The following is a 47,971-nucleotide window of genomic DNA, read 5'->3' on the forward strand; positions in this document are numbered from 1 at the left end:
CAGCGGCATGTTCTCGTAGTAGGCGCGGAAGGCGGCCTCGCGCCTGGACAGGAAGTTCGGCTGGGGGACCTCGGGCTTCTCCGGCACCTCGTCGGCCCAGTTGTTGTCCAGCTCATGGTCGTCCCACACGACCAGCCACGGCGCTGCGGCGTGCGCGGCCTGCAGGTCGGGGTCGGCCTTGTACTGGGCGTGGCGCTGGCGGTAGTTGGCCAGGGTCTCGGTCTCGGGACCCTCGTGGTGGCGGATGTTGCCGCCGGGGATGTTGTAGGTGTTCTTGGTGTACTCGTACTGGTAGTCGCCCAGGTGCAGGATCAGGTCGGGGTGCTCATCGGCCAGCCGGCGGTAGGACGTGAAGTAGCCGTGCTCGAACTGGGCGCAGGAGACGAACGCCATGGCCAGCGCGCCGCCGTACGAGAGGGGGTGCGGGGCGGTGCGGGCGCGGCCGATCGGGGAGACGTACGGGCCGACGCGGAAGCGGTACCAGTATTCGCGGTCGGAGCCGAGGTTCTGGACCTCGACGTGGACGCTGTGGCCCCACTCGGGCGCGGCCACGCTCACGCCGGAGCGGACGACGCGGCGGCCGCGCTCGTCGGCGTACACCTGCCACAGCACCGGGAACGGCCGCTGCGGCATGCCGCCGAGCCCATCCTCGGCGAGAGGCTCCTGGGCGAGCCTGGTCCACAGCACGAAGCCCTCGTGGTCGGGGTCGCCGGAGGCGACGCCGAGCGTGAACGGGTCGGTACGCAGCCCGCGCGAGGCCAGGCTCTGGGCAGTCTCGGCGGCGGGGTCCGGTTCGTCGGCGCGCGCGGCGGTGGCCGGGATGGCCGCGGCCGCGCCTGCCGCTAATCCTGTGACGAGGAAATGCCGGCGGTTCAGCTTGGACACGGGTGACTCCTGGGAAGATCAAGCGTGCGGGACGGGACGTAGCTTGACTCAGGATCATGACTGCGTGGTGAACACCACACAACACAAAAAAGGCGACATCTTTCGCGGATGCCGCCTCTTTCGGAAATTTCCGTCGTCACATCATGACGCCCTCACCGGGCGCGTCCCGTCCGCCTCAGATGATCATGTCACCCGATCAGGCCCCGTGACCTGCGACGACACGCCGCTTACCAGCCGCGCTCGGCCAGGCGGTGCGGCTGCGGGATGTCGTCGACGTTGATGCCGACCATGGCCTCGCCCAGGCCGCGCGAGACCTTGGCGATGACGTCGGGGTCGTCGTGGAACGTGGTGGCCTTGACGATGGCCGCGGCGCGCCTGGCCGGGTCGCCCGACTTGAAGATGCCCGAGCCCACGAACACGCCCTCGGCGCCGAGCTGCATCATCATCGCGGCGTCGGCCGGGGTGGCGATGCCGCCGGCGGTGAACAGCACGACCGGCAGCTTGCCGGTCTTGGCGACCTCGGCGACCAGCTCGTACGGCGCCTGCAGCTCCTTGGCGGCGACGTAGAGCTCGTCCTCGGGCAGCGAGGCGAGCCGCTTGAGCTCGGCGCGGATCGTGCGCATGTGGGTGACGGCGTTGGAGACGTCGCCGGTGCCCGCCTCGCCCTTCGAGCGGATCATGGCCGCGCCCTCGGTGATGCGGCGCAGGGCCTCGCCCAGGTTGGTGGCGCCGCACACGAACGGCACGGTGAACTGCCACTTGTCGATGTGGTTGGCGTAGTCGGCGGGGGTGAGCACCTCCGACTCGTCGACGTAGTCCACGCCGAGCGACTGCAGCACCCTGGCCTCGACGAAGTGGCCGATGCGGGCCTTGGCCATGACGGGGATCGACACGGCGTTGATGATGCCGTCGATCATGTCGGGGTCGCTCATCCTGGACACGCCACCCTGCGCGCGGATGTCGGCGGGCACGCGCTCAAGGGCCATGACGGCGACCGCTCCGGCATCCTCGGCGATCTTGGCCTGCTCAGCGGTGACGACGTCCATGATGACGCCGCCCTTGAGCATCTCGGCCATGCCGCGCTTGACGCGGGCGGTTCCGGTGACGGGGGAGTTTTCTGGCGTACTGCTGGACACGGTCATCCTCACGGCTCTCACGGCGGTCGGTAAGTTATCAAGCCCATCGTAGGTCCTGAAGGACCGCTCCCCCGACATGCCAAGATGTCAGGATTTGCCCCCCAGCTTGTACACGTAGGACCTAGGGGATGACGGGCTTGCGGCTGGCGAGGGCCACCCAGACCTGGCCGGGCGCGAAGTTCATCGGCTCGCCGCTCTCCGTGGTGAACGTCGTGCCGTCCTTCTCCGATTCCCGCTCCCAGTTCGCCTTGAAAGCTTTACCGTCGCGCAGCACGATCGCGGTGCCCTTGCCCGTGGTGTGCACGAGCGGCGTGTAGCTGTCGTTCTTGTCGTGGAACTGCGAGCGCTCGGTCTTGGTGTACTGGATGACGATCGTCGGCGCGCCGAGCTGGCCGCCCTCGGCGGCCAGGTTCTTCTTGCCGTCCTGCCAGATCATCCACTTGTTGCGCTGCCCCGACCAGGCGAAGGTGAAGCGCGCGGCGGGCCACTTGACGGTGTACGCCTTCCGTTCCACGCCGCCCTCCGGGGCGTCGCCGAAGGTGAAGCCGATGTCCTTGGCCTTGCTCGCCTTGGGGGCCTTGGCCAGCAGCTGCTTGGTGCCGGCGAACAGGTTGTACGGGGCGAAGCGGCCCGGCTGCCGGAAGTACGCGCCGGGGTTGCGGGTGTCGCCCACGTCGAACAGCGACGCCTCCGCGATCAGCGGCAGCATCTTGGTCTGCGCGCCCGAGTAGGAGAAGGCCGGCTTGCCGAACTGCGGCGCGATGTGCAGGTCGGAGACGCGGGCGCTGCGCACCGGGCCCACCTTGGCGGGCAGCTTGGAGGAGAATATGACCATGAGCCGGGTCAGTCCGGCCTCGACCTGCTCGATGTAGACGATGTCCGCGCTCTTCAGCCCGAGTTGTGGCTTCCCTGCCGCGGTGTTCTCGATCTTCACGGCGAGCACCGGCTTGAGCTTGTCGTACGGCTCGCCGGTGAACGGGTGCTCCGGGGCCTCGGCGGGCTCCTCGCTGGGCGCGACCGTGGCTGCCTGCGGCGCCTTACCCGGTGCGGGTTCGTCCGAGGAACAGGCCGCGACAGGCAGCAGGACGGCCGCTCCGGCCAGCGTGACCGTGATGATCCGGGGTAGCCGCACGTGTAACTCTCCTCGCTTCAGCCCGAAAACGGGATGAAGCTTACTGGTTTCCCCAAATCAGGTCATTCAGTTGCCATAGTCGCCGGCGGATTGTCATCAATTTCGAAGAATTGGGGGTATTCCGTGTGCCCCGCCAGGCGCAGGGTCCGGGCCAGCCAGCGGCGCTGCGCCGTACGCGTGACCGACACGGCGTTGTTGTAGAAGCGGCGCGAGTAGACGACCTTGGCCACCGCCGTGTCGAGCTCCTCCAGCAGGTCGCCCCCGCCGGGCGCCTCCGACAGCTTCTCCCTGAACCGCTCCTGGTCCACGGCCGCGCGCAGGGCCCGCGACAGGTCGCTCTCGGCGTGCTCGCGCTCCTCCGGCCCGGCGATCCTGGCCTCGTGGGCGGCGGCGGCCAGCACCAGCGACGTGGCCGGGTCGAGCAGGCGCGCGCCGGCCAGCTCCAGCACCACCGCCCGGCGCCGCATCAGCGCCGCCTCCAGCGACTCGCGGGCCAGCTCCAGGCGGATGTGCAGGCGGTCGAGCCGGCCCGCGCGCCAGGAGACGTAGACGGCCATGAGCACCACGACGATGCCCACGATCAGCACGATCATGGTGGATGTCACAGGTCTTCCTCCACCCGCCCGGCACCGCTGGTGGTAACCGTCTCGTAGACGCGTACGACGTCCCGCGCCACCGTGGACCAGTCGTACTTCCTGACCGCCACCAGCGCCTCCGCCGCCAGCTTGGCCCGCCGCTCCGGCGCGTCGAGCAGCGCGGCCGCCTCGCGCGCCAGCGAGCCGGGGTCGCCGTTGGCGAACAGCGCGCCCGCCTGCCCCTCGCCGAGCACCTTGCGGAAGGCGGGGATGTCGCTGGCCAGCACCGTGGCCCCGGACGCCATGGCCTCGGCCAGCACGATGCCGAAGCTCTCCCCGCGCGTGTTGGGCGCGCAGAACACGTCGACCGAGTGGTACGCGCGGATCTTGTCGGCCTCGCTGACCATGCCGAGCACCGTCACCCGGTCGTGGAAGCGCTTCGGCACCTGCTCGTAGACGTCCTTGGCGTCACCCGGCCCGGCGATGAGCAGCTTCACGCCGGGCCGCTCGGCCGCCAGCGTGCCGAACGCGTCGAGCAGGATCGGCAGGCCCTTGCGCTCCTCGTCCATCCGGCCCAGGAAGCCGAGCGTGGCGCCGTCGGGCCCCCACCCGTCGAGGGGCTCGGCCTCGGTGTAGCGGGAGACGGTCACGCCGTTCGGGATGAGCACCGCGTCGCCGCCGAACTGCTCGACCAGGCTCTTACGGGCCGCGTCGGAGACCGCGATGCGGCCGCTGAGCTTCTCCAGCGCGCTGCGCAGCAGCGGCTCGGCCACCGCGATCGCCCGCGAGCGGGACCACGACGCGTGGAACGTGGCCACGATCGGCCCCTTCGCCGCCCAGCACGCCAGCACGCCCAGGCTCGGGATCAGCGGCTCGTGGATGTGCAGCACGTCGAACTCGCCCGTGCGCACCCACCGCCGCACCCGCGCCGCCGACAGGAAGCCGAACGACATCCTGGCCACCGCCCCGTTGTACGGCACCGGCACCGCCCGGCCCGCACCCGTCACATACGGCGGCAGCTCGACGTCGTCCGCCGCCGGCGCGATCACCGACACGTGGTGCCCCTGCACCATCAGCGCCTGGGCCAGGTCGTCGATGTGCTGCTTGACCCCGCCCGGCATGTCCCACGAGTAGGGACACACGATGCCGACCCTCATCGCGGCAGGTCCTCCAGCCAGAGCCGCTGCAACATGTGCCAGTCCTCCGGATGCTCGGAGATGCCCTTCTCGAACACGTCGGCCAGCCGCTGCGCCACCACCGCGACCTTCTCCTGCCGGGTGCCCTCCTGCGGCACCGGGACCTCCTCGTGGATGTGGATGCCCCAGTCGTCGCCCACGAAGTAGACGGTCGCCGGCAGCAGCGCGGCCCCCGTCTGCACGGCCAGCAGCGGCGGCCCCGCGGGCACCTTCGTGGTGGCGCCGAAGAAGCGCACCTCGATGCCGCTCTTGGTCAGGTCGCGCTCGGCGGGCAGGCACACCACGCCGCCCTTGCGCACCCGCATGGCCAGGGTGCCGAAGTTGTGCCCGTCGCCGCCGGTCAGCGGCAGCACCTCCATGCCGAGCCCCTCGCGGAAGGCCACGTAGCGGCGGAAGAGCGACTCGGGCCTGAGCCGCTCGGCCACGGTCGTGAACGGATGGCCCACGCCCACCAGCCACGCCCCGGCCTGGTCCCAGTTGCCCATGTGCGGCAGCGCCAGCACCACGCCCCGCCCTGCCGCCACGTTGTCGTGCACGTGCTCGGCGCCGATGACATGGGTGCGGCGCACGATCTCCTCGGTCCTCATGGACGGCAACCGGAAGATCTCGTGGAAGTAGCGGAGGTAGGAGCGCATGCCCGCCCTGCTGAGCTCGCGCAGCTCACGGCTGTCCGCGTCCATGCCGGTCACCCGCGCCAGGTTGGACTCCAGCCGGCGCACGGACTTGCCGCGTTTCGCCCACACCCGGTCGGCGAGGAGGCGGAAGACCGCCGCCGTGGGGCGCTCGGGCAGCAGCGGCACGAGCTTCCAGCCGGCTGCGAAGCCCGCGGCCACGACGCGATCGCCGAATGACGCGTTATCGCTCATTTCTCCTCATCGCTCATCGCTCCTCGTCTGCTCGTACACCCGCTTCACCCGCTGTCCCACGGTGATCACGCTGGCCGCCGCGAGCAGCCACATCCCCGCGGGCAGGACGTACGGCACGCCGAGCCCCGAGAAACAGGTCGCGACCAGCGCCACGACCAGCCGCTCCGGCCGCTCGGCCAGCCCGACGTCGGCGGTGAGCCCGAGCCCCTCCGCCCTGGCCTTGGCATAGGAGACCAGAGCACCCGCGATCAGGCACACCAGCGTCACCGCGGCCATCAGGGTGTCGTCTCTGGAGATGAAATACAAGATCAGGCCCGCGAAGATGGCGGCGTCGGCCACCCGGTCGAGCGTCGAGTCGAGGAACGCGCCCCAGGTGCTGCCCCCCTTGCCGCCGAGCCGGGCGACCAGGCCGTCCAGCAGGTCGAACAGCACGAAGACAGTGATCACGAGGGCTCCCCAGGTCAGCAGTCCCAGGGGGAAGAAGGTCAGGGCGGACACGACGGTGCCGAGGGTGCCGATCGCCGTGACGGCGTTCGGGCCGATCCCGCGGCCCACGAGGGCCCTGCCCAACGGCGTGAGTATCCGGGTCATGGCCGGGCGCAGGAGTTTGAGCATCGCCGTCCGATCGTAGGCCATTGCAAGCCTGACAACTTTCTTTGCCCCGCCCCCCTTGTGATATCCGCCACGCGGGTATTTGGTGAACACACCGCGTCCATGCGGTTTCTGTCACGTTCCGCGCGGGCGCGGCGTTGGGAAAACAACCGACGACGCGGGAGGCGATGTGGCGGAAAGAAGTTCGGGCGGCGCCGTGGGAGCCGCGGGCAGGGCACCCACGGCCGACAGGGCGGATGCGATACGCAATGTCGTGCTGGTCGGCCACTCAGGAGCAGGTAAGACGACACTCGTCGAACAGCTGCTGGCCGCCACGGGCACCATTCAGCGCCCGGGACGGGTGGAGGACGGCAACACGGTCAGCGACTTCGACGAGGTCGAGGTCAGGCAACAACGGTCGGTCAACCTCGCCGTGGCGCCCCTGGTGCACAACGGCATCAAGATCAGCCTTCTCGACACCCCCGGCTACGCCGACTTCGTGGGCGATCTGCGGGCCGGGCTGCGCGCGGCCGACGCCGCGCTGTTCGTGGTGGCGGCCTCCGACGGGATCGACGGGCTCACCCAGATGCTCTGGGAGGAGTGCGCGCAGGTCGGCATGCCGCGCGCGGTGGTGATCACCAAGGTCGACCACCAGCGGGCCGACTTCGACGAGGTGCTGGCCACCTGCCAGGACGTCTTCGGCGACGGCGTCGCGCCCCTCTACCTGCCGGTGATCACCAATGGGCACGTCAACGGTCTGATCGGGCTGCTGACACAGAAGTTCTACAACTACGCGACGGGCACCCGTACCGAGAAGGAGCCGGGCGCGGAGTACGAGGCCCAGATCGAGCTACACCGCGGGACGCTCATCGAGGGCATCATCCAGGAGAGCGAAGACGAGACTCTCATGGAGAGGTACCTCGAGGGCGAGCCCATCGACACCAAGGTCCTCATCGAGGACCTGGAGAAGGCCGTCGCACGCGGCAGCTTCTACCCGGTGCTGTGCAGCGGGCTGGGCATCGGCGCGCACGAGGTGCTCGAGGTCATCACGCAGGGCTTCCCGTCGCCCCTCGAACACCCGATGCCCGAGATCACCGACCTGTCCGGCAAGCCGGTCAAGGACATCACCTGCGACGCGGACGGCCCGCTGGTGGCCGAGATCGTCAAGACCACCAGCGACCCGTACGTGGGCCGCATCAGCCTCGTACGCGTCTTCTCGGGCACGCTGCGCCCCGACATGACCGTCCACGTCTCCGGGCACGGCCTGGCCGACCGCGGGCACGAGGACCACGACCTGGACGAGCGCATCGGCACCCTGACCTGCCCGCTGGGCAAGCATCAGCGCCCCGCGGCCAAGGGCATGGCGGGCGACATCGTGGCGGTGGCCAAGCTGTCGCGGGCCGAGACCGGCGACACCCTGTCCGACGTCGACCGGCCGCTGCTGATGACCGCCTGGACCATGCCCGACCCGCTGCTGCCGGTGGCGATCAGGGCCAAGTCCAAGGCCGACGAGGACAAGCTGTCGCAGGCCCTCGGGCGGCTGGTGGCCGAGGATCCCACGCTGCGCCTGGAGAACAACGCCGAGACCAAGCAGCTCGTCCTGTGGTGCATGGGGGAGGCGCACACCGACGTGCTGCTGGACCGGCTGGCCAAGCGGCACGGCGTCGAGGTCGAGCGGGTCGAGCTGCGGGTGCCGCTGCGCGAGACGTTCGGCGGCAAGTGCAAGGCGATGGGCCGCAACGTCAAGCAGACCGGCGGCCACGGCCAGTACGCGATCTGCCACCTCGAGGTGGAGCCCCTGCCGTCCGGCGGCGGGTTCGAGTTCGTGGACAAGATCGTGGGCGGCGTGGTGCCGCGCCAGTTCATCCCGTCGGTGGAGAAGGGCGTGCGGGCCCAGATGGAGCGCGGCGTCGTCGCCGGCTACCCGATGGTGGACGTGCGCGTCACGCTGTTCGACGGCAAGGCCCACTCGGTCGACTCATCCGACATGGCGTTCCAGATCGCCGGCCAGCTGGCGCTGAAGGAGGCGGCGGCGAAGGTGTCAACGCTGCTGCTGGAGCCCGTGGACGAGCTGTCGGTGCTGGTCGCCGACGACTACGTGGGGTCGGTGATGTCCGATCTGTCGTCGCGGCGGGGGCGGGTGCTCGGCACCGAGCCCGTCGGCACGGGACGCACGCTGGTCAAGGCGGAGGTGCCGGAGCTGGAGATCACGCGGTACGCCATCGACCTGAGATCCATGTCACACGGCACGGGCACGTTCACCCGTTCGTTCCTGCGCTACGAGCCGCTGCCGCCGAATCTCGCCGGCAAGGTGACGGCCACGGAATGAGCGGAATGCGCTGAGGAGCCGGGAGGGAGAATTCAGGCCCCTCCCGGCCCAGCCGTTTCTTTCTATCACAAATGAATCACGACTCTATTTCTTTTTTTCGTTCCGAGCATCCGGGAGCAGCTGTCACACTAGGTGGCACTATGCGAACTGGACGCCCACTCCTAGCCGCCGCAGCCCTCGCCGTCGTCACCACCGCCGCCGCATACACGTTCGGCCCCGGTGCGACCGAGAGCCCCGCGGCGAGCGAGAAGAAGACGACCACCGCCACCGCCGCTCGCGTGGCCGCCTGCAAGTCCGACGCCCGCTACCCGAAGCGCCAGCTTCGCGGCGTCTGGATCGCCACCGTCAAGAACATCGACTGGCCCTCGCGCACGGGCCTGTCCGCCGAGCGGCAGAAGGCCGAATACGTCAAGATCCTCGACAGCGCCGCCAAGCGCAACTTCAACGCCGTCTTCGTGCAGGTGCGGCCCGCCTCCGACGCGCTCTACAAGTCGTCGCTCGAGCCGTGGTCGCAGTTCCTGACGGGCACGGCGGGCAAGGACCCCGGGTGGGACCCGCTGCCGTATCTCATCGACGAGGCCCACAAGCGCGGCCTGGAGTTCCACGCCTGGTTCAACCCGTACCGGGCGTCCTATGACGCCAACGTCTCCAAGCTGCCCGCCAACCACCCGGCGCGGCAGCATCCGGACTGGACGGTCAAGTACGGCGACCGCGTTTACTTCAACCCGGGCCTGCCGCAGGTGCGCGAACACGTCACCAAGGTCATCACGGACGTGGTGGACCGCTACGACGTGGACGGGGTGCACTTCGACGACTACTTCTACCCGTACCCGGGTGAGGGCGGGCAGTTCAACGACAAGGCCGCCTTTACAAAGTACGGCAAGGGCAAGAGCCTGGCCGACTGGCGCCGCTCCAACGTCAACACGCTCATCGCCCAGGTGGACAAGGTCGTCCACGAGCGGAAGAACCACGTCAAGTTCGGTATCAGCCCGTTCGGCATCTGGCGTAACAAGTCGAATGACCCGTCCGGGTCCAACACCACCGGGATGTCCGCCTACGACGCGATTTATGCGGACGCGAAGGCCTGGATCAAGTCCGGCACGGTCGACTACGTGATGCCGCAGCTCTACTGGTCGCGCGGCTTCAAGGCGGCCGACTACCGGGCGCTGGCGCCGTGGTGGGCGGAGGCCGTCGAGGGCTCAGGCGTGCAGCTCTACATCGGCCAGGCCCTCTACCGGGTCGGCGCCAAGGACGACAACGCCTGGACCAAGCCCGGCGAGCTGTCCGCGCACCTGACCCTCAACCGCAAGTACAAGCAGGTGGACGGCGACGTCTACTTCAGCGCCAAGCAGCTGCTCACCAACCCGCTGGGCGCGATCGACCGGGTGGCCAAGGAGCACTACGGCCGTCCCGCCCTGCTGCCGCTCATGGAGGAACGCGGCGGCCAGGCCCCCGCGGCCCCGTCGGGGGCGAGGGCCGCGCAGCCGGCGGGGGCGAAGGCCGTTGGCGCGACGCTGTCGTGGACGCCTTCGGCCGGAGCTCGGGCGTACGCGGTGTACCAGGTGCCGAAGTCCGGCAACGACTGCCAGGCGTCCGACGCCCGCAGCCTGATCGCCGTGGTCGCCGACCCGTCCTTCGCGACCAGGTCGCCGGGGACCTATCTGATCACCTCGCTCGACCGCCTGCACAACGAGAGCAAGCCGGTCCAGGTGAAGGTCGACCCGGTCTGACCACCGCCTGTCCTTCGCCGCCGGGACCGCCGATGACATCGGCGGCCCCGGCTGCCACCCGGGCGTGACGACGGGCGCGCCACGTCACAGGACGTTTGGCGACCGCGCCACAGCACGGCGCCTTTGACGAGCGCGCCACGTCACAGCGCATCACGCGGCGGAGCGTCGCCCATGGCGTCGTAACCGTGGCCGCCGGGTGAGCGCAGGAGGGAGGCGGGGTCGATGGGGGCACCCGCCTGAAACCGCCGAGATCCTCATCAGATGCGCTCGGGTCGTGAGAGGGTAGTTCAGACCGGTGGCGCCGGGATGTGACGTTGCTCTACCGTGCCACGGACATCATCGATCGCGGGAGGTCATCGGGGTGAGGCGCGCGGTAGTCGTGCTGGCCGTGCTGCTCGGCCAGATGCTGTCCGGCCAGGGACTGTTCGCCGGGCCCGCGCGCGCCGACGACGGAGCGGGCGGGGCGGGGCGACACGTCGCGAGCCGGATGGCGCCGGACGGCACCAGCCAGGTTGCGCAGGACGGCGCGGGGCGGATGGCCCAGGACGGCACCGGCCAGGCGGCGCAGGACGGCGCGGGGCGGGTGGCGCTCATCGGGGTGTCCGGGCTGCACTGGAACGACCTCACTCAGGCCGACACGCCCAACCTGTGGGAGCTGGCCGGGGCGAGCGCGGTCGGCTCCCTGTCGGTCCGTACGGTCGGCAACGTGACCTGCCCCTACGACGGCTGGCTGACCGTGTCGACGGGCAACAGGGCGGCCGTCGGCTACGGCTGCGGGGCCCCTCCGATGCCGGAGTCGCAGAGCGCGGGCGCGATCATCCCCGACTACCGCTACCTCATCGACGTGGCCGGGCAGCGCAACGCCGGCACCCTGGGCGAATCGCTGAAGGCGGCCGGCAAGTGCTCGATCGCGATCGGCCCGGGCGCCGCGCTGGCGCTGGCCGACCGGCAGGGCGCGGTGCAGAACTACCACGCCTCGCCGCTCCAGGTCAGGACCGCCGACCTGGAGCGGTGCCCGATGATCGCCATGGACGTGGACGACCTCATCCGCCCTTACCTGACCGGCGACCGGCTGCCCAAGGTGCCCGACCTGCTCAACCCCGCCGAGCGCCGCGCCGCGCTGCGCCTGGCCGACGCCAAGGCCGGCGCGCTGCTATCGGTCCTGCCCGCCGACACGACCGTGCTGCTCGCGGGCCTGTCGGACCACGGCTCCGTACCGCACCTGCGGGTGGCGGCGCTGCGCGAGCCGGGCGCGCAGGGCAGGCTGCTCGGCGCCGCCTCCACCCGCCGCGAGGACATCTCGATCCTGACCGACCTGACCGCCACCGCGCTGACCAAGCTCGGCGTGGCGGTGCCCAGCACGGTCGTGGGCGTGCCGCTGCAGGTGGGCGAGCACGGCGCGACGTTCGAGCGGCTCCAGCGCGCCGACGCCACCGCCCAGACCATGCGCTCGGCGAAGGGGCAATACTTCACCACCCTGGCGGTCCTGCAGGTCCTGTTCTACGTGCTGGCCTTCCTGCTGCTGCGCCGCCACCAGCACCTGCCCTGGATACGCCGGGCCGCCGTGGCCCTGGCCGCCCTGCCCGTCACCTCGTTCCTGGTCAACCTGCTGCCCTGGAGCAATCATCTGCAGCTGTTCGGCGGCATGCTGGCCTGGTGGGCGGCGATCACCGCGCTGGCGCTGGCCGGGCCCTGGCGGCGCCGGCCGCTCGGCCCGCTGGCCGTGGTCGCCGGCATCACCGCGCTCACGCTCGCCGGTGACCTGCTCACCGGCACCACGCTCCAGCTCAACAGCTTCATGGGCTACAGCGCCGAGCAGGGGGCCCGCTACTTCGGCCTGGGCAACATCCCGTTCGCGCTGCTGGCGACCGGCACGCTGCTGGCCACGACGGCGATCGCGCACCGCTGGCCGGGCAAGCCAGGGCTGGCCGCGATCGTGGGGCTGGGGGCTTTCGCGATGGTGCTCGGCGGGTCCGGGATGGGCAGCGACTTCGGCGGCGTCATCGCGTTCGTGCCGGGCATCGCGGTGACCGCGCTGATCCTGTCGGGCAAGCGGGTGTCGCTGGTGAAGCTGGGATTGTTCTGCGTGGCCGGCGGGGTGATCGTGATGACGTTCGCCTGGATCAACTATCTGAAGCCGGCCAACGAGCAGACGCACCTGGGCAGGTTCGTGGGCCAGGTGCTGACCGGCGAGGCGTTCGACGTCATCCTGCGCAAGCTGCAGGCCATGCTGGCCACGCTGCTCAGCCCCAACCTGATGCCGATCGTGATCGTGGCCGTGGCGTTCCTCGTGTACGCCATCCTGCGCCCCGAGCAAGCCTCGGCCGGGGTGGTGCCGGCGGCGTTCGAGCACTCCCCCGCGCTGCGGGCCGGGCTCATCGGCACGCTGGTCAGCGGCGTGGTCGGGATGCTCGTCAACGACTCGGGCGCGGCCGTGCTGTCCATGGCGCTGGCGCTGGCCATACCGCTGCTGCTGGCCACCGGCATCGGCGCGCTCTTGCAGCGGGAGGAGGAGTCAGCCCCAGGCGTCGGCGAGCAGCTGGCGCGTGTCGCGAAGTAGCTGCGGCAGGACCTTCGTCTGGGCGACGACCGGCATGAAGTTCGTGTCGCCGCCCCATCTGGGCACCACGTGCTGGTGCAGGTGCGCGGCGATGCCCGCGCCCGCGACGTGGCCGAGGTTCATGCCGACGTTGAAGCCCTGCGCGCCGCTGGCCTTGCGCAGCGCGCGCAGCGCCTTCTGGGTGAAATCCCCCATCTCGACCAGCTCGTCCGGCTGCAGCTCGTCGTAGTCGGACACGTGCCGGTAGGGGACGACCATCAGGTGGCCGGAGTTGTACGGGTAGAGATTGAGCACCGTGTAGACGCTCTCCCCGCGGGCGACGATCAGGCCGTCCTCGTCGCTCATCTTGGGTATCGCGTCGAACGGGCAGTCGTCGTCGGGGCCGGTGCCCGTCGGCTTGTTCTCACCCTTGATGTAGGCCATGCGATGGGGGGTCCACAGACGTTCGAAGCCGTCGGGGGCCCCTGCCCCTGCCTGATCGTGCATAACTAGCAGCATAGGACCACGGACAAACGGGGTGCTCTTCCGGCACAATCCTGAGGACCCGCCTACAGGAGGCCGCGATGAGCGACGCGTTAGCCGAGCACTCCGTCCCGCCCGCCGACAACCCAGTCCCTGCCCCGGTCACCGCCCCCGCGGACGGATCGCCCTCGTACCCGCCGGGGGCGACCGTCAAAGGGCGGATCAAGGTCGCCGACGAGGTGGTGGAGAAGGTCGCCGCCCTGGCGGCCCTCGAGGTGTCCGGCGTCGCCGACATGGGCGGCGACCTGGCGCGGGCGTTCGAGTCCGTACGCGACCGCATCGGCATCGGGTCGCGGCGCGGCACCCAGGGGGTCAGCGCGCAGATCCAGGACCGGCAGGTGGCGATCAGCCTGACGATCGTGGTGGAGTACGGCCACGTCGTGATGGAGGTCGCCTCGGAGGTCCAGACGAACGTGGCCAGGAGCGTCGGCCGGATGCTCGGCATGCGGGTCATGGAGGTCAACGTCACGGTCGACGACGTCCGCCTCCCCGGCGAGGGCCGCCCCGAGCCCGCCGAGGACCCTGCCGACGAGGGGCCCATGGCCACCTGAGCCGGTCGAAAGCCGGCGAGGTCATCGGTTGAACTGGAAGGGCGCGAGGACCGCCGGGCGGCGGTCGGTCAGCACCAAGTCGGCCAGGGCGCGGCCGGTGGCAGGTCCCAGCGTGACACCCAGCATGCCGTGCCCGGTGGCGAGGAAGACGTTGTCGCGCCCAGGAAGCCGGTCGATGACGGGCAGGCCGTCGGGCAGCAGGGGCCGGCCTCCCACCCACGGGTCGCGGATCAGCCTCGGCAGATCGTCCTGGTCGTCGAACCAGTCGCCGAGGTAGCGCCGGCTGCCCCGGGCGATGGCGACGATGCGCTGCCAGTTCAAGCGGCGGTTGTCGCCGCTGAGCTCCATGGTCCCGGCGAGCCGCGTCGTACCGCCGATCTCGGAGGCCACGATCCGGTGATCGCCGAAGTAGAGGGAGTGCTGCGGCGCCGACTTCAGTTCGGCAGTGAAGCTGTACCCCTTGCCCGCCTGCATGGTGAGGCGGAGCCCGAGGAGCCGCAACAGCCGGGGCGACCACATGCCGGCGGCGATGACCACCGCGCGGCAGGCGATCTCGCCGGTGCTGGTGCGAACGGCGGTCACCCGGCCGCCGGTCGTCCGGAAACCGGTCACCTCGACGTGCTCGTGGATCCGGCCGCCGGCGTCGCGTACCACGTCGCCGAGCGACTCCACCAGCCGCCGCGGGTCCAGGACGCCCTCGCCCCGGACCAGGTACGCGGCTCGTACCTCGGGGGACAGCGCGGGGTCGAGCTTGTGCGCGTCGTCTCCCACGACGACGTCCTCTGGCATGTCGTAACGTCCGGCCGCCATCACCTTCTGGACCTGGAGGTGGTGCCGGGCCTTCGACTCGGACAGGAAGGCGTGCACGAGTCCGGGACGCTGGAGGGTGGTGTCCACGCCCGCGTCCGCGAGCTCGTCGTACAGGTCGAACGTGGTTTGGTTCAGATCCGCCAGGGCCGCGTAGCCGCGCCGGAACGTGGTCTCGCCACTGTTGCGCCAGAACCGCCACAGCCAGGCGAGGAACCTGGGGTCCGCCGAGGGCCGGATGTAGAGGGGAGAGTCGGGGCGTCCCAGCGACCGCAGGCCGTACGCGGTCACTCCGGGAGCCGATACGGGCGTGGAGTGGCTGAGACAGACCCAGCCCGCGTTACCCCACGAGGCACCGGAGGCGAGGCTGGACCGCTCCGCCACCTCCACCGCGACCCCGGCGGCGGTCAGGTAGTGCGCCGCGCACAGTCCTACGACGCCGCCACCGATGATGAGGACGGGATGGTCGGTCGTTCCCACCTCACGCCTCCGCGCTGATCGAGAGGTGGCTCGCCAGGAAGGTACGCGTGCGGGCCTCTCGTGGGCTGGACAGCAGGTCTCCCGGCAGCCCTTCCTCCACGATGCGGCCTCCGTCGACGAAGACCACCCAGTCAGCGACGTCACGAGCGAACGTCAGCTCGTGGGTCACCAGGATCATCGTCATCCCGTCCTCGGCGAGCTCCCGCATCACCCTCAGCACCTCGGAGGTCGACTCGGGATCCAGGGACGAGGTGGGTTCGTCGAACAGCAGGACGGAGGGCTGCAGCGCGAGGGCACGGGCGATGGCCACGCGCTGTTGCTCCCCGCCCGACATCTGCTCGGGATAGGCCGTGCCCCGATGGGCCAGCCCCACCCGGCGCAGCAGCCGTACCGCCCGCTCCAGGGCCGCCTGCTCCGGCACGCCTGCCCGCAGCTGGGCGAGCATCACGTTCTCCACCGCGGTGAGGTGCGGGAAGAGATTGAACCGCTGGAACACCATGCCGACCGACCGGCGCAGCTGGGCCAGATCGCGGCTCACGACGCCTTCACCCGAGAAGATCGGATCGCCGTTCACCTCGATGAGCCCGCGATCGGGCTGTTCCAGAAGGTTGACGCAGCGCAGCAGCGTGGTCTTGCCGCCGCCGCTCTGGCCGATGATGCTGACGATCTTTCCGCGGTCCACCGTCAGGCTGACCGCGTCGAGAACCTGGCGTCCGTCGAACGACTTGCGAAGGTGCTCAATCCGGACAACGGTCTCCAATGTGGAGCGACCGCCCGCCGTACTGGACGGTGGCGGCGCATCGAGCAGGCCGCCGTCGGCGAGCAGGGCCGCCGCGGCGTGCAGGCGCCGGCGCCGCCGCCAGGACAGCGGCGTCCCGGCGCGGATGCGGCGCTCGAACCACAGCAGGCCCTGGGACAGGGGATAGCACAGCAGGAAGTAGATGCCGGCGATGACCAGGTACACCTCCAGCGCGCGGAACGTCGCCGAGGTGATCAGGCGGGCCTCGGACATCAGCTCCGCGGCCGAGATCGTCACCAGGAGGGAGGTGGACTTGAGCAGGTCGACGAGCATGGTGTTGGTCCCGGGCAGAGCCAGCCGCAGTGCCTGCGGGAAGATCACCCAGGAGAAGGTGCTGACCCGGCTCAGCCCGAGCGCCTCGGCGGCCTCCCGCTGCCCGTCATGGACGCCGGAGATGGCCGATCTGAAGATCTCGGAAAGGTAGGCGGCATAGAAGATCACGAGGCTGAGCGCCCCTGCCGTGAAGACGTCCAGCCGTATGCCTATGGAGCCCAGACCGAAGTAGGTCACGAAGATGATGGCGAGCAGCGGGATGTTCTTGAAGAGCTCCGTGTACGCGGCCGCGGGCCAGCGGAGCGACCGGACACCGCTCAACCGCATGAGCGCGAGGAGCAGGCCGAGACCGATCGCGCCCACGAAGCCCGCAACGGTGTACTCCACGGTCTTCAACAGCCCGCCGAACAGCTCGCCGGCATAATCCGGCCAGGGCACCTGGAACATGTGTGATCTCCGAAAGGCTCAGATGGACGGCGGGGCCCACTCGGCCGGGCGGTCGACGCCCTGGCGGGTCTTGGCCATGGTGGGCGCCGGCTTCAGGAACTGGTTGGGGTCGGCGCCGTACTTCTGCACCAGCGTGGTCATCTCACCGCTGGCGTACATCTTGCCGATCTCTTCGGAGAAGGCCTTCTCCAGCGCGGTGGCCTGCTTCGGAAGATAGAAAGCGGTCATGTACGGCCGGAAGTAGTCGTACGCCGGATGCGCCTTGACCTCATCATCGGTGGGCGGGGTGAGGTACTGCGTCGCGATCTTCAGTTCCGGACGGGCCTTCTGCGCGGCCAGGATGATCAGCGGGTCGAGGAAGCCGACGTCGATCCGGGCGGCGCCCAGGTCGTCGAGGACTCCGTTGCCGTCGGGGTAGGCGTGCAGCTTGGCGTCGGGCACCTCCTGGATGGACTTGACCCACACATATCCCTCGACCGTGCCGAGTTCGAGTCCCTTGAGGTCGTTGACGGTCTGGTACGTCTTGCCGGAGCCTACGGCCATGGCCGGCGGCGAGTAGTAGGGCGGATCGGTGAAGAGGCCGGACTTCTCGCGCTCGGCGGTCCAGGCTATGCCGCCCACGGTCATGTCGTAGCGCTGCGACTGGACCCCGGCCAGCATGCCGGCGAAGTCCGTGACCTCGACCTTCACCTGGAGCTTGAGCCGTGCCGCGATCGCGTTGACGATGTCGGCGTCGAGCCCGGACATGCCGTCGCCCTGCTTGTCGGTGTAGGGCGCGTACGGCTGGATCGCGACCGTCAGCACCCCGGGCTCGATGGTGCCGAGGGCGTTGTCCTGGGAGGTGGCCGGCGTATCGGACGAGGAGGCGGTGGAGGAGGAGCAGGCCGCGGCCAGAAACACCGCGGCCAGCCCGGCGACCAGTCGCGCCAGCCGCGGACGGGGTACTCGAGAGGTCCACATTGGGCTTCACCCTTCAGGGGAGAAATGGGGGGTTGTAGATCACCGGCGCCGCTTTCGATCGGCGCTCTGGTCGACTGGTCGGCGACTCCCGACTGATGGGTGAACACTAAGTGGACATCGGGTCTGCGTCATTGGTCGACTCATACGAATCCCTACGAGATTCTGAGGAAATCATCATATGATGCGTACATCTCCATCTCGCTCCGCGCTGGGGGACGTCAATGCTGACGCCGTTGATCGCCCAAGAGATCGCCCGAGAAACAAGCACGATCATTGGATTTAACGTCCTCATTACCGATAGAGAAGGCATCGTCATCGGGAGCGGGGACACCGATCGGCTCGGCACCTTTCACGAGGCGTCGGTCGATGTCATGCGCACCTTGCGCTCGGCGAGCCACGGCACCGAGGCCGCTTACCGGCTCATCGGCGTGCAACCGGGCATCACGCTGCCGATCCTGCTGAACGACGAATCCGTCGGAACCGTCGGCATCACCGGCGACCCGGACCAGGTCGAGCGCTTCGGCCGAGTGGTGCGCAACCAGACGGAAATCCTTTTACGGGAGTCCCTGCTCCAGCGATCACTCCTGCTTCGCGAGAGCGCGATAGAGGATGTGCTGCGCGACCTCGCCCATTTCGATCCCGAGATCACCGAACCAGACCTCATCGCGTTCAAGGCCCACGAACTGGGCTACGATTTCCGGCTCAGCCGCTCCGTCGTCGTCATGGACATCGACGCTCCCAAGGAGGCGCACTCGCCTTCAGAGCCCGGCTCGTTCCGTGCGGCCATGCTCCGGGCGCTCCGCCGTACCTTCCCTGATCCGCGGGATCTCGTCGGCAGCATCGCCCCCGGGCGATTCGTCGTCCTCCGTTACCTCGCCATGCCGTACGGCGAGGCCCCGCTCACCGACCTGCTCACCAGGTGCAGAGGCATGGCCGACGACCTCGTGCGGCCCCACGGCGTCGCCTGCCGGATCGGGGTCGGAGGCATCGCGGCTTCGGTCGCGGAGCTCCATGACTCCTACCGGGACGCGACGAATGCCCTGTATCTGATGAATCGCCTGGGCCGTAGCGAACATGTCACGCACATCGCGGACGTCCGGGTCCATGATCTGCTGGCCACGGTAGCGCACGGGGCGCGGGCCAGATTCGCCCAGGCGCTCCTCGGCCCACTGCGGCAGCAACCCGGCTGGGAGCTCACCAGGAAGACCATCACCGCATGGTGCGAGTCGGGCTTCAACCTCGTTCAGGCATCGAGCGCGCTGCACATCCACCGCAACACCCTGGTCTACCGGCTCAACAAGATTGAAGCCCTGCTTGGCCCGAGCTTCCGGGACGCGCGAACCTGCCTCAGCGTCTACCTCGCCTGCCTCATCGACGAGCTCGAGGGTTCCGCCGCGGACTGAGCGCGATCACCGTGTCGGCCCGGGTCCGGCGAAGGACAGTGGGTGACGATCATCCGCACATTGACTCCTCCGTTTCCCTGAAGGGAGCGGCATCTCGCTGAGCCGCTTCCGCTGCCTGGGTCGAGGGCAATCCCAGTGATCGCAGTGGCGTGGCCGAGCCGACGGCTACGCTTGCACGATCAAGAAGGAAGCACACCCGTGCACACCCTGACCGCGAACCACCTCTCCTTGTCCCCCTGCGCGGGAGTTCGTTTCCTGTCCGGTCTGAAGGCCGGAGTGTCCACGAAGGAGGTCCGATGACGACTGATCAGCTCGAACCCGTACCCGGCGACTGGCAACGGGCCCTGGCCATCGTGGCCCACCCCGACGACCTCGAATACGGCTGCGCGTCGGCGATCGCGACCTGGACCGACGCCGGCCGCGAGGTCGCGTACGTGATCGCCACGAGGGGCGAGGCCGGCATCGACACCCTCGAACCCGCCGAGAGCGGGCCGGTGCGCGAACGCGAGGAGCGGGCCAGCGCCGCCGTGGTCGGGGTGAGGAGCGTGGAGTTCCTCGACCATCAGGACGGGGTGATCGAGTACGGCACCGCGCTGCGGAGGGACATCGCCGCCGCCATCCGCAGGCACCGACCGGAACTCCTGATCACGTTGAACCCGGACGACACGTGGGCCGGCGGCGCGTACTGGAACACGCCGGACCACCGGGCGGTCGGCAGAGCGGTGCTGGATGCCGCCGGAGACGCCGGAAATCGATGGATATTTCCTGACACCGACGCCGAGCCCTGGAAGGGCGTCCGCTGGGTCGCCGTCGCGGGCGTCGACTCCCCCACCCACGCCGTGGACGTCACGGACGGCCTGGAGCGGGGCGTGCGGTCACTCATGGAGCACCGGGCGTACATCGAGGCGCTCACCACAGAGAACCCGGAGGCCTACGCGCGCAACCTCATCGAGGGCTTCGCCCGGCAGGAGGCGGAGCGCTTCGGCGGCCGCCCAGCCGTTACATTCCGCCTATTTCCCTGCTAATTCAACAAACAAGGGCTATTTCGGAATCTTCCAGATATTCCTGGATATTGGACGCATCATCCGCGAAGCGTCTGCGACGACCTGGAGATCTTGCTAGGGTTTCGTGCCCTGCGGTGATCCTTCCCGCAGGTCCGCCGGTCGGGCGCGACATACCCGCCCCGGCCGATCCCCCGATCCGAAGGGAAATCCGTCATGACCAAGTCATGGCTCGTCGCCGTCTTGCTCTGCTTCTTCCTCGGCGTGCTGGGCGTGCACCGCTTCTACGTCGGGAAGATCGGGACGGGCATTCTCATGATCGTCACCCTCGGCGGCTTCGGCGTATGGGTGCTGATCGACTTCATCATGATCCTCGTCGGCAAGTTCACCGACAAGCAGGGTCAGCCCCTGGCCAAGTAGCCGGGTCGCGGATGCACGGCGGAGCAGCGTGGCCGCTCCGCCGTGCCGGCCCGTCAGACCTGGACGCGGCGCTCCACGGCGTTGACGATCTCGGCGATCGCCTCGTCCACCGGCACGCCGTTCTTCTGCTCGCCACTGCGGTAGCGGAACGAGACCGCCCCGTTGGCGATGTCCTCATCACCGGCCAGCAGCATGAAGGGGACCTTGGCCTTCTGCGCGTTGCGGATCTTCTTCTGCATCCGGTCGTCGGAGGCGTCGACCTCGATCCGGATGCCGCGCTCGCGCAGCTTCTTGGTCACATCCTGCAGGTAGGACACGTGCGCGTCGGCGATCGGGATGCCGACCACCTGAACCGGCGCCAGCCAGGGCGGGAACGCGCCCGCGTAGTGCTCGGTGAGCACGCCGAGGAACCGCTCGACGGAGCCGAACAGGGCCCGGTGGATCATGACCGGGGTCTGCCGGCTGCCGTCCGCCGCCTGGTATTCCAGGCCGAAGCGCTTGGGCTGGTTGAGGTCGAGCTGGATGGTGGACAGCTGCCAGGTGCGGCCGATCGCGTCCTTGGCCTGCACGGAGATCTTGGGCCCGTAGAAGGCCGCGCCGCCCGGGTCGTCCACCAGCGTCAGCTCCGACTCGGTGGCCACCTGGCGCAGCGCCTGGGTGGCCTCCTCCCACTCGGCGGGGTCGCCGATGAACTTGTCGGAGTCGTCGCGGGTGGACAGCTCCAGGTAGAAGTCCGACAGGCCGAAGTCGCGCAGCACGCTGAGCACGAACCTCAGCAGCGACTTGATCTCATCGGCCATCTGCTCCCGGGTGGTGTAGATGTGCGCGTCGTCCTGCGTCATGCCGCGCACCCGGGTCAGCCCGTGCACCACGCCCGACTTCTCGTACCGGTAGACCGACCCGAACTCGCACAGCCGCAGCGGCAGCTCGCGGTAGGAACGCCCGCGCGCTCTGAAGATCAGGTTGTGCATCGGGCAGTTCATCGGCTTGACCCGGTATTCGATGCCCTCCAGCTCGAACGCCGGGAACATGTCGTCGGCGTACCAGGGAAGGTGCCCCGAGGTCTCGAACAGCGACGACTTGGTGATGTGCGGGGTGTTGACGAACTCGTAGCCCGCCTCCGCCTGCCGCCCGCGCATGTAGTCTTCCATCTCCTTGCGGATGATCCCGCCCTTGGGATGGAAGAGCGGCAGGCCGCTGCCCAGCTCCGGCGGGAAGCTGAACAGGTCCAGCTCGGCGCCCAGCTTGCGGTGGTCGCGCTTCTCGGCCTCCTCAAGGAGCTTGAGGTATTCGTCCTGCTTGTCGCGGGACTCCCACGCGGTGCCGTAGATGCGCTGCAGCTGCGGGTTCTTCTCGCTGCCCCGCCAGTAGGCGCCGCCGGAGCGCATGATCTTGAACGCCGGGATCGACCGCGTGGACGGCACGTGCGGGCCGCGGCACAGGTCCTTCCAGCACAGCTCGCCGGTCTTGGCGTCGAGGTTGTCGTAGATGGTCAGCTGCCCCGCGCCGACCTCGACCGACTCCTCCTCGGCGGCGCCGCCTTTGAGGCCGATCAGCTCCAGCTTGTACGGCTCCGCCGCCAGCTCCTCGCGCGCCTCGTCGTCGGAGACGGCCCGGCGGGAGAACAGCTGCCCCTGCTTGACGATCTCCCGCATGCGCTTCTCGATGCGCTTGAGATCGTCGGGGTGGAACGCCTGCTCGACGTCGAAGTCGTAGTAGAACCCGTTTTCCACGGGCGGCCCGATACCCAGCTTGGCCTCGGGGAACAGCTCCTGCACCGCCTGCGCCATGACGTGCGCGGTGGAGTGGCGGACGATGGCCCGGCCGTCCTCGCTGGAGACCTCGATCGGCTCGACCACGTCGTCCTGGGCCAGGACGCAGGCCAGGTCGCGCGGCTCGCCGTTGACCCGGGCCGCGATGACCGTGCGGCCGTCGGCCTCGAGCGCCTCACCGGCCGTCGTGCCGGCCGCGACCACACGCTCGGCTCCGGCGAGGGTGATGCGTAGCTCGGCTGACACGGTGTCTCCCTTGAGATCGCGCTCCGGCGCTCGGCACCGGCGCTGCTTCGATGGTGAACACCGATGCTATCGCGGGTGAAACCCCAGCTTTGTCAGCTCCTTCCTGCTCCCGTGGAAGACATTGCGGTCGATCGGGCTGTTGGCGTACTGGTGGATGGTCCAGTCACGCCAGGGTCTGGGCACGACGGGCTGGCCGCGGGGCCGCTCCGGGCCGGCGATCCACAGCGGGAACTCCGCCAGGCCCGCGCAGTTTCCGCTGCGTGCGAACGAGAGGTAGGTGTAGACGAACGGCCGCAGCCGGGCGTGCCGCTCGACGAAGTGGCACCAGCGGCGCGCGTACCTGGCGACCTGCTCGGGCCGCATCCCGTCGTCCGTCTCCAGGTCGAGCGCGATCAGGTCGCCGCGGCGCAGGCCGCCGGCCGACCTGATCGTGGCCAGGAAGTGGCGGGCCTGCTCGATGGGGTCGCCCTTGGGCCTGGCGAAGTGATACGCGCCGGAGACGATCCAGCTCTCGCGCATGCCGTTCCAGTTACGCGCGAACCACTTGTCGGTGTAGCCGCCGCCCTCCGTCGCCTTGGCGAAGGCGAAGGCCACTCCCGCGTCCGCGTGGCCGGCCCAGTCGACGGAACCCTGCCAGTTCGACACATCAATGCCTTGGAGCACGCGTTTCACCTTGCCGGATTTTATTGAGATGTCTGCAGATCAGCCCTTCGCCGCGCCGATTAGCAGGTTCCGTGTGCGTTCGCGGTTGCCGAACACGGAGCCCACGAAATCGGTCACCCCTGCCGCCTCCAGCTCCTCGAGCTTGGCCCGCACGGTCTTCTCGTCGCCGACGATGGCCACGTTGCCGGGGTTCGCCGCGCCTTCCCTGTCGAGCATGGCACGGTATGAGGGCAGTTGCCCGTACACCGCGAAGATCTCGTCCGCGCGCCTGATCGCGGCGTCGGGGTCGTCGGTGACGCAGACGGGCAGGCCGCAGACGATGCGCGGCGGCTCCCGGCCCGCCTCGGCCGCCGCCGCCTTGATCGTGGGCGCGACGTGGTCGGCGACGGTCTTGGGTCCGGTCATCCACAGGACGGTGCCGTCGGCCACGGTGCCGGCCAGCTTGAGCATGCGCGGGCCGAGCGCGGCCACCAGCACGGGGAAGCCCGCGCCGGGCGTGGTGAGCCTGAGATCGGCCTTGAGCGTCTCGCCCGCGTACTTGACCTGCTCGCCGCGGCTGGCCGGGATCAGGATGTCGAGGTACTCCTTCATGTGCCGGCCGGGACGCTCGAAGCTGTAGCCGTACATGCCCTCGATGACGATCTGGTGCGACAGCCCGATGCCGAGCGCGAACCGTCCGCCGAGCGCGGCGTTGGCGGTCATGGCCTGCTGGGCCAGCGCGGCAGGGTGGCGCGGGTATGTCGGCACCACGGCGGTCCCGAGCTCGATGGGGGGCGCCTGGAGGCCGGCGGCGGTCAGGGCGGTGATGGCGTCGAGACCGAAGATGTTGGCGAGCCAGGCCGAGGTGAAGCCCTCCTCCGCCAACTGCGTGATCTCGTCACGGAGCGCGCCGATCGGATCGGGTCCCTTTGGCTGATTCAGATAATATCCGTAACGCATGGCAACAGAACTCCATTCTGGTGGCTGACGCGAATGTACCCTCCCACGCGCCGCGCGGTCACCCGCCCGGCGGCACCGCGTTTGTAAAGTGGCGTACATGACGCACGATCGCGCAGGACAGCCCGCTCAGCCCGCCGACCTGGTCGATGTCGCCCGGCTGGTGACGTCCTACTACGCCCTGCATCCCGATCCGGACGAGGTGGGGCAGCGGGTCGCGTTCGGCACGTCGGGGCACCGGGGGTCGGCGCTGAACACGGCGTTCAACGAAGACCACATCCTGGCCACCAGCCAGGCCATCTGCGAATACCGGCACGCGCAGGGGACCGGCGGGCCGCTGTACCTGGGCATCGACCCGCACGCGCTGTCGGAGCCCGCGCGGGTGTCGGCGCTGGAGGTGTTCGCGGCCAACGGGGTCCAGGTGCTGATCGACACGCGGGACGGCTACGCGCCCACTCCCGCGGTCTCGCACGCCATCCTGCGGCACAACGAGGACCGGCCGTCCGGGCCGGCCGACGGCGTCGTGATCACGCCGTCGCACAACCCGCCCGGTGACGGCGGGTTCAAGTACAACCCGCCGCACGGCGGGCCGGCCGACACCGACGCCACCACGTGGATCCAGGACCGGGCCAACCGACTGCTGGCGGGCGGGCTGAAGAACGTGCTGCGGGTCCCGTACGCGAAGGCCCTGGGCATGGTGGGGCGCTACGACTTCCTCGGCGCGTACGTGGACGACCTGCCGTCGGTCGTGAACCTGGACGCGATCCGGTCGGCCGGGGTGCGGATCGGGGCCGACCCGCTGGGCGGGGCGAGCGTGGCGTACTGGGGGGAGATCGCCGAGCGGCACGGCCTCGACCTGACCGTGGTGAATCCGCAGGTCGATCCGGCGTGGCGGTTCATGACGCTCGACTGGGACGGCAAGATCCGGATGGACTGCTCGTCGCCGTACGCGATGGCCTCGCTCATCGCAAACCGGGACAAATACGATATTTCCACAGGAAACGACGCTGACGCGGATCGGCACGGCATCGTCACCCCGGACGGCGGCCTGATGAACCCCAACCACTACCTCGCCGTCGCCATCTCCTACCTGTACGCCCACCGCGACGGCTGGCCGTCGGGCGCCGGGGTCGGCAAGACGATGGTCAGCAGCGGCATCATCGACCGGGTCGCGCAGTCGCTGGGGCGGCGGCTGTACGAAGTGCCCGTCGGGTTCAAGTGGTTCGTGCCAGGGCTGCTGGACGGGTCGCTGGGGTTCGGCGGCGAGGAGAGCGCGGGGGCGTCCTTCCTGCGGCGGAACGGGTCGGTGTGGTCCACCGACAAGGACGGGATCATCCTTGCGCTGCTGGCGTCCGAGATCCTCGCCGTCACCGGCGAGTCGCCGAGCGCGCACTACCGGGACCTGGTCGGGCGGTTCGGGGAGCCCGCGTACGCCCGGGTGGACGCCCCGGCGACGCGCGAGCAGAAGGCCGTGCTCGGGAAGCTGTCGGCCGCGCAGGTGACGGCGTCGTCGCTGGCCGGCGAGCCGATCACGGCGGTGCAGACGTCGGCTCCTGGCAACGGGGCCGCGCTGGGCGGGGTGAAGGTCGCGACGGAGAGCGCCTGGTTCGCGGCCCGGCCTTCCGGAACGGAGGACGTCTACAAGATCTACGCCGAGTCCTTCAGGGGCCCCGACCACCTGGCCAAGGTGCAGGAAGAGGCCCGCTCCCTGGTGTCCTCCACCCTCGGCTGACCCCGCACCCGCCCGCGCTCACCACCCGCCGCCGCGCTGTGGCGGGCGCTGCCGGGCAGGGGTCAGGGCTCGCGGGCGGTGGCGAGCGCGCCGTCGGCCGTCAGGCGGGTGAGCCAGTCCAGCAGGAGCGCGCGCAGGGTCCGATCGCTCGGCAGGTCCTCGCCGAAGACCTCCGCCAGCCCCAGCAGCCGATCCACCACCTCCCCAGGCGGGGCATCGGGCATGCGCAGCCGCCCCGCCAGCGGATCCATGACCGTCAGCGGGGTGCCGTCGTCGGCCCGGGCGGCGGAGACGTACCGCATCCAGGCGGCCACCCCCAGCGCCGCCCACCGCGGCTCGGCGCCCCGGGCGAGGCGGTCGCGGATCACCGGGAGCAGCCGCTGGGGCAGCTTGTGGGTGCCGTCGGCGGCCACCTGCGCGATCGGGTGCCGCAGTGCCGGGTTGGACAGCCGGGACAGCAAGCGTTCCCGGTAGCCGTCCAGATCCACCCCGGGCGGCGGCACGAGCGTGGGCCCGGCGTCGAGCCCCAGATAGCGGCGGCCGGCCTCGGCGAGCTCCGGCCGCGCCATCGCGCCGGCGATCGTGCCGAGGCCCGCGAGCGCACCCAGGTAGGCCAGCACCGAGTGGACGCCGTTGAGCAGACGCAGCTTCATCGTCTCGTACGGCTCCACGTCCGGTGTGATCACCGCCCCCGCCCGCTCCCACGGAGGCCGGCGGGCGGCGAACGCGTCCTCGATCACCCACTGCCGGAACGGCTCGGTCGCCAGCGCCGCCCGGTCCTCGACGCCGAGCAGCCGCGCGGCGTCGGCCCTGTCGGCGTCCGTGGGCGCGGGCACGATCCGATCCACCATGGCGGACGGGAAGGCGACGTTGCCGTCGCGGATCCAGGAGAGCAGGGCCTCGTCGCGGGCCAGTTCGCAGAATTCGGTCACCAGCCCGCCCAGCAGCCGGCCGCCGCCCGCGAGGTTGTCGCAGCAGATGACGGTCACCGGCCCGGCGCCGGCGGCGCGACGCGCACGCAGCCCGGCCACCAGCCGCCCCACCGGCGTGAGAGGCGGGCGGCCGGCCAGGTCCGCGGCCACGTCGGGGTCCTTCGCGCTCAGCCGCCCGGTGGCCGGGTCGTGCCGGTAGCCGGATTCGGTCACGGTCATGGTGACCACCCGCACCCCGGGATCGGCGATCCTCGCGATCCCGTTCTCGGGGCCGACGGCGTCCGTCAGCATGCCGCACACCCGGATCGAGGCGTGCTCGCCGCGAGCTCCGTCGCGTTCGAGCACCGAGTACAGCAGGTCCTGCGCCGACAGCAGCTCGGCCGCGGCCATGCTGCGCATCGTCACCCCGCACACACCGAACGCGGGATCGCCGGCGTCCTCGGTGTAGAGCGCCTGGTGGGCCCGGTGGAAGGCGCCGAGGCCCAGGTGCACGATCCCGGTACGCAGGTCGCCCCGCCCGATGCGGGGCCTGGCCGCCGCCGGGATCGCGGGCAGCGCCGCCACCGACAGCCGCATCAGTACCCAAGGTGCCGGCCGCCGTCGCCCACCAGCACCTCCCCCGTCACCATGTCCGACTCCAGCAGCGCGGTCACCGTCTGGGCGACGTGCTCGGGCTGGGCGGTGCGCCGCAGCGGCGCCTTGGCCTCCTCCCGCGCCACCATCTCGGCGAAACCCTGCTCCCCCACCCGGTCGATGTGCCAGCGGGTCGCCACGATGCCGGGCGCGACCGCGTTCACCCGGACCTCGGGCCCGAGCGCGACCGCCAGATCGCGGGTGAGGTGGAGCAGGGCCGCCTTGCTGACCCCGTACGCCATCGAGGAGCCCGTGGCGAGGAGCCCCGCGATGGAGGAGACGTTGACGATGGCGCCGCGGGCGGCCCGCAGGTCTGGGGCGAAGGCGCGGGCGCAGTAGAAGGGGCCCATGAGGTTGACGCCCATGACCTGCTTCCACACCTCGTCGGTGAGCCCCTCCAGATCCGGGAACGGCACCCACTTGGTCATTCCCGCGTTGCACACCAGCGCGTCCACGCGCCCGTACCTGTCGCGCACGCGCCCGGCCATGCGGCGCACGGCGGCGTCATCGGACACGTCGGCGGCCATGGCCTCGGCCTTGCACCCGAGGTCCGCCAGGCGGGCGACGGTCGCCTGGGCCTCCGACGCGGAGCGCGAGTAGTTGACGACCACGGCCGCGGCGCCCTTCCTGGCCAGGCTCTCCGCGACGGCGGCGCCGATGCCGGTGCCGCCGCCGGTGACCACGGCGACCGTACCGTTGATGTCCATGCCTTGCTCCCTCACTCCTCCACCAGAGGTCTCCGCAGCGGGTCGAAGGCCGCGATGTCCATGTCCTTGCTCTCGCGCGAGGCCCAGAACGCCCCGAACGAGATCATCGCGGTCAGGATGAGGAACGCCGCCACCAGCCACGGCTCCCCGTCCAGCCGCGCCGCGAGCGCCGCGCCGATCAGCGGGGAGAACCCGGCCAGCGCCGCGCCCAGCTCGCGCGAGGCGGCGAACCCCGTGTAGCGCACCCGCGCGCCGAACAGCTCGGCGTAGAACACCGGCTGCACGGCCACCTGCGGCGCGAACCCGAACGCCCCCATGATCATCATCGCCAGCCACACCACCCCGGTCACGCCGGTGTCGACCATGAGGAAGTACGGGTACGCGAAGACCGCCACGAACACCACGCTGAACAGGTTGAGCGGCCGCCGCCCCACCCGGTCGGACAGATGCCCGTAGATCGGCTGGAGCACGATGACGGTCAGCCCGAAGAGGATCACGCCGAGCAGCGCCGTCCGGTTCGACAGGCCGAGCTCGCCGGCGGCGTACGCGACGCTGAACGTGGCCAGCGTGTAGACCACGGCCGTGTCGCAGATGTGCGCCCCGACGCCGACGATGAAGTTGCGCGGGTAGCGGGCGATCGCGTCCCTGATCGGCAGCCGGACGATCTCCCGGGTCCGCTCCATCTCGCGGAACACCGGCGACTCGGCCACCCGCAGCCGCACGTACAGGGCCACTCCGATCAGCGCGAAGCTCACCAGGAACGGCAGCCGCCAGCCCCAGGCGAGGAAGTCCTCCTCCGGCATGAGCTGGACCAGCAGGAACGCCGAGGTGCCGAGCACGAGACCGATCTGCACCCCGGTCTGGGCGTAGGAGGCGTAATAGCCGCGCCGGCCCGGCGGGGCGTGCTCGGCCAGCAGCGTGGCCGCGCCGCCGAACTCCGCGCCCGCGCCCAGGCCCTGGCAGACCCGCAGCAGCGTGAGCAGGATCGGCGCCGCCACGCCGATGGCGGGGTAGGTGGGCAGCAGGCCGATCAGCCCGGTGGACAGGCCCATGATGACCGTCGTGATGATCAGGGTGGACCGGCGGCCGATCTTGTCGCCGAGGTGGCCGAAGAGGACGCCGCCGAACGGCCGTACCACGAAGCCGACGCCGAACGTCGCGAAGGCGGCGATCGTGCCCGCGGCCGGGTCGGCGTCGGTGAAGAACAGGCGGTTGAAGACGAGAGCGGCGGCGGTTCCGTAGATGAAGAAGTCGTACCATTCCAGGGCGGTGCCGACGAGGGCGCCCAGGACGACGCGCTTTAACTCGGGTGTGGCGGACATCTAACCTCCAGGGGGCGTGTCAGTCCACGGAACGCCGAGCCGCGAGGCGAGCGCCGCCAGCTCCGCCCACACCAGTGCGGGCACCGGGATGCCCTCCTTCAGCCGCGTCCCGCGCGCGACCGCCTCGGGCTCCCCCGGAACGACCACACCGGGGCCGGCGGCGCGCAGGGCCACGCAGAAGGACTCGACCTGGGCGACGTACGTCTCCAAGGGGACGAAGGCGGAGATGTCGACCGCCGTGATCACCGTGCCGAACGTGCCGTCGTACTCCGGTGAGCAGGCGGTTCCGGTGCCCGTGAGCAGGCCGCCGACCAGCTCGATGAGGACGCTCAGGCCATAGCCTTTGTGGCCGCCGAACGGCAACAGCGCCCCGCCCCGGTACAAGTCGGCCGGGTCGGTGGACGCGCGGCCCTCGGGGTCCACGAGCACCCCTTCCGGCGCGGGCGAGCCGGCGGCGCGCAGGAGGCCCAGCTTGCCCTCGGCCATGGCGGCGGTCGCCCAGTCCATGACCACGGCCGTGCCGCCGGCCCGCGGCACGGCCCAGGCCATGGGGTTGGTGCCGAGCATCCTGCGGTGCCCGCCGTACGGGGCGACGGTCGGGTCCGCGTTGCCCACGACCTGCGCGATCAGGCCCTGCTCGGCCAGCGTCCCGGCGTACTCGCCGAGCCTGCCGACGTGGTTGCACTCCCTGATCGCGACGACGCCGGTGCCGTGCTCCCGGGCGAGCCGCGCCGCCTCGGCGGCGGCCAGCCGGGCGGCGGCCTGCCCGAAGCCCCGCCGCCCGGAAACGACGGCGGTGGCACCGCGCCGCGAGACCACCTCGGGCCGCGCGACCGGCACGATCACACCCGCCTCGATCCTCTCGAGGTACGGCATGATCCGCCGCACGCCGTGCGAGCCGTGCCCGGCGAGGTCCGCCTCCACGAGGGACTCCGCGACCGTCGCGGCGATGTCGCCGGGGACGCCCGCCGCGACCAGCAGCTCCCTGGCCAGGTCGCGGAGCCGGCCGTCGGCGATGAGGCGGGGGGATGCGTTCACGGGCCACCTGTCCCCATTGTTAGGACTGCGTTCCGTGTGCGCGCTTATGCCCCGCTCCACGCCCGCCCAAACGGATCTCCGGAAAGGGCTTACCGGCCTAGCTCGCGGGCCGTGGCGGTGGTCATCCCGGTACGGCCGAGGTCGGCGCGCCGGCCGGCGGCGACGCCGTCGCGGTAGCCGGTTCCGCTGGTGCGGGGCACGCTCATCCGGATGGTGGGATAGTGTGCCGCCACCGCGCGCTCCACCTCGGCGCGGCGGTCGGCCAGGACGAGCGCGGCACCCGTGCCGGCGGACTCGGACTCTGCGCGGGACTCCGCCTCACACAGCAGGCGATACACCTCGTCGGTGAACCCCAGCAGCCACGACCGCCGGTAGGCCCGCACGGCCGTGACCCCGTCGGGGAGCCGTACGCGGGCCAGCCCCGAGGCCATCTGCAGTAGCAGCGAGGTGGCCAGCAGGTCGGCGCGCTCCAGGTCGGCGGCGAACCCGAACACGTGCACCCGCTGCCCGCCGTCCCCCCGCCCGATGAGCAGCGGCCGGCACCGCACGGCCTGCGCGACCAGGCTGACGAGGCGGGCCTTCTCCCTGGCCCACGGGTTGGGCAGGGTGACGATCCGGTCGCCGGGCACCTGCCGGGCGCCGGCGGGCGGGAGCGAGTCGATGCCGTGCTTGGCCATGAGCGCCGACGCGGCGGCCATGAACGTGGCCCGCTCGTGTTCGTTGTCGGTGCGTTCGGCCTTGGCCAGGAGTTTCCTGACGCGTTCGAGCGTGCGCTCCCGCAAACGTGCTCCCGGTGGTGCTCAGTGCTTGGTCAGCACCCTCCCGTCGGCCCCGATGACGGGGAAGGCGCCGGTGTCGACGATGCCGTGCTGGTGGTACAGCGCCTCGATGAGGGCGTGCGCCTGCGGCTCCAGCTTCCACAGGGCACGATACTCGCGCGCCGTGGCCAGCGAGATCCCGATCTCGTGGGCGATGTCGACGGTACGCGGCACGATGCCCTTGGCGATCTGCCGGTCCCAGTACTCGCGGGCGGCCCGCATCAGCGCCGCGCGCTCGGCGGTGGAGACGACCTGCGGGGTGGTGTCGAACACCTCGACGTCCTCGTCCTCGTCATCCACGAGCTCGACCAGCGCGGACGGCAGCGCCGGGCGGGCGGGCACCGGGTGGTGGTCGGCCTGGGGCTCCCACGGCACGCGCGGGTCGGCGTCGATGAGCGCGGAGGTGTTGTAGAGCGCGGCGATCTGGGCCAGCAGCGCCTCCTGGCGGGCCGGGTCGACGGCCAGCCCGGTGTGCTCGACGGCCTGGTCCATGGCCTTGTCGAGCTTGGCCAGCGCGGCGCGCGTCTTGCGCTCGGAGGCGCCGCCCTCGCGCAGCGCCTTGGCCCGCTTGGCGGCCAGCGCGACCCGGGTGAGCCTGCGGTGGGCGTCGACCTCGCTCGCCGTACGATCGCTGACCTCGGCGATACCGAGCCTGACCATCAGCCGCTCCGGGGTGAGCCGCCAGTTGATGCGCCCGGTGCCGCGGATGCGGTGACGCTCGATGGCCATGCCGCGCTCCCACAGCCACGCGGCCACCAGGGGCGCGGCCAGCCTGAACACCGCCTCGGGCAGGCTGCGCGCGTCCATGCTGGACAGCACGGCGGTCAGGCAGGTCAGCGCCCACACGGCGATGCCGTCGATCCCGGCGGAGAAGTTCTCGCGCATGTTGCGGCGGGCGCGGACGGCCGACGTGATGATCGCGACCTCGATGAACGCGAACAGCAGCAGGCGCAGTGGCCCGTCGAGCCCCAGCACGTCGCCCGAGAAGCGCCACATGCCCTGCGCGGACACGCCTGTGGCGATGGACGCGGCCACGACGGTCAGCACGTCCTCAATGGGGCGCTGGGCGACGTACCTGGCGAACAGCCAGGAGACGGCCCGCCAGGCGATCCTGATCACTAAGAACGCGAGCGCCAGCCCGGCCAGGCCGAGCAGCGCGATGACAGCGGTGGCGAGCGGCTTCTCGACGACGAAAGCTGCTATTTCCTCGAATGTCGGCATCAGTCACTATCCGTGATGGCTCTAACTCCGGCTCTATGCGACGAGATCATCGCAGACTGTCGCCATCTTGTACGCCAAACGCCATCTGCTGCCCCACTTTGCCCGTGTTTCCCACCATCAACTCTGTCGTACGGCCGTCTTGAGGGTTACAGGCGCCATCCGAGGCCGCCCCAGGACGGCCGGAATGGCCGCCGTCACGCTGGTCAGCTCATGGGCCGAGATGTAGATTCGTCCTTTCGGAGGGCGACCGAACGCCGCTCCGGATGGGACCATCTATCGAGGGATTTATCCCAACATGGTGAGATGTATCCCAGCAGGACGGATATCGATGTCAGACAATCAGTTCCCGCTCGTCCAGTTCATGCGCGACGGGTTCGACCCGGTGGGCGAGCTCGGACGCATCCGCGCCGAGCACCCGGTCTTCCCGATGGAGATCCCCGGTGACCAGACCGTGTACCTGGTCACCCGCTGGGACGACGTACGCGCGGTGCTCGGCGACCATGAGCGTTTCAGCAACGACTTCGCCGGCGTGATCGGCCTGGGCTCCAACCAGGAGGACCCGGGCGGCCTGGGTTTCCGCGACCCGCCCGAGCACACGCGGCTGCGCCGGTTCCTGACGCCCGAGTTCACCATGCGGCGCCTGCGCAGGCTGGAGCCGCGCATCGAGGCCATCGTGGCGGAGGCCCTCGACCGCATCGAGGCCAAGGGTGCCGAGAGCATGCCGGTCGACCTCTTCCAGGAGTTCGCGCTGCCCATCCCGTCCCTGGTGGTGTGCGAGCTGCTGGGCGTCCCGTACGACGACCGCGCCGACTTCGTGAAGATCAGCAAGGACCGCTTCGACTTCACGGCCGGGCCCGAGGCGTCGCTGCAGGCGATCAACGACGCGATGACGTACCTGACGGACCTGGTGGCGAGGGAGCGGCAGAACCCCGGCGAGGGCCTTCTGGGCCAGCTGCTGCGCGACCACGGGGACGAGCTGGACGACCGCACGCTCGCCAGCATGGCCGACGGCCTGCTGACCGGCGGGCACGACACCAGCACCAGCATGCTCGCCCTGGGCTCGCTGTGGCTGCTGCGGAACCCGGAGCAGGCCGCGAAGGTGCGTGAGGTCGATGGGTACGTCAACGACGTGGTCGAGGAGCTGCTGCGCTACATGACCGTCGTGCAGGTGGCCTTCCCCCGCTTCGCGCGCGACGACCTGGAGCTGCACGGGGTGACGATCAAGAAGGGCGAGCTGGTGCTGTGCTCGCTGGTCGGCGCCAACCGGGACCCGGCGGCCATGGGCGCGGACGTGGACGAGGTGCGGCCGGGCCGGGAGGCCTCGCACCTGGCGTTCGGCCACGGCATCCACCGCTGCATCGGCGCGCCGCTGGCGCAGATGGAGATGCGCATCGCCTTCCGCGCCCTGCTGCGCCGCTTCCCCACGCTGCAGGTGGCGGGCGAGGTGCCGTTCCGGGAGCTGGCCATCGTGTACGGGGTCAAAGAGCTACCCGTCGCCTGGTAGAGCGGTTACGTTCACAGTGTGAGCGAGCCTGTCATCGACCTGGCCAGGATCAGCGCCGTCGTGTTCGACACCGACGGGGTGGTCACCGACACCGCCCGGGGGCACGCGGCCGCCTGGAAGCACGTCTTCGACGTGTTCCTGCGCGGCCGCTCGGCGCCGTTCGACATCCGCGACGACTACCTGCGCCACGTGGACGGGCGGCCGCGGCTCGACGGCATCCGCACGTTCCTGGCCTCGCGCGGCATCACGCTGCCCGAGGGCTCTGCGGACGACGAGCCGGGCGCGCCCACGGTGCACGGGCTCGGCCTGGCCAAGGACCGCAGCTTCATGGCGCAGGTGGACAAGTACGGGGTGGCCGCGTTCCCCGCCACGGTGTCCCTCCTGCACGAGCTGCGCCGGCGCGGCGCCCGTACGGCGGCCGTCTCCGCCAGCCTGCACGGCCGCAAGCTGGTGAACTCGGCGGGCGTCACGTACCTGTTCGACCTGCTGGTCGACGGCAACGACGCGGCGCTGATGAACCTGCCGGGCAAACCCGATCCCGCCCTGTTCCTGGAGGCGGCCCGCCGCATGGACCTGCCCGCCGCCAAGGTCGCGGTGGTGGACGCGGCGCTGCCCGGGATCGAGGCCGGCAAGAAGGGCGGGTTCGGACTCGTGGTGGGTGTCGTCAGGGACGGCGGCGGCCCGGCCGAGCTCCACGCGCGCGGCGCCGATGTCGTGGTGTCCGACCTGGGCGAGATCGAGGTGCGCGGCAGGGTCCTACCCTTGAGCACGTGACCGTTCTCATCGACCCACCCGACTGGCCGGGGCCGCGCGGCCTGATGTGGTCGCACCTGGTCAGCGATCACTCGCTGGAGGAGCTGCACGACTTCGCGGCCCGGCTCGGGGCACCCGGGCGGGCGTTCGACCGGGATCATTACGACGTGCCGGAGACCGTGCACGCGCGGGCGGTGTCGCTGGGGGCGGAGGCGGTCAGCTCGCGGGAGCTCTTACGGCGTCTCATCGCCGCCGGGCTGCGCCGCCGCAAGCGCCACTCACCACGCTGAGGCGCCGCCGCCCATCGCGCTGAACACCACGCCCTCGCAAGCGCCACCCACCGCGCTGAGGCCCCGCCGCCCATCGCGCTGAGCTACGCCTTCGCAGGCGCCGCTCACCGCGCCGGGGCGGGTCCCTGCAGGATCGCCAGCTCGGCCGTCATGTTGGCGCGGGCCGGTTCCTCCCACAGCTCGCGCGCCCTGGCGGTCCGGTAGAGGCGCGGCGTGGCCAGCAGGCGGCGCAGCACCTCGGCGCGGCCCTTCCTGAACAGTTCGCCGGGCACGTGGGCGTACTCCTGGCGGATGGCGGCGGCATAGGCCTCGTAGCCGGGGCCGCCCAGCACGGCCAGGTCGGCATCGCACAGGACGGCGCCGTTGGCGTCGCCGTCGGCCAGGGTGTCGTGGGCGGCGGTGAGGCGTACGAGCCTGGCGACCTCGGCGATCCGGGCCGCGGGCACGCCGCAGCGGGGCAGCCTGGACTGGGCCAGCTGGGCGCTGCGCTCCTCGTCCCAGCCCGGCCTCCCGTCGTAGACGGCGTCGTGGAACCAGGCGGCCAGCCGCACCGCGGCCAGGTCGTCGGCCTCGCCGGCGAGGTGCGCGGCGGCGTCGAGGACGGCGGCCAGGTGGTCGAGGGTGTGGTAGCGGCGGTGCGGCTCGGCCCAGCGGGCGATCAGCTCGGCACCGACGGCACGCGAGGCGGCCGAGTCGCCGGCGAGCACGATCCAGTCGCCCGCGAGCGCGCTCTTGCGGGCCGCATCGCCCGCCACCGCGCCGCCCGAGCCCGCCACCGCACCGCCCGGCGCGTCGCCGGGGAGGATGGTCTGGTCGTCGATCATCACCCCACCGTACGCGCCGACGGCATTTGATAGCGTCCTGGGCATCGACACGGCACCGAAGGACCCCAGGCGCCTGCCCCGGTGGCGGGAGCTGCGGGAGGTGCTGCCCGGGCGGCCCCGGCTGTCCAGGGCGCAGAAGCTCGCGGACGCCGCCGACATCGCCGATCTCCGGCTGCTGGCCAGGAGGCGGGCGCCGCGGATGGTGTTCGACTATGTGGACGGTGCCGCCGAGGGCGAGCGGTCGATGGCCAGGGCGGTTGAGGCGTTCGAGCGGGTGGAGTTCAGCCCGCGGGTGCTGCGGGACGTGGCCGAGGCCCCTACCGCGGTCGAGATCCTGGGCCGGCGGATCGCGATGCCGGTCGTGCTCGGGCCCACCGGGTTCACCAGGATGATGCATCGCGAGGGCGAGCGGGCCGTGGCCAGGGCGGCGGAGCGGGCGGGCGTGCCGTACACGCTGTCCACGATGGGCACCACGACGGCCGGGGACGTGGCGAAGGCGGCCCCCGGTGGGTGGAACTGGTTCCAGTTGTACGTCGTCCGTGACCGCGTCCGCAGCCTGGAGATGCTGTCCCTGGCGCGGGACGCGGGCATGGACGTGCTGGTGGTGACCGTGGACGTGCCGGTGGCCGGGGCGCGGCTGCGCGACGTGCGGCACGGCCTGACGATCCCGCCGGCGCTGCGCTGGCGCAGCGTGCTGCAGGCGGCGCGGCATCCGGCGTGGTGGTTCGACTTCCTGACCAGCGAGCCGCTGAGGTTCGCCACCGTGGAGGGCGCGCCCGGCGACCTGGCGGGGATCACCAACCTGATGTTCGACCCGTCGATGACGATCAAGGACCTGGAGTGGATCCGGTCGGCGTGGCAGGGACCGCTGCTGGTCAAGGGCGTGCAGCGGGTGGACGACGCCAAGGACCTGGCCGCCGTCGGGGTGGACGGCCTGGTCGTGTCCAACCACGGCGGGCGGCAGCTCGACCGCTCCCCCACGCCGCTGGAGCTGCTGCCCGAGGTGGTGGACGCCGTGGGCGACCGCACGGAGGTCTTCCTGGACGGGGGCGTCCGCAGCGGGGCCGATGTGGCCGCCGCGGTCGCGCTGGGCGCCAGGGCGTGCTTCATCGGCAGGGCCTACCTCTACGGGCTGATGGCCGGGGGCGAGCAGGGGGTGACCCGGGCGCTGGACCTGATACGCGCCGAGCTCGGCCGGACGCTGCAACTGCTCGGCGTGGGCGGCGTCGGCAGCCTGGACCGCGACTCCGTGCGCCTCCGATAAGACGCCCGCCGGCCTTCCACGAGCGGATGCGCGCGAGCGGCCTCGGGCCGGCGGCTGACCAAGACCCGCCATTTATTGTCAGATGGGACGGTATTTGGCCGGTGCTGTCGCCGCTCTGCTCCTTCACACGGGGACCTGGTCCTCGCCCGGAAAGGAGAGCGCGATGGCAACCGGAGAATTTCAAGTGATGAAGGTGCCGGCTGAGCAGCTGGCCGGGGTTCTTCACGGTCAGGTTGTCGATCCGGGCGCGCAGCCCACCGACGTGGTGCGGCGCGGCGAGGGTTGGACCGTGGATGTGAGCTGGGAGGTCACGGGTGAGCTGGTCGACTGGCTGGCCGGCCGCTGGCAGTTGGAGATCATCGCTGATCTGCTGGGAGGAGGCGAGACGCGGCATCCGTCGCCCCCGGTGGAGATGACCTTCACCCCTGGCTCGGGCCGATATACCGCCTCCGTCCCGATGCGTGGCCAGCTCGCCCCCGGCACCTATGACCTCGTGGTCAACCTCACCACCACGACCGCCGCCGGCACCGCGGGGGCGCTCGGCGGGTTCGTGGTGATCAGCAAGGTCGTGGTCAAGGAGTGACGCCGCACCGGGCTCATCAGCTCAGCGCAGGCGGCGCTCCAGCAGCAGCGCCCCGCGGCCCGCCAGCAGCGACGCGCACCACTCGCGCAGGTCCGCCGGCTTGGGCCCGCTCACCTCGCCACCGTCCAGCAGGTCTGCCCAGTCCAGCAGGGACTCGGCGAGCATGAGCGGCACCTCGCGCCGCTCGTGCACCTCGGCGGCCGCCTCGAAGTGCTCGGCGGCGCGCCGCGGGTCGCCCATCGTCACGCACAGGTGGGCCAGGTAGTGGTGCCCGCAGTGGTGCGCCACGGTCCCGTGCCCGAACGTCTCCCCGTCGGAGGCCAGCGAGTCGTACAGCCGCCCGGCCAGCTCCGCCCGCCCCAGCCGGCTGGCGGCCACGGCCAGGTTGTCCAGTGCGGGCCGGTGCGCCATGTTCCGCGGCGGCACCATGCCCTGGCCGGCCAGGATGCGCTCCAGCAGTGGGCCGGCTCCCTCGTCGTCCAGCTCGCACAGGTAGCGCAGCACCGCGTGCACGGGGTCCACGCGGGGCGCTTGGGCGGCGCGGCGCAGCCGGTCGCGCAGCTCCCACAGCCGCCCCTGGAGCCGGCGGATCTCGGCGATCTGCTCGGCGTAGATGACCACGGCCTCCAGGCGGCGGCCGATCTCGGAGCCGAGCCGCAGGGCCGCCGTCGCCTCCGCCTCGGCCTGTGCCAGGTCGCCCTGCATCAGGGTCAGGCCGGCCTTGGAGTAGCCGATCAGCCAGTGCAGGTGCGGCTGCGCCAGCCGGTGTGCCAGCTCGTCGGCCTGGTCGAGCAGCGTCGCCGCCCGGGCCGCATCGCCGCTGTCGAGCACCGGCGGGGTGCGCTGCACGTACGCGTGGAACAGCGCCAGGTCGTCGCCCGTCCTGCGGGCCGCCTCCAGCATCTCGTCGCCGTCGCGGTGCCTCTGGTGCAGCGGGTCGGCGGGGATGATGGTCAGGCTGCGCAGGCACAGCACGAGGGCGAGCGTGCGCGGGTCGCCCGACTTGCGGGCCAGGGCCACCGCCTCGTCGCTCAGCGCGAAGCGCCGCTCTCCGTCGGGGGCCCAGATCAGCTCGGCGGCGAGGTGGGCCGCCAGCAGCGCCCTGGTGCTCACGTCGGTGGAGTCGACCAGCCGCCTGGCCTCGGTCAGCAAGGCGATGCGTTGCGGGTCGGGCGCGGCCGCGACGCTGGTGAAGGCGCGGTCACCGCCGAGCGCCGCCGTGACGATCAGGTCGCCGCGCTCGCACTCCCTGGCCAGATCGGCCGCCGCCACCAGGGTCGGCCGGGCGTCCGGGTGGCCCGCCAGCCACATCGCCCGGCCGCACTCCATCAGCAGCTCCGCGCGCCGCTCCAGGTCGGCGCCGGGGAAGTCCTTCAGCAGCTCCAGCACCCGCTGGTACCAGGTGACCGCCTCGCGGTGCGCCAGCCCGGCCAGGGCGTGCTGCGCCGCGCGCACCGCCGCGTCCGCGGCCGCGCTCACCCGGGCCGGGTCGCGGCCGTGCTCGGCGGCGGCCAGCAGGTGAGCGGCCACGACGTACGGCCGCGACTCCATGGCCTTCGGGTCCGCCAGGCACAGCGCGTCGGCGACCTTCCCGTGCAGCAGCCCGGCACGCGGCGTGGAGAGCGTGGCGTAGAGGGCGTTCCTGGTCAGCTCGTGGGAGAACTGGCAGGTGGCGCCGTTCGACATGGTGACCAGGCCGGCGCCCATCGCCTCCTCCACCGCGGCCACGAAGCGGGCCTCGTCGAGGCCGAGGCCGAGCCGCAGCTCCGCGGACTCCATCCGCTCGCCCACGGCCAGCAGGCTGACCAGGTCTCTGGCGTCCGGGTGGAGCTGCGCCAGCCGGGCCAGCACCATCCTGGTGACCGAGTCGGGCACGGTCAGCGCGTCCAGGTCCTTGCCCGCGGCCACCTCCCTGGCCACCTCGCTGATCAGGAACGCGTTGCCGCCCGTGATCCGGTGCAGCAGCGCGGCGTCGCCGCCGGGGCGGACCTCCGCCAGCACGTCGGCGACCTCGTCGAGGCCGAACGACGAGACCTGGACGACGCGGCCGTCGGCGGTCAGCTTGTGCAGCTCCGGCATGGCCGACTCGACCGGCACCGGCCGCGACGTGGCCAGGATGAGCAGCGGCATGGCGTCGGCGTCGTACATGAGGGCGTGCAGCATCTGCAGCGACTCCAGCGTCGCCCACTGCAGGTCGTCGATCACCAGCAGCACCGGCCGCACGGTGGTCAGGCGCTCGATCAGGGTGCGCGCCGCCGCCATCAGGTGGTAGCGCTCCGACACCGGCTCGGTGGCCGGCGGCACCTGCAGCGACAGCGGCGGCGCGCCGAGCGACGGCGCCAGCCGGACGAGCTGGCCGCACTGCTGGTCGACCCCGGCCCGCAGCAGCAGCGCGGGCGAGGTGCGGGCCAGCCGCTCCACCGCGCCGGCGAACGGCTCGTACGCCTGCCGCGCCGGATCCGTGCACCGCCCCGCCAGCACCGTGAACTGCCGCTTGAGCGCCTGCCTGGCCACCATGGACGCCATCCGCGTCTTGCCCACCCCGGGGTCGCCCTCGAGGATCACCAGCCCGCTGCCGAACTCGGCCGCCGCCAGGTCCCCGTCCAGCGCCCGAAGCTCCTCTTCCCTGCCGACGAACGACAGCACGTGGCCGTTGTCCAGCCACGTGGGCAGCCCGCCGCTCTGGTGGTGGTCGGCGTTCTGCCAGTGCAGCTCGTACGTGTGCATCGGCTCGCGCAGCCCCTTGCCCGGCAGCCGCCCCAGGTCCTTGAACTCGTGCCGGCTCCGCCCCTGCGCCAGCCGCCGCACCAGGTCGGTGCAGAGCACCTGGCCGCCCTCGGCGACGGCGACCAGCCGGGCCGCCTCCACCGTCGGAAGCCCGCTGACGTCGTCGTGCCCCCAGCACACGTCGCCGGCGGCGAGCGCGGCCTTGATGGAGATCTTCTCCAGCGCCCGCTCGTTCTCGTCGGCCACCGCCTGCTCCACCGCGATGATCGCGTCAAGCCCCGCGGTCGCCGAGTCGAACACGGCCATCAGCCCGTCGCCCAGGCTCTTGGTGAACGTCGAGCCGCTCGTCGTCACCACGGAGTGGAGCAGCTGGTAGAGGCGGCGGAACACCACGTTGGCGCGCTCCTCGCCGAGCCTGATCCGCAGCGCGGTGGAGCTCACCACGTCGGTGAACAGGATCGTCGCCGTCGTGAGCGTGCCCGGATCGTGTGGAGCGGTCACGCGACCAGCCCCTTCCGCGCGGGCGCTCGCACCTTCTGCCGGACGGTGGCACGCAGCTCGCGCGTCTTCACGGCGGTCTTCGACTGCCTGATCCGCCACGCGCGGGCCAGCTCGCCGGGGATCCGGAACGCCGCCTGCCCGCCGGAGTGGCGGTCGATCAGGGCGACCACGATGTGCCGCCCGGCCCTGCGCATCAGCCAGCGGACCACACCGTCGACCGGCCGGCCCAGCCACGGGCGCCGGTGCGCCGCCCGCGCCGCGCTGAACAGGGCGGTGAACCACCAGGCGGCCGGCGGCACGCCGAGCAGCTCCGGCACCCGGTCGGCCCCGTGGGCGGCGTCGCGGAAGACCCAGTGCACCAGGCTGCGCGGCAGCTTGCGCCACCCCAGGTGCATGAACTCCTCCATCTCCTCCAGAAGCCTGGCCATCAGCCGGCGGCCCTCATCGCTGGACTCGTAGAGACGGCCCAGGCGCTCGCTGACCGGGTCGACGTCGTCGAGCGTGAGCGGCCGCTCCCGGCACGCCTCCACGCCCATGAGGTGGCCGAACACGCTCCACGTGTAGAGGTGGGCGGCGCGCTGGTCGTCCGTCAGCACCACGCCCATGCTCTCCAGAGCCTCCCACGTCACCACGGAGAAGTCGAAGATGGTGGCCAGCAGGAGCTCCTGGTTGACGGGCGGCCCGAACCGCTCGGTGTCCCAGTGGTCGCCGAAGCGCTCGTCGACGAGGGCGCGCACGAACGAGTGCAGGATGCGCAGCCCGATCGCCGTGGTGTGGCCGGGGCCGCCGGGCCGCAGGCTGCCGGTCGCCTTCAGTCCCATGACGTCGACCAGCATCTGCCCGGTCTCCGCCACCCGGCGGGTGAGGCTGTGCGTGGCCAGGTTGGACACGCCGGCCAGCACCTTGGCGCTGGACACCTCGACGTACGCCATCGGCAGGCACTTGCAGAACAGCGCGGCCGACTGGTAGAGCCCGTAGTCGGCGAACACGGCCTGGCCCTTGGCCAGCAGCTCGGTGTCGTCGCCCCAGCCGGGCAGGTGTTTGGCGAAGTCGAGGGCGTCGAAGATGGTGGAGGCGGGCGGCTCGCCCGAGGGCGCCCTGGCCTCCCGCTTGGCCCGCCCCAGCTCCTCGACGACGGCCTTCACCAGCTCCAGCGGCCCGCTCCCGTCGGGCTGCTCCTTCAGATAGCGGGCCACCACCTCGTCGATGTCCGGGTCCGCCATCTGCCTGAGGTGCCGGAACCTCTCTTCCGGCCAGCGCTCATTGGCGCCGTTGCGATCGTTCATGTGCCCCGTACTCCAGATTCGGTCAGAGACCGCCCCGCTTGCGCAGGGCGGCGACATCCAGCAGCGTGATCGTCCGGCCCTCGATGGCGATGAGCTCCCGCGACACGAGTGACTGCAGCGCGCGGTTCACCGCCGGCCGGGTCGCGCCGATCAGCGCGGCGAGGTCCGACTGCGTCAGCCCGGGCAGGTCCACCACGCCCTGCGTCCCGCCGCTCTTGTCGGCCAGCTGCAGCAGCAGCTTGGCCAGCCGCCCGCCCAGGTCGAGGAAGGCCAGGTCGGCCGCCTGGCCGGTGAGCCTGCGCACCATGTGCCCGAGCAGGCGCAGGAACTCGTCGGCCAGGCCGGGATGCTCCCGCATCAGCTCCAGCAGCCGCGCTCTGGGCAGCGCGAACACCCACGCCGGCCGCACGGTGACGATCGAGGCCGAGCGCGGCGAGCCGTCCAGCAGCGCCATTTCGCCGAACGTGTCGCCGCGGGTCAGCATGTTGAGCACGATCTCGTCGCCGTGCTCCGTGGTGAACACCACCTTCACCAGGCCGTCCAGCAGCACGTAGAGAGACTCCCCCGGGTCCCCCTGGTGGAAGATGATCTGCCCGGACCGGTATCTCCGCGCGTGCCCGGCCCGCGCCGTGCTCTGGATGCCGCTCTCTCCGAGTACGCGGAACAGGGGGATCTCCGCCAGCACGGCGGCGACCGGCCGGACGTCGTGTGGAACCCCGCTGCGCCCGCTCATGAAAGAACTTTAGGCCGCAATCGGCGCCCGGGCAGTATGCGGTAAGCGATCTTTCGTATGTCGCGAATGTGACGAGGAACACACCGGGACTGTCATGTCCGGAACAGACCGCGCGGATCCTCAGGCGGACCGTAGGGGTGCCGGCCGGAAATGGCCCCCCGAGTACCCGGACCGGCAGGGAGACGGACATGCAGTTGGATACCATCGAACGCCTCGACACGGGCGCGCTGGTGTCTGCCGCGCAGGACGGCGACGCCGGAGCCTGGAAGCGGCTGGTCGAGGAGTTCACCCCCATGCTGAGGGCGCGCATCCGCCGCTTCAGGCTCAGCCACGAGGACGCCCAGGACGTGCTGCAGACCACCTGGCTGCTGGCCTGGCAGAACCTCAAGAGCGTGACCGACGGGCAGCGGATGGCCGGTTGGCTGGCCACGATCGCCTTCCGCGAGTGCCTGAAGCTGACCAAGAGAACGAAGGAGATCTGCACCCCCGACCTGGACACGCTGGGCAGCACGGATGACGTGGACAGGGAACTGGCCAGGATCTGGCTGGCCGGCACGCTCGCCGAGCTGGTCGAGGAGCTGCCGGACGCGCAGCGGGTCCTGTTCAGGGCGCTCACGGAAACCTCCGAGCCGCACTACGTGGACGTGGCACGCAGGCTGGGCAGGCCGGTCGGGAGCATCGGGCCCACCCGAGCCCGCTGTTTCGCGAAGCTACGCGGGCTCCTCCAGGCCCGCGAGATCACCAGGGACTTCCTGGACTGACTTACTCGGCCGGCGTGTCAAGCAGGATCGCCTCCAGGAACGGCTCGAAGTCGAAGTGCGCCATCTCGTACGCGTCCGGGTCGGTCTCGGCCGGGTAGCGGTAGACCTTGCGCCGGATGGCGGGCAGGTCGGGGTTGCTCTTGAACAGGTCGCTGATGGCCTCGGGCACCAGTCCCCGTTTCATCTCCTCCGCGAGCCCGTCGGCGACCTTCTTGTCGAAGGGGACGTCGTAGAGCGCGCCCACATGCTGGTAGACGCGGAAATAGCTGACGATGAAGCGCATGCGGTCGGGGTAGGAGACCCAGTCGGCGACCCCGGCCATGGACGCTTCCTGGTCCTCGGTGATGAACTCCTCGGCCAGCTTGCGCACGCGCTCGTTCTGGATCGGCGCCCACACCTTCGCCAGGTCCACGCCCTCGGGCGCGGTGAGCGGTCTGCCGACCTTGATGTCGCTCAGCGGCGTGCGCACGTAGAACAGGTGGCGGGTGTAGAGCGAGGCCCACAGCTCCTCGAGTTTGCGGGTCAGCCACGGCTGGTCCTCGTGCCGGGCGCTGTAGAGGCGGAACCGGGGGAAGGGGCGGCGGGTCGCCAGGGAGCGCAGCGACCGCCACGACACCCGGGTCAGCCACCTGACGGGCCGGTAGAGCACCAGTTCCAGGGCTTTCTGCGCACGTTTCTGCTCGTACGCCGACAGCGCGATGTTGGCCCCCAGCATCAGCTCCGCCCGGACGGCCGGGTCGGTGGCCTGCTTCGCCTCATGCAGCAGCTGCGCGGCCTCCTTCAGGTAGCGGGCGTCGGCCTTCTCCAGCAGGTCCGTCAGGAACTCCGGCGGCGTCGGCGTCAGCTCCGACTCCGGGCTCACCTTCAGGAACCGGTCAGGCGTGTCGTTCCACAGGTTGACCGCGAGGCTGGCCGTCTCCAGGAAGATGGCGCGGTTGGCGAGCGCGAGCCCGAGCTGGTAGCTGGGGCCCAGCAGGGTCAGCAACGTCGCGCGAAACAGCCGCCGCAAGCGGCGCGGCACCCGGAACCGGCGCCCGAAGTCCTCGATGAAGGGCGAGTCGGGGGTGAGGTCGAGGCTCTCGCCCACCGCCTTGGAGGTCCACGTGGCGTAGCAGTACCAGTTGTTGGACTCCTTGCCGAGATGCTCGGCCAGGTCGCCGGCGACGCGGTGGTAGCTGTAGGCGATGACCATCGCCTCGAGTGCCGGACTCCGGTCCTTGTAGGCCGCGATGCGCAGCACGTCGTCCGCGGTCATCGGAGTGTCGGACATGGGGTCTCCCGTTTGCTGGTCCCGTCGCCTCAAGGAGTAAGAGTGTCTCCAGGGGCGTCAGATACAGGCCGGCGGCCGGCTTTGCCTCCCCGTGACCACCGGACCGGCCTCGAGCGTAGAAGGGGTCGCTTGCGACCGGCTTGCAGGATGCCGGGCGGCGAAGTGACCACGGGTGTCACGCGATCGCGGCGCGACGCGGCCTCATCTCACAGGGCGAGGGTCTGGCCTGCCTCGATGGCCTCGCGGACGCTCCTGGCCAGGGTCTCCTCCAGCGCGTCGCCGTGGGCGGTGAGCGCGCCGATCCCCTCGGCGTCGTCCGTGTGGGCCAGCAGCTCGCGGTACTTGTCGTTGTTCCCCAGCGCTTCGCGCGCTCTCAGGGCGGCGTCCGCCTCCTGGACCCGGCGGGCGTACTGCTCCAGGCCCTCGACCCTGGCCGTCACGGCGGCGACCGAGCGATCCAGCGCGTCCTGCTGGGGCCGCAACACGGCCAGCAGCTCCGGCGTCACCACGCCCCGGCGGGCGCGGCGCTGCTCTTCCTGCAGCTCCGTCTGCATCCGCAGCAGCCTCGCGATCTCCCAGATCTGGCTGGGCAGCAGCACCTCGTTGGCCAGGTCGTCCAGCAGGCGCCGGCGCATGACCTCCGACCGGTAGACGATCGCGACGGCGCGCCTGGCGCGCTCCAGAAGGGCCCGCGCGGGCGGGGAGAGCTCGGCGACGACCACGAACCTGTCCCGGTACGGCGAGCTCGGGACGTCCCGGGCGAGCCTGGGGATGAAGCAGTCGAGGACGGCCAGGCGCTCCGCGCCGGTCAGCGCCGGGTCGATGACGAGGTCGACCGTGCGCCTGACCTGGAACCTCTCCTGGGCCAGCAGGCGCGCCTCCTCCGCGGTGAGGGCTCTGCGGCGGGTCACGTCGTGCGCGAGGACGAAGCCGCACAGGGCGATGGGGGCGAGCAGCACGGCGACGACCGCGGCGGCGGGTCCGAGCCGCACGTAGAGGGTGACTCCGGTGACGAGGACCGCGGAGCAGACCGAGATCGTCGCCAGCGCCCAGCCGCAGCCTCTGGCCACGCCGTCCCTCCTCGAAGCGAGTTCCGAAGTGCCCTGAGAGTCACAATAGCCGCCACTTTCGCGGGGATCACGACTTTTGCGATGAGTGTCGCGATCGGCGCTGGGCGCTCCCCGAGCGTCCCGCGTACGTCACCGCAGGTACGAGGCGCCGTTCAGGTCGAGCACGGCCCCGCTGGCCCATTCGGCGGCCGGCGAGGCCAGGTACAGGACGGCCGCGGCGATCTCCTCAGGCCGCGCCACCCGCCCGAACGGGCTCTGCGCCCGGATCGCGTCCCCGCGCGGCGCCTTGAGGTGCTCGTTCGTCATGTCGGTCTCGACGAAGCCCGGCGCCACGGTGGCGACGGCGATGCCGTGCGGCGCGAGCGCGACGGCCAGGGACTGGCCCAGGGCGTTCAGGCCGGCCTTGCTGGCGCCGTAGGCCGGGCTGTCCGGCTCGCCGCGGAAGGCGCCGCGCGAGGAGACGTTGACGATCCGGCCGCCGGCGGGCATGTGCTTGAGCGCGCACCAGATGACGTTGGCCGCGCCCACGAGGTTGACGTCGAGAGTCCGCCGCCAGGCGGCCTGCCACTCCTCGTAGGTCAGCTCGGTGACGGGGTGGTGGAGGAAGACGCCGGCGTTGTTGACGAGGACGTCGATCCGGCCGAGCGCCTCCGCGGCCGCGCCGGCCATGCGCCGCACGTCCTCGGGGTCGGCCAGGTCACCCTGGACGACGGCGTGGCCCTGCCCCGGCAGCGCGCCGAGCAGGCTGTGCGCCTCGTCGGCCGAGTCGCGGTGGTGGACCGCCACCCGGTCCCCCTGGCCGGCGAACGCCGCCGCGATCGCGCGCCCGATCCCTCTCGACGCGCCGGTGACGAGTACTCCACGTCCGCTCATCCGCCGCACACTAGCAGCGGTCTAGAACGTCCCCGAGCGGCGCATGCCCGGTGGCCGGCCGTCGGGGTCGATGGCCAGCCGGTAGAGGGGCAGGGCCAGCAGCTTCTGGAAGCGGGACAGGCTCGGGGCCGGGTGGGGCCGCAGCCGCCCCGGCGGGCGCGGCCCCGTGCGGCCGCCCCGGTGCCAGTCCTCCAGCCGGGACGCGGACCGCGCGAACGCGTCGAAGGCGGCGACCGGGTCGCACAGCGCGTCGCGCTCGTCCTCGGGCAGGTCGAGGTGCTCGGCCATGAGCGCCAGGCGCAGGTCGCGGGCGTATCTGAGCGCGCCGTGGGGCGGTCGGGGGTCCTCGTGCTCGTCGAGGACCGCGCAGCTGAGCTCGGAGTCGTACGTCCAGGAGCGCAGGTTGACGTTGTCGGAGCCGACCGCGGCCCAGACGTCGTCCACCACGCAGGCCTTGGCGTGGACGTAGATCGGGGTGCCGTGGTGGTTCTCCAGGTCGTAGACGGCGGCCCGGTCGCCGCTTGCGCTCCGCAACCTGTTCAGCGCGTCGGCGCGGCCGATCAGGCTGGCGGGCGCGGCCAGCCGCCCGTCCTGGTCGGGGTGGCGGGGCACGACGACGATCATGCGCAGGCCGGGGTAGCGCTCCAGGGCCTGGGCGAACGGCTCGATCACGTCCGTGGACCACAGGTACTGGTCCTCTAGGTAGATCAGCGAGCGGGCGCGGGCCAGCACCTTGCGGTAGGCGTGCGCGATGCTGCGCTCACCGTGGGGGGCGAACGGGTAGCCGCGGCGCCTGGCCGGGTACGTGCGCAGCAGCTGCACGGTGTGGTGGCCGGCGCGGGGCGGGGG

42 protein-coding genes (1 of these 42 running past the window's edge) are annotated in these 47,971 nt (G+C 70.9%); 14 read left to right on the forward strand and 28 right to left on the reverse strand.

Annotation, left to right across the window (positions count from 1 at the left end; all coding sequences use genetic code 11):
• The 7 genes from EJK15_RS11810 to pgsA form a co-directional block, all read right to left on the reverse strand.
• Positions 1-885, reverse strand: partial view of an alkaline phosphatase D family protein gene (locus EJK15_RS11810; RefSeq protein ID WP_138710424.1) — the 5' portion only. It extends 801 nt beyond the left edge of the window; 885 of the gene's 1,686 nt are visible here — the first part of the coding sequence; it begins with the start codon at positions 883-885; its stop codon lies beyond the left edge, outside the window.
• 227 nt (positions 886-1,112) lie between these two features.
• A complete protein-coding gene (gene pdxS, locus EJK15_RS11815; protein WP_138710467.1) occupies positions 1,113-2,027 on the reverse strand; it encodes a pyridoxal 5'-phosphate synthase lyase subunit PdxS in 915 nt (304 codons plus the stop codon).
• A 115-nt stretch (positions 2,028-2,142) separates the two neighbouring features.
• The gene (locus tag EJK15_RS11820; protein ID WP_240776911.1) at positions 2,143-3,153 is read right to left on the reverse strand and encodes a DUF3048 domain-containing protein; all 1,011 of its coding nucleotides are present in this window, start codon (positions 3,151-3,153) and stop codon (positions 2,143-2,145) included.
• Positions 3,154-3,215: 62 nt separating this feature from the next.
• Positions 3,216-3,746, reverse strand: coding sequence for a hypothetical protein (locus EJK15_RS11825; protein ID WP_206060802.1), 531 nt, complete (start codon positions 3,744-3,746; stop codon positions 3,216-3,218).
• A gap of 8 nt (positions 3,747-3,754) precedes the next feature.
• Positions 3,755-4,885: a glycosyltransferase family 4 protein gene (locus EJK15_RS11830; RefSeq protein ID WP_138710426.1), complete on the reverse strand. Its 1,131-nt coding sequence runs from the start codon at positions 4,883-4,885 to the stop codon at positions 3,755-3,757.
• The gene (locus EJK15_RS11835) at positions 4,882-5,790 is read right to left on the reverse strand and encodes a phosphatidylinositol mannoside acyltransferase (RefSeq protein ID WP_138710427.1); all 909 of its coding nucleotides are present in this window, start codon (positions 5,788-5,790) and stop codon (positions 4,882-4,884) included. Before EJK15_RS11835 ends, EJK15_RS11830 begins: the two co-directional genes overlap by 4 nt.
• A gap of 6 nt (positions 5,791-5,796) precedes the next feature.
• On the reverse strand, positions 5,797-6,405 hold the full coding sequence (gene pgsA, locus EJK15_RS11840; RefSeq protein ID WP_171074245.1) for a phosphatidylinositol phosphate synthase: 609 nt from the start codon (positions 6,403-6,405) through the stop codon (positions 5,797-5,799).
• A 166-nt stretch (positions 6,406-6,571) separates the two neighbouring features.
• Between pgsA and EJK15_RS11845 the strand changes: the two genes are divergently transcribed.
• The 3 genes from EJK15_RS11845 to EJK15_RS11855 all read left to right on the forward strand — a co-directional run bounded on the left by EJK15_RS11845 (position 6,572) and on the right by EJK15_RS11855 (position 13,000).
• On the forward strand, positions 6,572-8,710 hold the full coding sequence (locus EJK15_RS11845) for an elongation factor G-like protein EF-G2 (RefSeq protein WP_138710429.1): 2,139 nt from the start codon (positions 6,572-6,574) through the stop codon (positions 8,708-8,710).
• Between the two features lie 140 nt (positions 8,711-8,850).
• Positions 8,851-10,440: a glycoside hydrolase family 10-like protein gene (locus EJK15_RS11850; protein WP_138710430.1), complete on the forward strand. Its 1,590-nt coding sequence runs from the start codon at positions 8,851-8,853 to the stop codon at positions 10,438-10,440.
• A 361-nt stretch (positions 10,441-10,801) separates the two neighbouring features.
• Positions 10,802-13,000: a hypothetical protein gene (locus tag EJK15_RS11855; RefSeq protein ID WP_240776912.1), complete on the forward strand. Its 2,199-nt coding sequence runs from the start codon at positions 10,802-10,804 to the stop codon at positions 12,998-13,000.
• Here EJK15_RS11855 and EJK15_RS11860 read toward each other — a convergent pair.
• Complete coding sequence (locus EJK15_RS11860) at positions 12,956-13,486, reverse strand: HIT family protein (RefSeq protein ID WP_240776913.1); 531 nt, start codon at positions 13,484-13,486, stop codon at positions 12,956-12,958. The two genes, EJK15_RS11855 and EJK15_RS11860, sit on opposite strands and share 45 nt — an antisense overlap.
• Positions 13,487-13,563: 77 nt before the next feature.
• Between EJK15_RS11860 and EJK15_RS11865 the strand changes: the two genes are divergently transcribed.
• Entirely contained in the window at positions 13,564-14,073 is a 510-nt protein-coding gene (locus EJK15_RS11865) for an Asp23/Gls24 family envelope stress response protein (RefSeq protein ID WP_138710433.1), read from the forward strand.
• Positions 14,074-14,094: 21 nt separating this feature from the next.
• Here the strand turns inward: EJK15_RS11865 and EJK15_RS11870 are convergent, their stop codons facing one another.
• Genes EJK15_RS11870 through EJK15_RS11885 form a run of 3 tightly spaced genes read right to left on the reverse strand, consistent with a single transcriptional unit; the run spans position 14,095 to position 17,839 of the window.
• Positions 14,095-15,360, reverse strand: coding sequence for an NAD(P)/FAD-dependent oxidoreductase (locus EJK15_RS11870; RefSeq protein WP_138710434.1), 1,266 nt, complete (start codon positions 15,358-15,360; stop codon positions 14,095-14,097).
• A gap of 1 nt (position 15,361) precedes the next feature.
• Positions 15,362-16,879, reverse strand: coding sequence for an ABC transporter permease subunit (locus EJK15_RS77145; protein ID WP_206060799.1), 1,518 nt, complete (start codon positions 16,877-16,879; stop codon positions 15,362-15,364).
• A gap of 18 nt (positions 16,880-16,897) precedes the next feature.
• On the reverse strand, positions 16,898-17,839 hold the full coding sequence (locus EJK15_RS11885; protein WP_138710435.1) for a substrate-binding periplasmic protein: 942 nt from the start codon (positions 17,837-17,839) through the stop codon (positions 16,898-16,900).
• Positions 17,840-18,060: 221 nt separating this feature from the next.
• On the opposite strand from EJK15_RS11885, the gene EJK15_RS11890 reads away from it, so the two are divergent.
• The 3 genes from EJK15_RS11890 to EJK15_RS11900 all read left to right on the forward strand — a co-directional run bounded on the left by EJK15_RS11890 (position 18,061) and on the right by EJK15_RS11900 (position 20,663).
• Positions 18,061-19,242 carry a CdaR family transcriptional regulator gene (locus EJK15_RS11890; protein WP_138710436.1) on the forward strand — a complete coding sequence of 394 codons (1,182 nt, stop codon included), beginning with the start codon at positions 18,061-18,063 and terminating at the stop codon, positions 19,240-19,242.
• Positions 19,243-19,538: 296 nt separating this feature from the next.
• Positions 19,539-20,267: a PIG-L deacetylase family protein gene (locus EJK15_RS11895; protein WP_138710437.1), complete on the forward strand. Its 729-nt coding sequence runs from the start codon at positions 19,539-19,541 to the stop codon at positions 20,265-20,267.
• A 192-nt stretch (positions 20,268-20,459) separates the two neighbouring features.
• Positions 20,460-20,663, forward strand: coding sequence for a TM2 domain-containing protein (locus tag EJK15_RS11900; protein WP_138710438.1), 204 nt, complete (start codon positions 20,460-20,462; stop codon positions 20,661-20,663).
• A 53-nt stretch (positions 20,664-20,716) separates the two neighbouring features.
• On the opposite strand, the gene thrS is transcribed toward EJK15_RS11900, so the two are convergent.
• The 3 genes from thrS to EJK15_RS11915 form a co-directional block, all read right to left on the reverse strand.
• On the reverse strand, positions 20,717-22,681 hold the full coding sequence (gene thrS, locus EJK15_RS11905) for a threonine--tRNA ligase (RefSeq protein WP_138710439.1): 1,965 nt from the start codon (positions 22,679-22,681) through the stop codon (positions 20,717-20,719).
• 66 nt (positions 22,682-22,747) lie between these two features.
• Positions 22,748-23,344, reverse strand: coding sequence for a glycoside hydrolase family 25 protein (locus EJK15_RS11910; RefSeq protein WP_171074246.1), 597 nt, complete (start codon positions 23,342-23,344; stop codon positions 22,748-22,750).
• Positions 23,345-23,383: 39 nt separating this feature from the next.
• Entirely contained in the window at positions 23,384-24,283 is a 900-nt protein-coding gene (locus tag EJK15_RS11915) for an LLM class F420-dependent oxidoreductase (protein ID WP_138710441.1), read from the reverse strand.
• A gap of 97 nt (positions 24,284-24,380) precedes the next feature.
• Between EJK15_RS11915 and pgm the strand changes: the two genes are divergently transcribed.
• The gene (gene pgm / locus EJK15_RS11920) at positions 24,381-26,012 is read left to right on the forward strand and encodes a phosphoglucomutase (alpha-D-glucose-1,6-bisphosphate-dependent) (RefSeq protein ID WP_138710442.1); all 1,632 of its coding nucleotides are present in this window, start codon (positions 24,381-24,383) and stop codon (positions 26,010-26,012) included.
• 62 nt (positions 26,013-26,074) lie between these two features.
• Here pgm and EJK15_RS11925 read toward each other — a convergent pair whose 3' ends face one another.
• From EJK15_RS11925 to EJK15_RS11950, 6 genes are all read right to left on the reverse strand, one after another.
• Positions 26,075-27,520, reverse strand: a complete 1,446-nt coding sequence (locus EJK15_RS11925; protein WP_138710443.1) for a mannitol dehydrogenase family protein — start codon at positions 27,518-27,520, stop codon at positions 26,075-26,077.
• Positions 27,520-28,284: an SDR family NAD(P)-dependent oxidoreductase gene (locus EJK15_RS11930; protein ID WP_138710444.1), complete on the reverse strand. Its 765-nt coding sequence runs from the start codon at positions 28,282-28,284 to the stop codon at positions 27,520-27,522. The genes EJK15_RS11925 and EJK15_RS11930 overlap by 1 nt, the downstream gene beginning before the upstream one ends.
• 11 nt (positions 28,285-28,295) lie before the next feature.
• Positions 28,296-29,606, reverse strand: a complete 1,311-nt coding sequence (locus EJK15_RS11935) for an MFS transporter (RefSeq protein ID WP_138710445.1) — start codon at positions 29,604-29,606, stop codon at positions 28,296-28,298.
• Positions 29,607-30,644, reverse strand: coding sequence for an Ldh family oxidoreductase (locus tag EJK15_RS11940; protein WP_171074247.1), 1,038 nt, complete (start codon positions 30,642-30,644; stop codon positions 29,607-29,609).
• A gap of 89 nt (positions 30,645-30,733) precedes the next feature.
• Entirely contained in the window at positions 30,734-31,426 is a 693-nt protein-coding gene (locus tag EJK15_RS11945) for a DUF2786 domain-containing protein (RefSeq protein ID WP_138710447.1), read from the reverse strand.
• A gap of 18 nt (positions 31,427-31,444) precedes the next feature.
• Positions 31,445-32,683 (reverse strand): hypothetical protein, encoded by a 1,239-nt coding sequence (locus EJK15_RS11950; RefSeq protein WP_138710448.1) that lies wholly within the window; start codon positions 32,681-32,683, stop codon positions 31,445-31,447.
• Positions 32,684-33,011: 328 nt separating this feature from the next.
• Between EJK15_RS11950 and EJK15_RS11955 the strand changes: the two genes are divergently transcribed.
• Genes EJK15_RS11955 through EJK15_RS11965 form a run of 3 tightly spaced genes read left to right on the forward strand, consistent with a single transcriptional unit; the run spans position 33,012 to position 35,230 of the window.
• On the forward strand, positions 33,012-34,187 hold the full coding sequence (locus EJK15_RS11955; protein WP_138710449.1) for a cytochrome P450: 1,176 nt from the start codon (positions 33,012-33,014) through the stop codon (positions 34,185-34,187).
• A gap of 18 nt (positions 34,188-34,205) precedes the next feature.
• A complete protein-coding gene (locus tag EJK15_RS11960) occupies positions 34,206-34,961 on the forward strand; it encodes an HAD family hydrolase (RefSeq protein WP_138710450.1) in 756 nt (251 codons plus the stop codon).
• Positions 34,958-35,230, forward strand: coding sequence for a DUF4031 domain-containing protein (locus EJK15_RS11965; protein ID WP_138710451.1), 273 nt, complete (start codon positions 34,958-34,960; stop codon positions 35,228-35,230). The genes EJK15_RS11960 and EJK15_RS11965 overlap by 4 nt, the downstream gene beginning before the upstream one ends.
• A gap of 104 nt (positions 35,231-35,334) precedes the next feature.
• Here EJK15_RS11965 and EJK15_RS11970 read toward each other — a convergent pair whose 3' ends face one another.
• Positions 35,335-36,054 (reverse strand): HD domain-containing protein, encoded by a 720-nt coding sequence (locus tag EJK15_RS11970; protein ID WP_240776914.1) that lies wholly within the window; start codon positions 36,052-36,054, stop codon positions 35,335-35,337.
• Here EJK15_RS11970 and EJK15_RS11975 point away from each other — a divergent pair.
• Entirely contained in the window at positions 36,035-37,318 is a 1,284-nt protein-coding gene (locus EJK15_RS11975; RefSeq protein ID WP_138710452.1) for an alpha-hydroxy acid oxidase, read from the forward strand. The two genes, EJK15_RS11970 and EJK15_RS11975, sit on opposite strands and share 20 nt — an antisense overlap.
• A 163-nt stretch (positions 37,319-37,481) precedes the next feature.
• The gene (locus EJK15_RS11980) at positions 37,482-37,901 is read left to right on the forward strand and encodes a hypothetical protein (protein WP_138710453.1); all 420 of its coding nucleotides are present in this window, start codon (positions 37,482-37,484) and stop codon (positions 37,899-37,901) included.
• Positions 37,902-37,922: 21 nt separating this feature from the next.
• Here EJK15_RS11980 and EJK15_RS11985 read toward each other — a convergent pair whose 3' ends face one another.
• From EJK15_RS11985 to EJK15_RS11990, 3 genes are read right to left on the reverse strand one after another with little or no spacing between them, the layout of a single operon-like run.
• The gene (locus EJK15_RS11985; protein WP_171074248.1) at positions 37,923-41,129 is read right to left on the reverse strand and encodes an ATP-binding protein; all 3,207 of its coding nucleotides are present in this window, start codon (positions 41,127-41,129) and stop codon (positions 37,923-37,925) included.
• Entirely contained in the window at positions 41,126-42,415 is a 1,290-nt protein-coding gene (locus EJK15_RS70450) for an oxygenase MpaB family protein (protein WP_171074249.1), read from the reverse strand. Before EJK15_RS70450 ends, EJK15_RS11985 begins: the two co-directional genes overlap by 4 nt.
• Before the next feature lie 22 nt (positions 42,416-42,437).
• Entirely contained in the window at positions 42,438-43,148 is a 711-nt protein-coding gene (locus tag EJK15_RS11990) for a Crp/Fnr family transcriptional regulator (protein WP_138710455.1), read from the reverse strand.
• Positions 43,149-43,336: 188 nt separating this feature from the next.
• Between EJK15_RS11990 and EJK15_RS11995 the strand changes: the two genes are divergently transcribed.
• Complete coding sequence (locus EJK15_RS11995) at positions 43,337-43,909, forward strand: RNA polymerase sigma factor (protein ID WP_138710456.1); 573 nt, start codon at positions 43,337-43,339, stop codon at positions 43,907-43,909.
• Position 43,910: 1 nt separating this feature from the next.
• Here the strand turns inward: EJK15_RS11995 and EJK15_RS12000 are convergent, their stop codons facing one another.
• From EJK15_RS12000 to EJK15_RS12015, 4 genes are all read right to left on the reverse strand, one after another.
• Positions 43,911-45,179, reverse strand: a complete 1,269-nt coding sequence (locus EJK15_RS12000) for a hypothetical protein (RefSeq protein WP_138710457.1) — start codon at positions 45,177-45,179, stop codon at positions 43,911-43,913.
• A gap of 206 nt (positions 45,180-45,385) precedes the next feature.
• Positions 45,386-46,249 (reverse strand): hypothetical protein, encoded by an 864-nt coding sequence (locus EJK15_RS12005; protein ID WP_138710458.1) that lies wholly within the window; start codon positions 46,247-46,249, stop codon positions 45,386-45,388.
• A gap of 129 nt (positions 46,250-46,378) precedes the next feature.
• A complete protein-coding gene (locus EJK15_RS12010) occupies positions 46,379-47,122 on the reverse strand; it encodes an SDR family NAD(P)-dependent oxidoreductase (RefSeq protein WP_138710459.1) in 744 nt (247 codons plus the stop codon).
• A gap of 21 nt (positions 47,123-47,143) precedes the next feature.
• On the reverse strand, positions 47,144-47,971 hold an 828-nt coding region (locus tag EJK15_RS12015; protein ID WP_338089863.1), incomplete at its 5' end, for a phospholipase D-like domain-containing protein.

The sequence above is a fragment of the Nonomuraea basaltis genome, assembly GCF_005893125.1.
Classification (GTDB): domain Bacteria; phylum Actinomycetota; class Actinomycetes; order Streptosporangiales; family Streptosporangiaceae; genus Nonomuraea; species Nonomuraea basaltis.

What these genes read in the sequence shown, in the direction of transcription:
- pdxS (WP_138710467.1), bottom strand. Translation starts at nt 2,027, where the DNA reads ATGACCGTGTCCAGCAGTACGCCAGAAAACTCCCCCGTCACCGGAACC.
- EJK15_RS11825 (WP_206060802.1), bottom strand. Translation starts at nt 3,746, where the DNA reads ATGATCGTGCTGATCGTGGGCATCGTCGTGGTGCTCATGGCCGTCTAC.
- EJK15_RS11830 (WP_138710426.1), bottom strand. Translation starts at nt 4,885, where the DNA reads ATGAGGGTCGGCATCGTGTGTCCCTACTCGTGGGACATGCCGGGCGGG.
- EJK15_RS11835 (WP_138710427.1), bottom strand. Translation starts at nt 5,790, where the DNA reads ATGAGCGATAACGCGTCATTCGGCGATCGCGTCGTGGCCGCGGGCTTC.
- pgsA (WP_171074245.1), bottom strand. Translation starts at nt 6,405, where the DNA reads ATGCTCAAACTCCTGCGCCCGGCCATGACCCGGATACTCACGCCGTTG.
- EJK15_RS11850 (WP_138710430.1), top strand. Translation starts at nt 8,851, where the DNA reads ATGCGAACTGGACGCCCACTCCTAGCCGCCGCAGCCCTCGCCGTCGTC.
- EJK15_RS11860 (WP_240776913.1), bottom strand. Translation starts at nt 13,486, where the DNA reads ATGCACGATCAGGCAGGGGCAGGGGCCCCCGACGGCTTCGAACGTCTG.
- EJK15_RS11865 (WP_138710433.1), top strand. Translation starts at nt 13,564, where the DNA reads ATGAGCGACGCGTTAGCCGAGCACTCCGTCCCGCCCGCCGACAACCCA.
- EJK15_RS77145 (WP_206060799.1), bottom strand. Translation starts at nt 16,879, where the DNA reads ATGTTCCAGGTGCCCTGGCCGGATTATGCCGGCGAGCTGTTCGGCGGG.
- EJK15_RS11885 (WP_138710435.1), bottom strand. Translation starts at nt 17,839, where the DNA reads ATGTGGACCTCTCGAGTACCCCGTCCGCGGCTGGCGCGACTGGTCGCC.
- EJK15_RS11890 (WP_138710436.1), top strand. Translation starts at nt 18,061, where the DNA reads ATGCTGACGCCGTTGATCGCCCAAGAGATCGCCCGAGAAACAAGCACG.
- EJK15_RS11895 (WP_138710437.1), top strand. Translation starts at nt 19,539, where the DNA reads ATGACGACTGATCAGCTCGAACCCGTACCCGGCGACTGGCAACGGGCC.
- EJK15_RS11900 (WP_138710438.1), top strand. Translation starts at nt 20,460, where the DNA reads ATGACCAAGTCATGGCTCGTCGCCGTCTTGCTCTGCTTCTTCCTCGGC.
- EJK15_RS11915 (WP_138710441.1), bottom strand. Translation starts at nt 24,283, where the DNA reads ATGCGTTACGGATATTATCTGAATCAGCCAAAGGGACCCGATCCGATC.
- pgm (WP_138710442.1), top strand. Translation starts at nt 24,381, where the DNA reads ATGACGCACGATCGCGCAGGACAGCCCGCTCAGCCCGCCGACCTGGTC.
- EJK15_RS11925 (WP_138710443.1), bottom strand. Translation starts at nt 27,520, where the DNA reads ATGCGGCTGTCGGTGGCGGCGCTGCCCGCGATCCCGGCGGCGGCCAGG.
- EJK15_RS11930 (WP_138710444.1), bottom strand. Translation starts at nt 28,284, where the DNA reads ATGGACATCAACGGTACGGTCGCCGTGGTCACCGGCGGCGGCACCGGC.
- EJK15_RS11935 (WP_138710445.1), bottom strand. Translation starts at nt 29,606, where the DNA reads ATGTCCGCCACACCCGAGTTAAAGCGCGTCGTCCTGGGCGCCCTCGTC.
- EJK15_RS11950 (WP_138710448.1), bottom strand. Translation starts at nt 32,683, where the DNA reads ATGCCGACATTCGAGGAAATAGCAGCTTTCGTCGTCGAGAAGCCGCTC.
- EJK15_RS11955 (WP_138710449.1), top strand. Translation starts at nt 33,012, where the DNA reads ATGTCAGACAATCAGTTCCCGCTCGTCCAGTTCATGCGCGACGGGTTC.
- EJK15_RS11975 (WP_138710452.1), top strand. Translation starts at nt 36,035, where the DNA reads ATGGTCTGGTCGTCGATCATCACCCCACCGTACGCGCCGACGGCATTT.
- EJK15_RS11970 (WP_240776914.1), bottom strand. Translation starts at nt 36,054, where the DNA reads ATGATCGACGACCAGACCATCCTCCCCGGCGACGCGCCGGGCGGTGCG.
- EJK15_RS11980 (WP_138710453.1), top strand. Translation starts at nt 37,482, where the DNA reads ATGGCAACCGGAGAATTTCAAGTGATGAAGGTGCCGGCTGAGCAGCTG.
- EJK15_RS70450 (WP_171074249.1), bottom strand. Translation starts at nt 42,415, where the DNA reads ATGAACGATCGCAACGGCGCCAATGAGCGCTGGCCGGAAGAGAGGTTC.
- EJK15_RS11990 (WP_138710455.1), bottom strand. Translation starts at nt 43,148, where the DNA reads ATGAGCGGGCGCAGCGGGGTTCCACACGACGTCCGGCCGGTCGCCGCC.
- EJK15_RS11995 (WP_138710456.1), top strand. Translation starts at nt 43,337, where the DNA reads ATGCAGTTGGATACCATCGAACGCCTCGACACGGGCGCGCTGGTGTCT.
- EJK15_RS12000 (WP_138710457.1), bottom strand. Translation starts at nt 45,179, where the DNA reads ATGTCCGACACTCCGATGACCGCGGACGACGTGCTGCGCATCGCGGCC.
- EJK15_RS12010 (WP_138710459.1), bottom strand. Translation starts at nt 47,122, where the DNA reads ATGAGCGGACGTGGAGTACTCGTCACCGGCGCGTCGAGAGGGATCGGG.